The organism is Dehalococcoidia bacterium (assembly GCA_041653995.1).
GTDB lineage: Bacteria > Chloroflexota > Dehalococcoidia > GIF9 > UBA5629 > CAIMUM01.
In genome coordinates this window covers 288,357-346,027 of record JBAZEK010000002.1, presented here as the reverse complement: position 1 = coordinate 346,027, position 57,671 = coordinate 288,357, and the positions used below count along the sequence as shown (strand labels likewise).

The window sequence follows — 57,671 nt, the reverse complement described above, 5'->3', positions numbered from 1 at the left end:
CGCAATTCATGGCAAAAAAAATCAGCAGGACCGGGTGCATGTGCGTGTCTATGAAACCGGGCAACAGGGCGCCGCCCCGCATATCGATCAACTCATACCCCTTCCCCAGCGCTTTTAAGCAGGCGTCCTTTGTCCCTACGGCAATTATCTTCCCTTCCCGCACTGCGACTGACCCGGCGACAGGGCAGCCCGGGTCGATGGTGCGGACTGTGCCGTTGTAGAAAAGCTGACCGTGATCCGACATACGGGAGCATCCTCAGTTAACAGGAATCAGTGAGCCCACCGCCATCAGCAGATAGGCGATGAACACCAGTACGCAGATAAAGATGTTGCCCCATTTACCCATGCTGAAGGCGGGCATAATATTAGCGTTCTCCCTGCGGCTGATCAACAGCGCCGGCGGTATGAGCAGCGCCATCAGGACAGCCATGGCCCCTCCCGCATAGCGCATGTATTCCAGAAAGCCTGCCAGTCCGAATATTGCCATGAGGAAGCCGGGGACGGTTGCGACCAGCCAGGATAGGCGATAGCCCCATTTCAGACGCTCGACGATTACTATCGCCAGAGCATAGCCTATGCTCCAGTAGCTGGTCAGCAGCCCCAGGAAAGCGAAAACCGATCCCAGTACCAGTGCCCATGTGCCCACCGCGTTGCCCCAGCCGATGATGGCCACCTCGGTCACCGGTTTAGAAACCAGCGATGCCATGATAGAGATGACCAGGGTGAAAATTAGATTTATAGTGATGCCCAGCACCACCGCGCCCGGAACAAGTTTCTTATTCCAGGAAAGCCCCTCCGCCGCTTGCGGAACCGAGAAAAGGCAGGTCAGACAGAACATAACCATGCCGTAGAGGGCCAGGATCTTTGCCGCGTCGCCGCTCCAGAGGGGCAGCGCATTGAAGGGATATGCGAAAGATATGACAGACAGCACCAGCAGCACTATAGCGATGCTGATAATGGACCATTTCTCGCTTACTCCTACCGCTTTCAACCCGGCCAGCACGATGCCGGCGGCTATTATGTAGGTAATGACCTCCCCGGCCCACAGCGGCAGCGCCGGGAAGAGGTTGCTCAAAAGCTCGGCGCAACCGACGATGTACCCTGCCAGCAGCGCATAGAAAGTAACCAGCACCAGGGCGAAGATAATCCAGGTCAGGGCCTTCCCCCACCAGGTCTGCTTGAAAACATATTTTCCGAAAAGCTCAACCAGTTGCTGCGGCTTGTCTTCCCGCAGTACGACCTCCACTACCATCAGGTGCAGTAGCAGACTGAAAGCATAGGCCGCCAGTGCGATTATAATCAGGTCCATTATCCCGTTCAGAGAAGCCAGGTAAGGCACGGCCATCACTCCGCCGCCGAATCCCAGCCCGGCTACGACCGCAGCCGCTTCAAATAAAGTCAGTCGCCTGTGGCGCTCGTTCATTGGTTACCCCCTGATAAGATTAATTTTGGTGTCGCGCTTTCCGGTTTATAGGTCGCCCTGCTCACGGCCCACATCAGTATCAGGCTCACCAGCAGGCTGATCACGATGGGCTCCAGCCAGGGTATTTCAACGAATTGTTTGACGGCGTAAAGGGCCACACAGACTATAGTTGATACGATGCTGCTGACTATGGCGCCCTGGCGGGTGGCCTTTTTCCAGAAGAAGGCCGCCATGGCCGGGATGAAAACCGCCGATACGTACACGGCAAAGGCCAGCAGCAGTATGTCGAAGATTCCGCGCATCACCATCGCAAAAACAATGCCCAGCGCCCCGACCAGAATGATCACCAGCTTGGCCCACAGCAGCAATTTGGTTTCGCTGGTCTGAGGGCGGGCTGCCTTGATCAGGTCGTTGGCAACGGTGGTGCCTGATATGAGCAGCGCAACCGAGGCAGTGCTCATCATCACGGCCATCAGGCCGGCCAGGCACAGGCCGACAAGTCCCATCGGCAGATATTTCACGATCATCACCGGGATGACTGCATCGGTGGAGCCGTAATTCTGCACGATATTCGGCACCAGGAAGATGCCGAGGATACCGAGCAACACGACCACAACAGACCAGTATACGTAAACACCGGCCGTGATGAACATCGAGTTCCTGATGACTTTTCCGCTGGTCGCGGCATTGGCCCGTTGCCACAGCCCGGGATCCACCAGGCAGAAGCAGAAATCTATGATCCAGATGGATATGAGGTAAAGCGGGGATATGCCGGGCCCGGTGCCCGAGGCGGCTGATTGCCAGGCCCCCGCCAGTATCGAGCCGGAATCGTTGGCGAGGATGAAGATCGGCAGGATTACACCGATACTAACCAGCATGATGACGGTCTGTATCAGGTCGGTGTAGGCGACGGCAAACAGGCCGCCCAGCACGGTATAGAGGATCATGACGACGCCGGCCAGTATAATCGAGGTGGTATAGGTCAGTCCCAGAGATTGGCCCACCGCCGTGAATATGAGGCCTATGCCGATGATCTGCCCGCCGAACAGAGCGATGACCGTGATGAACATGGCGGCGCCGCAGGCCAGGTTGATGCCCTTGCCGTATCTTTTGAAGAGCGCGTCCGGGATAGTCCAGATACCCAGTTTGCGCAGCCTGCCCGAGAGCAGCCCGAAGACGACCAGTCCGGCGATGTAGCCCAGGCCGGCTGTGACGAAGATGATCCCCAACTCATAGGCTTTGCCTGCTTTTCCCATGGTGGAGGCTGCGCCGATGGCGGCGCCTACCAGCGTTCCGATCATCACCAGGAAGCCCAGCGATTTGCCCGCCAGAGAGTAATCCGTAAGATTTTTGATCTTTCGGCTGGTCCAGATGCCCACGGCCACCATGCCGGCCAGGTAAACCAGGATGATGCCGATATCCACCCAGCTTACAGAAGCCATGCGCGGTTTCTCCTTATGTTTACTTCAGCGGTTATCTTCAGGGCATGGTGAGTTTGACCGTCGGGCCGGTGGCGTATTTATCCAGCGCCGCCGTATCCAGCGTAACGCCCCAGCCGGATCCCGCCGGGAGCCTGGCGGTGCCTCCGCTGTAATCTACAGGAAACGTGATGAGATCATCCTCCAGCATGACATAACCGAAGAGCTCGACGGCATGTCCCAGCGTCGGCAGGCGGGCCGCCGCCAGGTGAATCAGGGCTGCAGATGATATGCCGGCCGACTGGTTATGGATGACTATTTTCATCCCGTGTTCAGTGGCAAAATCCATAGCCTTGAGCGCAGCCGTTATGCCGCCCGGACGTTCCGTATTGATGCCGACCACTCGTATAGCGCCAAGCTCAGCCAGAGTGATTATATCGCCCAGAGAGAAGCAGCCCTCATGTGACATAAGCGGTGTTTTTACGCGCTTTTGCACGAAAGCCATTCCCACATAATCGGTGGCGGCCACGGGCTGCTCGGCAACATCGATACTAAAAGGTTCAATAGCCTTAATAGCTTTAACGGCTTCCTGTGGCGAATAAGCTTGATTGTAGTCAACCCGTATGCGCACCTGCTTGCCGAATTCCTTCCTCACGGCCTGCAGTATGGCGACGTCCTCGGCTACCCCGTGGCCCAGCTTCAGGCGTAAAGTCCTGTACCCGTCATCGAAGAACAGCTTTGACAGGAAAACCATGCTATCCGGGTCCATCAGTGGTATCAGCGCGGCCAGCGGGATGTCCACCGCTTTTCCTCCCATGATTTCGCAGGCCGGGACGCCTCTGACCTTGCCCATCAGGTCGTAGCAGGCCATATCCAGAAGTCCTTTGGCCGCCTCGGAGCGCGCTACGTTGTTATCCATGCGGCGGCAGATCTTCTCAGCGTCGAAGGGGCTCTCGCCCAGCACATACCTGGCCAGAGCCTGACGGATAACCTCGATGATCTGATTGGGCGAGGTGCCGGTCTCGGGCCACCAGACGTAGGATTCCCCCAGACCGACGTTGCCCGCTTCATCGACCATTACGCAGATGGCGCAATCGATGCCTGTCCAGGCTTCCTCCGCCGGGATAGCCATTCCCAGGCCGCCCGCCTTGCTCATAGCATCGCGGACTATCTCCTGGAAGGGTATGACGACAGGCGTGAGCTCGATGCTGACAATGCGGGGCGCGTTCCTGTCCTTTCCTGTCAATTGCAGCCGCCTCTGGTTGCTGAGACTGAAATATATCATCAAGTATGTCCAAAAGGCAAGGCATAGCGGGTCGGGGGTATTGTTTGCACTTGCGCGGCAGGCTGTCAATCTATAGAATGGGGAGTAATTTGCGCAAATTTCGCGGCGCGTAAAAAAGAAATCACAGGAGGCTGACAACAGAATGGCAGAGAAAGTAGTGGAACAGGTTGAAGAGCGAAAAGTAGCCGGTATGCTGCCCCCGCATGTAAAGGAGTTTTACAGGAAGGCCGAGGCAGACCTGGATGGCTTTTGGGAAGAGGCGGCGCTGAGTGCCAGGCATGACCTTCATTGGTTTAAGATGTGGGACAAGGTCTTCGAACACAATTACCCCACCTTCAAATGGTATGTGGGCGGCAAGACCAATATCTGCTACAGCGCAGTGGATTTCAAGGTCAAGATGGGCAAGGGCGCCAAGGCGGCCCTCATCTATGAGAACGGCGACACCGGCGAGGTGCGGACCGTCACCTATATCCAGCTTCTGAACCTCGTGAAAAAATATGCTGCCGCTCTACGGGGAATCGGCATAAAGAAGGGAGACCGCGTGGCGGTCTATATGCCGATGGGCGTGGAGGCGGTGGGGACCATGCTGGCCTGCGCCAGGATAGGGGCGGTGCACGTGGTCATCTTCGCAGGCTTCTCCCCCAGGGCTATTGCCGACCGCGTTGAGCTGAGCGGCGCTAAATATTTGATCTGCAAGGCGCGCGGCACGCGCCGCGGCAAGCCCGTTGATCTCAAGGAGATGGTCGATGACGCTATCACCCGACTCCCTAAAGAGATCGGCTTTAAGCATACGGTTGTACTGGATGAGCCGCATGATAAAAACATTCCCATGACCGCCGGGCGTGATATCTTCTGGAAAGACTTTTTGGCCAAGGGAGCCGGTCAGAGCGGCGACTACGTCGAGATGGAGGCCAACGAGACGCTCTTCCTGCTGCCGACATCGGGCACCACGGCCAAACCCAAGGTCAGCGTTCAGTGCCACGGCGGCTACCAGGTCTATGTGTACTCCATGGGCAAATGGATCTACGACCTTAAAGCCAGCGATATCTGGTTCTCCACCTCGGATATAGGCTGGATCGTGGGCCACAGCTACAATGTATACGGCCCGCTGCTGCACGGCTGCACCTCGATTTTATATGAAGGAACGCCCGATTATCCCAATAACGAGATGTGGTTCGACATTATCGAACGCAACCGGGTGACCGGCATGTTCACATCCCCCACGGGCATCAGGGCCCTGGCCAGGTTCGGCGTAGAGCCGGCGCATAAACATGACCTGACGTCACTTAAGAGAGTTGTCTGCGCAGGGGAGGTGCTCAATCCGGCTGCCTGGAAATGGTTCCAGGAAGATGTCTTCAGGGGCAGCATTCCTGTCATCGACCACATGTGGCAGACTGAGACCTCGGGCGCCATTATCGGCAATCCCTACGGCCTGGGCATGGCGCCCATCAAACCTGGCTCGGCCACATTCCCCACCCCCGGTGTGATAACGGATATTGTGGACGAGAAGGACGGACATTCCATGGGCGTCGGTGAAAAGGGCATCATGGTCATCAAGAAACCCTTCCCCGGCCTTACACCCACCCTGTGGGGCGATCCTGAACGCTACAAGACCGACTACTGGGAAGCCCGGCCCGGCACCAAGGGCATGTACTATGCCGGCGATGCCGCCTCGAAGGATGAGGACGGCTATATCTGGTTCGCCGGCCGCGCTGACGAGGTCATCAAGATAGCCGCTCACCGCATCGGCACCGTCGAGGTTGAGAATGCGCTTGTATCGCACCCCGCCGTGGTTGAAGCCGCTGTGACGGGTGTTCCGGATGAACTGCGCGGCGAGATTGCCAGCGCCTTCGTAGTGCTGCGGGCCGGCTATGAGCCCAGCGACGCCCTCAAGAAGGAGCTGATCGACCATGTCAGGAAGGAGATGGGCGCCATCGTGGTGATGAAGGACATCGGCTTCATAAAGATGCTGCCCAAGACGCGCAGCGGCAAGATCATGCGCCGCGTCATCAAGGCATTGCTGATGGGCAAAGACCTGGGCGACCTCTCCACTATCGAGGAAGAGGCCTCTGTTGACGAGATCAAGGAAGCCATCGGCAAGATAGGCAAGCTTTAAATAGCTTTCAGCATAGAAGAAGGGCGGGGCCGAAGTCCCGCCCTTCTTCTCAATAATCTGGTTGCAGTGTATTTACTATCCTGCTTTCCGCTTCTTTAGCTCCAGCGCCGTCTTCAGCCCCTTCTCGCGGATTACCTTGAAGGCCAACCCCTTCTCCGTCTGGTGGTAGAAGCGCGTGCCGTACTTTTTAAGCAGCTTTTTATCGATCTCGAAGCCCAGTCCCGGGCGTGTGAAGGGCTGCAGCATGGCGTTCTTATCGGGGATGATGGGCTCGATGATACCCTCGCGGAACTGAGGTATCCAGGAGGGCGGCTCGTTGGGGTATTCCAGCGGATGGGTATTGCCCGTATCGGCCAGTACCAGGTTCCAGCCGATGTAGAAGCCGATGCCGCTGGTCCAGGTATGCGGTGAAAAGATGCGGTTGTGCTTGTGGCAGGCATCGATAACTTTCATAACCTGCTGTATGCCCCCGGCAAACGTGGCATCGGGCTGATAAATGTGAAAGCAGTCCTTCTCGAACATTATTTTAATCTCATCCCACCCGTGGTTGAGCTCCCCGCCCGCTATCTTGACCGGCGATGCTTTTTTGAGGGCGGCCAGACCGTCATAGTCGTGCCAGTCCAGCGGCTCCTCCAGCCACTCGATTTTATTATCCGCGCAGGCTTTGGCGAAGTCGGTGGCGCGCTTCAGGTCCCAGGCCGGTATGCGGTCGACGATGGAGACCAGCCAGCCCTGGTTGGCGTCCACGCCGATGACAGGGTCGGGCCCTACGCCCTTGCGCACCTCTTCGATCAGCCGAACGTCGTCTTTGAACTCCATGGCCTTGGCACGCAGCTTAAAGGTTTTAAAGCCCTGCTCTTTCAAAGCCAGCAGCTCCTGTATGCGCGGGCCGGGCTCGTGCAGCTCGCCGAAGGAGTTGTAAACCTCGATAGGCCTGGCGGTGCCGCCCAGAAGTTCGTAGACCGGCTTACCTTTGGCCTTGCCTATGATGTCCCAGCAGGCAGGCTCAATCCAGAAGTTCAGCCAGCCCAGGATACCCGCCTGCTTTAACAGGCTCTGAATGCGGTCGATGTCTGTTGGGTCGGAGCCCAATAAATAGCCACCCAGCAGGTCTCCCAAACCCTGCCGCTCGGTGCCCATGGCCGTGCCGGCTGAGTAGCCCTCGATACCGTCGTCAGTGCGTATCCTGATCAGAGTAAACCGGTTATGCGTCTGAGGGTAGCCGGGTATCCATGTCGGCCAGAATGTCTCTTTCAGGGGGATATTAAGGTGAAACAGTTCGATCTCAGCGATTTTCATTTACGGTCCTCCTCTTCAGTGTTTATTACTTTATTTGGTATGCCCGAGCCGCTCGATCTCTTTGTTGAGGAAGTAGCTGATCACCGTCCTGATGGCGACGATAGCCACCAGTACGGCCACCTCCTCCAGGCTCGGCTTTACGATGGTGCGGATTATATCCGCTGCGATGAGAAACTCCAACCCCAGCAGCAGGTAGCGGCCCAGGTCGATGCGTATCTTTTCCAGCGGCAGCGATTTCTTGTGCTTGCCAAGGTGGATGATTTGAGCGTGTATGAATTCCACCAGTCCGACGATCACACCCCATAACACGATGAATATGCCGACTAAGCCGATGCCGATCGAGATGTATTCGAGGATATTTATCAGTGCGTCCATTCCCATCCGATGCCCTTAATCAGGCTGTATTTTAAGCTAAATGCCCGGTGATAACAAGGATGTGATATTGCCTTGCCGCCGCATTTACAATAAGATGGACGCGGATTTGCCGGATAGTGCGAGTTTAAACGAGGAAAGAAAATGAAATATAGCGAAGGAAAAATCGGCCGCGTTTTTGTGATCAGGCTTGAAGATGGAGACGAGCTTCCCGGCTGCGTCGAGAGATTTGCCCGCGAAAAAAATATCTCGACGGGACAAGCCGTGCTGGTGGGTGGGATCGGCAGTGGGGAGATAGTCGCAGGCCCTCGCCGCAATAAGGAACGACCGATCGATCCAATGCTGGTTCCCATTGACGGCGTTCATGAAGTGGTGGGACTGGGAGTGCTGGCGCCGGGTAAGGACGGCAGGCCTTCCCTGCATATCCATGCTGCACTGGGCAGGGCAGGCGCAACCACTACCGGATGCCTGAGAGAAGGAGTTAAAACCTGGCTGGTAGGCGAAGTTATACTGTGTGAGATTCTGGGAATAAACATGGCACGGCTGCCGGATGAAGCCAGCGGTTTTGATCTGCTGACGGGAACAGGTGCATAAATTTGATGTTATATGATACGATACCGGAGGCGGAAGGAAACGCAGGGCGTACCCGATATAATTACGGTTTGTCGTGGCTTCGTCCTGCACAATACCCGGACTAACTTAACAGCATAGGGGGCAGATATGGCAGGAGTTAAACAGGAAGTCTTTGCAGTCACGTCCACAGTGGCGAACGCCTTTATTGTGAGGGGCCAGCGTTCGATTATCGTCGACACCGGCTTTCCCGGGCTGGGTGAGAAAATATTGAAAACCATGAGTCGCCACGATATCAAGCCCGGTGATATCTCTCTAATCGTCATCACGCACGGGCACCATGATCACACCGGCAGCGCAGCTTACCTGAGAGAGAAGACCGGCGCTCCCGTGGCCATACATAAAGCGGATGCCGAAGCGCTCAGGACGGGGGTGAATCCCAGGCTCCACCCGGTTGATGGTCGGGGAAGGTTTATGATGATAATGTCCGATATTGTTAAGCCCAAAGTGCAGGGAATGGAGCCACAGGTTCTGCTGGAAAGTGAGTTTGATCTAAGCGATTACGGGATCGAGGGTAAGATAATACCCACGCCCGGACATACACCGGGATCCGTATCGGTGCTGCTGGCCGGTGGCTGCGCGCTGGTGGGGGACATGATTTTCGGCGGTCTGTTGAGAAAGAACACTCCGGGCTTCCCCTATATTTGCGAGGATATCGAAACGGCCACCCAAAGCATCCAGGCTATTCTTGATCGAAGGCCCAAGATATTCTATGCCGCGCACGGCGGCCCGTTTACCGGCGGGCAGGTCTGGCGCAAGTTTTTCGTCAAGCCCTGACCCGTTTATTTAAGCTGATCTCGCGTGTAGTCCAGCAGGCGTCGGGCAACCACCAGCGTATTTATCTGCCCGGTGCCTTCGAAGATGTCATTGATTTTGGCATCCCGCATGAACTTCTCGAAAAGGTATTTGCGAGAGTAGCCCAGCGGCCCCATCAGCTCCACAGCTCTCTGTGTAATCAGCGTGGCGGCGCGTCCGGCTTTGGCCTTGGACATGGATGCCTCCAGAGCATTGGACTGGCCGCTGCCTAGTTGCCACATGGCGCGTATCATAAGCAGGTGGGCCGCTCTCCAGTTCGCCTCCATCTCGATGAAATCACGTTCCAGCGCGGTCTGTTTGCTGCGCGGCAGCTCGTAGCGTATTTTGATGCCCCGCTTATCGATCTCGTCGCGCAGCATGTCCAGTGCGGCGCGGGTGACGCCCAGCGCCTGCGCCGCAACCATGGGACGCGTAACATCGAAGGTGGCCATGGCGCCCTTGAAGCCTTCGGTCTTGCTCTTGACCTCGGCCTTGCCCAGTATGTTGCTGAAGGGTATGCGGCAATTATCGAAGGTCACGGTAACAGTATCGGACGCCTTGATACCCAGCTTTTTCTCCTTTTTCTCCACCTTCATGCCCGGTGTGCCGGCCTCGACCACGAAAGATTTCATGCCGGCCCTGCCCGCCGATTTGTCCACGGAGGCCCACACCACGATAATGCCCTCCGAAAGGTCGAGCGCGCGGTGCCCCATGGTAACGAAAATCTTCTCGCCATTCAGCACCCAGTAGTCACCGTCGCGCGTGGCGGTGGCCTGGATGGCCGACGTGTCCGAGCCGCAGCCCGGCTCGGTCATGGCCATGGCGCCCCACTTGGGCTTGCCTTCATTAAATCGCGCCAGGAACTTGCCCCACTGCTCTTTTGTGCCGGCGGCGAAGACGGCGGCGCCGCCCAGCCCGGGTCCGGGGCTGGCCAAATAGAGTCCCGCGTCGCCCCAGCAAAGCTCCTCAACCATCAGTGCGCCCACAACGCCCAGCCCGGTCACGAAGCCCTTGCCCCGGTTGTCCCACATGAAATCGATGATCTCCTGCGGCTCCTCATGCTCATGCTCGTCGTAGTAACGGCTGACGGGGCGGAATTTTTTCTCCGCCACTTCTTGCGCTTCCTGTATTTTGGCCTTCTCTTCAGCGGTCAATTCAAAATCGATCATCGCTACGCCTCCTTATTAAACTATGGCCAGGCCGGTGAAGGTCACGAAACCGCGGCCGTTGCGGAACCACAACTCGACGGGATTGTCACGTATATAGCCGTGGCCGCCCATAACCTGCACGCCATAGTCCGTGCATTGCATCACCATATTATCGGCATATGTCTTGGCCAGACAGCATTCGCGGGTGGCCTCCTCTTTCTTATCCAGCAGCCAGGCCGCCTCCCAGTTGAGCAGGCGGGCCGCATCTATCTCGATTGCCATGTCGGCCAGCATGAAGGCAATGGCCTGGCGTGAGGCGATGGGATCACCGAAGGCATGGCGGTCTTTAGCATAGTCCCGGGAGAATTCAAAAGCGCCGCGGGCCAGTCCTACCGCCAGGGCAGCCAGTGCAACGCGAGAGAGGTTGGCCAGGCGTTTGAAATCGCAGCCGCGGTCACCGCCCAGCTTTTTGTCGGCAGGTAGTTTGCAATCCTTCAATGAAACCTCATAGGTGGCCAATGCCTTGATACCCATGTTCTTCTCGCGCTCTCCGATGTCGAAGCCTTTGGTCCCCCTGTCTACGATAAAGGCCTGTGAGGAATTGCCTTCCTTGGTGTAAACCAGCGTGAAGGCGGCATCGGGGGCCAGCGGAACATAGCACTTTTCACCGCTGAGGGTATAGCCGCCGCTCTTTTTAGCTACGGTATCAAAGTCGTTGCAATCGAAATCATATTTAGGCTCGACGAAAGCCGCCGAAGCAGCGCTGAACTTGCCCCCGCAGACCATAGGCAGGTATTTTTTCTTCTGCTCCTCGGTGCCCATTTCCACGATCGGTAAGACGCCCAGCCAGGGGCTCAGGATGTGCATCGCCATGGAAAGGTCGCCCCAGGCCAGTTCCTCGGCCAGCAACGTGCCAGTGAGGGCCGAATGCTCCCAGCCCGCGCCGCCGTAGTCCTCGGGAATGCAGCTGACGACCAGTCCCAGGTCCCAGGCAGTATTGATTATCTCGTCAGGTATCTGCCCTTCCTCATCGCACTCACGGAATTTCTTGCGCATGACGTCATTGGCGAATTGTTTGACCGTGTTGACGATCATTTGCTGTTCTTCAGACGGGCTGAACGAAAGCATACGGCACCCCCTCTATTAATCAATATTGGCGCGGGAAAAAGACCCTGCATAATGTATCACCGATTGAATGGGTAGTCAATGGAAATTGGGAGAACTGTTAATGTTCTATGATTTTGTCACCCCTTAACTGTTCAGTGAAAATGTCACCTTATGAGAGAAGAGTTGGTATTGAACAAGAAAGAACAGAGACGGCTAATGGTGTTGAACAAAATGGAACGGAGAGAGAAAAGCGTAGCAGAAGCTGCACAGTTGCTATCTTTAAGTATGCGTCATGTTAAGAGGATGTGAGTAGGCTATTATCGCTAACACGTGTTTCTAACTGGGGATTTTATTGCGTAAAGCACCCTGTATTCTCTGGGCCATACTTTACCTTGACTTTTGTTATCTTGCAAAGATACTATAGGGCAGTAAAGTCATTCATTTTTAGGATTGGTAAGGGCTGTTTTTGGTTACGGAATCTGATTTTAGTTCCCACGTTTTCCGATCCTCAGCATTCCGTAGTGTAGTAAACGAGGCGCTGGACTTTTTTAGCGGCACTCCCGTTCACCAGCTTCCCCCCCAAGGTAGCTTCTTTGGTGGAGGAGTGTATGCCTTGTATTATGTTGGAAATTGCAAATACTACTTGCAAATCTCCAAACTTAATAAAAGGAATTGCACACAGCCTATATATGTGGGAAAGGCAGTCCCGCCCGGGTGGCGAACCGCTCGGTCTAGGGAGTCGGCCACACCGGACTTGTGCAATCGACTACAAGAGCACGCAAGGAATATCCAACAAGTTTCAAACTTGGCTCCGAATGATTTCCGTTGTCGTTTCATGTTTCTTACGAAAGAAGAGAGTGACCTCGTAGTCCCTGTGGAGGCGGCTATGATTAGGAAATATCGCCCACTATGGAACACGGTGGTTGATGGCTTTGGAAATCACGATCCTGGTGCAGGTAGATATAACCAAGCTCGTTCGGAATGGGACATCATACACCCTGGCAGGGTTTGGGCCAGTAGGTTAACGGGAAAATCGCCGGTCTCAGATAAGGTAATCGACAACATCAAGAAAGCTTTGATATAGCTACTGCTTCCTTAATTCCACCACTGCCTCGTATAATCGTGACTGCTCCCCTGCCTTGGTTACACGTACGCCAGATTGAATAATACTATTTCCTATACGAGTTGCTCGTGGCATGTGGATCTCGACCAACTCAAGGCCATTGCGTTCTGCAATCTTACCGAAATATTCATCTGTTGGAATTTCGAGACCCTGAAGAATGCTGTTACCAATAACTACCAGAGCTGTGCCACCTGGCTTAAGAAGACACCTAATTGCCTGTGAGAATCGTTGGCAATCATTGAAGTACGTTGCAGCGTAGTTGGCCCACCCGTTGCCTCCGTAAATCCCTTTATCGCAATTAATCTTTCTCAGAGCCTCCAGTTTTTCAACTATGTCAGTATTGGGTAGCGTGAATTTAAGAGGCACAAGTTGCTGTTCTCTAACCGTTTGCCAATACTTACCAAAATTTGAATCCTCCAGCGGCTTCATATCCTGGGGGTTCTCTGCATAACTCAACCAGTAAAGCTGCGGCCTTGTATTCCGGTTATAATGATAGTTATTCAGGTAGGGCGGTGAAGTTACTATAAGATCAATTGATGAGGAATCTAAATACTTCTGATAATTGAAAAAGGAATCATTCACTATCTTAGAAGAAACATTCTTCCTAGCTGCATTTTCTTGCAACCACACAACGTCTTCAAGCATTTCACGTAATTTGCTCAGGAGTTTTTCACCAACAGGATAATCTTCAATTTCGCTCTTACCGGCGCTCGTGCGTCGGCCTAGACTAGGCTCATACGAATAATTTGAATAGGTTATCATAGTTGAGGCAAACGCGAGCCTGAACATGTCCATCAATATCCCATTAGTAATACTGTCGATGAAGTCCCAAGATAACAGAACTTTGTTAAGAATTGCCGTGCTGTAAAACTGAGCTCTTGTCTTAAAGCCAGTTGGAGGCTTCCTCTTTGGTCTATAGCCGTTTGTGGAATTCTCAATATAGAAAGCTTGGAATTTCTCAATTTCAGCCTTCAAGTTTTCAACTACTACTATGCCTGCGCCCGCCTTAACCCGACATGCTAACGCCGCAAAAGGATTAATTTCGAAGCCCACTGACTCATACCCCAGTTTTGTGGCTTCAACAAGCGTAGTTCCAACTCCGCTGAACGGATCCAGAACAACCCCCTCTCCGTCCAGATGCCTATTTATGGCATCTCTGACGAAATTGCTTGAAAATCCTGCGATCCAAGGAACCCAGCGATGGATTGGTAACAACTTATTGTTGGCGAAAGCGGGATCGCTAAAACCGGAGCCGTTTCTTACTGAGGCGTTGCCATCGTATTCTAGGAGATTAAGCTCCAGTTGCTCACCTACTCTGGGAGTATATACCATTGGATTCACCTTCTGCTCAGTTCTAAGTCAGTCGAGGGATTGACCTAATCGGTATTTTGGTCGCACTTCTTTGATTAGATGGAGTGCTTTGCCTCTTTCTGAACTATCTTGCAGGATTCCTGCAAAATCATCGACGCTTAGCATAACGACATGAGGCATCCCATTACGTTTAACGATATAACGCATGTGATTGTGTGTGATGTCAGCGAGCACTTGGCCAAAGTTGTTCTGTACTTCAGTTGAAGTAATTGATTTCGTCGCCATCTTAGTTCCTATATTAGCTAATATAGCTATATTAGCTAATATGGGATAGTTTGTCAAGCTAAATAATTGAGATTGTATGTGGTATTACAGAAGCGAACTTTTCAAACAATGATAATTATCCCATGACATCATGTAACAGACCTGTTATACTGTATTTAATTAAGAGGTGGTTATGATGAAAGAAAAAATCAAACAGACACCGTTTACTTCCAGAGACTTTGAAAGGCTATTTTCTGATGATAAGGCGTGCCTGGAGTGGATAACCAGGTTGCGTTATCCCAATGGCATACTATGTTTTACCTGTAAAAAGATCACTAAGCATCACAAACTAAAGAATCGACCAGTCTATGAGTGTGACCGATGCGGGCATCAGGTTAGCCCGCTTGCCGGGACCATCTTTCATAAGACCACAACGCCTCTTAAAATATGGTTTGATGCTATTCACGAGATGGCTACTACTCGCTCCGGCTTCTCTGCGAAAGCACTACAGCGCAAACACGGCATGACTTATAAGACGGCATGGCGTATGTTCAAACAGATCAGACAGCTTCTTGATGAGAATATAGATATATTTACCGATGAGGTTGAGATTGACGAGACTTATATGGGCGGTAAGCGCAAGGGAATACGTGGACGTGGTGGCGAGAATAAAACAGCAGTAGTTGGTATCGCTGAACGACAAGGCAAGGTCAAATCTACTGTCACCACTGATACAAGCAAATATACTGTGATGCCCTTGATAACTAAGAACGTATCACCTAAAGCCATAATCTATACTGACGAATACCACGCTTATAAGATTCTCGATAGGTTGGGATACAAGCATGAGACGGTGAATCACAATAAACAGTCCTATGTAATAGGGAAAGCCCACACAAACACCATTGAGGGCTTCTGGAGCTTAGTTAAGAGGGGAATTGATGGTGTTTATCACGCAGTCAGCCCGAAGTATCTTCAGTCTTATTTAAATGAGTATCAGTTCCGATATAATCATCGTCTGGAAGAATGTCCGATGTTTCTAACGGTGCTGAATCAGATTCCGTCGCATTAACAGGCTGCGCAGCCTTTCGTAATATCTTAAAGAATTGCGCTTCTGTGATGTCTCGTTTAGTTATCATTCGTTTTGGCATATCAGTTAGTTTCAAGTGCAAAATTAAGCTTTTTTTCGAGGACAAGTACTATTTCTTTTGTTGCATGATCTTGGGATAGCTTGTAAACCATATCTTTTTTCTCTTTTTTGAGGGGAGGGTCAGCAGTAATTGTAACCTGTAAATGGACAACACTGGGCCAATCAGAAAATTCCAAATTCGAGCTAACGTTGAATAGAATTAAACGAGTGGAGGACTCAGAATAAAATCTTTGAGCTGCTATATTAATTACCCCCGTGTCACCTTTATTAAGAACAACTTTTTCTTCTCCTCCCTCCCAACACATTCTATATGGTTCTGAGGGCTGAAATTGATTTTCATATCTCATTAGTGTTCTAAAATTGCCCTTGAGTGTTCCAGTGCCCCCACTATTATATATCTCTAATGTTGCACGTCCATTGCGAGTAGGACTTTTGATCTTTATTTGAGGTCTTTGTTGGAAAGCTAAATCTATTTCTCTGATAAATGTAATCACTATAAAAACTATAACAGCGATAAACCCTATTTGCCCCCAATTATTGGGCTGCACAGAAAGTAGGCTATAACCCGTGAAGTCGAATGCGAAGCCAAAGGCAGCTACTAACCCTGCCATAATCCGGCCCCCCGTATAAAAGAGGATTCTTGCCCAACCCATCCCCTCATTTTACCATACCCCCGTCGCAGAGGATACATGTTGTGCGGGGATACTCGCCCAAATAATTTACTAATAATTTGCCTGTATTCTGTATGTAAATGAGGAAAAATGCCTCAGCAATTCCACTCAAAAGGAGGATTCATATGTGGAAAAAAGTCTTAGGTCTGGCTGCCGGGATGCTTGCGGTAGTATTGCTGATAACCGGCGTAATGACCGCCGTTAATGCGGATAACACGGGTGCTGCCGCAAAGGCGCCTGCCGGAATGCCGCAGGGCGCCCCGCACGGGAAAGGTCCGAACGCTGCCTTCAACAGCGATATACTTGCGAAGGTTGCAGCCAAGCTCAATATCGATAAAGCTGCTCTGCAAGACGCCTTCAAACAGGTGATGCTGGAGGAACAGCAGGCCCGCACCGATGAAATGTTTGCCGCGTGGGTCAAGGATGGCAAGCTGACACAGGAGCAGGCGGATGCCTACAAAGCCTGGCTCAGTGCAAAACCGGCCGATATGCCCGGCTGCCCGTTCTTCGGCGGAGCTAACACTAACGTGCTGGACAAGCTTCTCAAAGACGGCAAAATAACGCAGTCACAGTACGACGCTTATAAGGCGTGGATTGCGCAGAAACCGGCGGTCGAATTACCCGGACCCGAGAAGCCCGCGGGAGGGCCGCCCTTCCAGAAGAACAGCCAATCAAAATAGCAATGCCTTAGTATGATATCCCGATGCAAAGAGGCGGCGGGTTTACCCGCCGCCTCTTTTATTTCACTACATTAATCCGCAGCAGGGAAAATCTCATCCAGCGCTTCAGGTGCGTATTTCTTTACCATTTCGGCTGTCAGTGCATTGGCCCTGGCTATCTCACCGTAAAATGCAGCCGATGGTCGCGGTTTCCTCTCCTGAGTTACAGGATCTACGGCCACCAGGCCGAATTTCATAGAGTAACCCAGGGCCCATTCGAAGTTATCCACCAGCGACCAGTGGTGATAGCCGAGTATCTTATGCCCCTCCTTGATCAGGTCGTACATGGTCCTGACCGCTGTGGCGATCACCCAGGGGCGCAGCTTATCGTCCCGGTCCGGCACGCCGTTTTCAAGTATAAAAAAGGGCTTGCCGTATTTTGCCAGCCTCTCCACTACGATCCTTATTCCCTGGGGGTAGATCTCGTCGAACATGGGTACGCCGTCCGGCGGGAGGTCCCCCGTACGTCCGCTGGGCGGGTCGATGCGCCTCACAAAGCCGGTTTTAGGTTTGGTTATATCGAAGGCAACGTCCACGCCGCCGTAGATATTCACGCCGACGTAGTCCCAGGTATCTTTTATCTCGTCAAGCCGTTTGTCGATACCGCTGAATAGCGGTGCACGCCGGCCCGTCACCATGTTGATGAAGATGTTGTTAAAGGAGTCTCTGGCCGCGCGCACAGCCAGCCTGTCGAAAATCTGTGTCTTGGCGGCGGTGAATATCAGAAAATGGTTGGCAAAGCTGACGCTGGCCTGCTGTTGCAGGTTATGGATGATGTGATAGGCCGAGCCGTGGCAAAGCCCCATATTGCCAAGCACTTTGAAATACTGGACCAGGTGGTCATGCAATGCCGGAGGGTGGTTCCCGTCCACATACCCCTCGATGCCATAGATGTTCGGTTCATTGAAGGTCAACCAGTCGCTGCAATAGTCGCTGAGCTCATATACCGTGAATTTAACAAAACGTGAGAAATCCTCCACACAATCCCTGGAGAGAAAGGCGCCTTTCCTCTCGAACCACACAGGATGGGCAAAGTGATGAAGACAAACTATGGGACGAATTCCCCGTTCGACCAGCGCGGTCAGCATCTGGCGGTAACGTTCGATCGCGTGTGGGTTGAACAAGCCCCGCTCGGGCTCGATCCTGGCCCAGCTTACCGACAGCCGCAGTGAATTCAGCCCCATGGACTGCGCGATATCGAAATCCTTCTCTGCGTTATGCCACCAGTTGCACGACTTTCCGCTCGCATCCCCGGTCCTGATGCCGTCAGCCTTCTCGAACTCATACCATTGAGTGTTAATGCTGCCGCCTTCCATCTGGTAGGCGGATGTGCCTACGCCCCACATGAAATCTGCGGGGAACCTCAGTTCCTGAGAAGATGGGTGTGAGCTCAAGTTATTTTCTCAAGGGCAGCTAGGCTGCCGAGGAATGTTTTCACTCCGAAGTTATCGAAAACTACTATAACATGAAAATCTTTGGCCTGCTTGATCACACGCGTTACCCTTCCTTCTCCGAAGCTGCGATGCCGGACAATGTCTCCCGGCCTGAACGACACGGCCGGATTTTGCCCGGGCGTTTCAGTCGGGACGGGATGCTGTGCGGAGAGCGGCTGTGCCGGCACGGGGCCGGCCAGATTTCGGCTGACGACCAGTGAGCCGGGCAGTTCCCGCAAGAATCGGGACGGCGTTCGATAACTGAGTTCGCCGTGGGCCAGCCGTTTCTCAACATATGTCAGATAAACATCGTCCATGGCCCTGGATATGCCCACATAGCACAACCTGCGCTCTTCCTCCAGCTTTGATTGCTCGTCCGACGACCTGCTGTGCGGCAGCAATCCCTCCTCAACGCCGGCGATAAAGACCACGTGGAATTCAGAGCCCTTGGACCCGTGCAAGGTATTGAAAACGACCGCGTCCTGCGGATGCTGCGCCTCAGCAGCCTGGGAAGCCTGGCTGATCCTGCCGAGCAGTGAACTGACAGCGGTCGGGGGATTGAGATGTTCATAGGCCGCAGCCAGCGAAATGAGCTCCAATACGTTTTCCAGTCGTTCATCAGAATTGTCCTCGCCTTTGAGGTGCTCCAGGTAGGCCGTCCTCTCCACAATCAGGTTGAGCAGCGATGTTAAACTGATGTGCCTGCTACGAGTGTGCAATTCCTGCAGGAGCGCGTTGAAATGGCCGGCCGAATTGCGGGCGGGCTGGCCGAGCGAGGGCAGCCCGCCGGTAGCTGCCTGCTCCAGCGCCTGATGAAGATGAATCTTTGTTCCGGCAGCCAGCTCCTGCACCCGGGCCAGAGTCTGGGGGCCGATGCCTTTGCCGGCCAGTTTTATCACGCGCAGGAACGCAGCGTCATCGGCGGGATTACGTATCACTCTGAGCCAGGCGGCCAGGTCCATTACCTCCCGGCGTTTGTAAAAGGGCGTGCCGGTGGCCAGCCTGTAGGATAGCTTCTCGAGATTGAAGGCATCCTCCAGCTCCCGTGACTGCGCGTTGACGCGATAGAGTACGGCGAAATCGCTCAATTTCATACCGGATTCGGCCGCCAGGGCTTTGATACGTGTGGCGATGAAATGGGCTTCGTCCTTGCCGTCCTTGAGCCGTATTACGGACATGGGGCTGCCGGCCTCGCGTGATGTTGATAGCCGCCTGCTTCTGCGCATGCTGTTGCGAGCGATCAGAGCATTAGCCGCCTGTACAATGGTCAACGTCGAGCGATAGTTCTCCTCGAGGTCAATGATTCCGGCGCCGGGGAAATCCCTGCGGAATATGTCCGCGTTGCGAACCTCGGCCTGTCTCCAGGAATAGATGGTCTGATCGGGATCTCCAACGACGCATACATTGCCATGCCCGGACCCCAGCATGCGGATTATGCGGTACTGGAGGCTGCTTGTATCCTGGAATTCGTCGACCAGGATATATTTGAACATCTGCTGATAGCGCCGTAAAACGTCAGGGTTGTCCTGTAACAGGCGGCTGGTGAAGACCAGCATATCGTCATAATCCAGGGCGCGGTTTTTCTTAAGGGCGGACTGATAAAGGCGATATATGGCAGCGGATGCCTCATCAAGGCGCTCCGCCCCAACAGAAGCGGCTTCAGGATTGACCCCGCTGACCTTAAACTGGCTGATTAATCCCTTTGTGCGGCGGAGATTGGTTTCTTCTAAGTTCAAACCGGCTTTCACTATACATTGCCGGATAAGCTTGTTGCCCTCTTCGTCGTCATACACGGTGAAGCCGGTGCCCATGCCGGGCACACCCTCCCTGCCAAGTATGCGCAGGCAGGCTGCATGGATGGTGCTGACCGTTACAACAGGCGGTTTGTCGAACATTTCTGCAAGGCGCTTCTGCATCTCTGCAGCGGCCCGGCGGGAGAATGTCACGGCCAGTATGTGTCGCGGGTTGATGCCGGCGCAGGAAACCATATAGGCGATGCGGTGAACGATAACCCGCGTTTTACCGCTGCCCGGGCCGGCATACACCAGCAACGGGCCTTCCACTGTCTGTACGGCCCTTTTCTGAGCGGGGTTGAGGCCTTCTAAGGGATCCATTCCGATAGTCAAGATAAATTGATTCGAGTGTATTAATCAGATTTTCTCGAGCAGCGCCATACTGAGCAGCAGCTTTTTAACGCCGCTTTCTTCGAAAGCCACGATAACCTCGCGATCCTGCCCGGTCACCCTGACGCCTATAACCTGGCCGTCTCCGAATTTGGCATGGCGCACGCGGTCACCGGGATTTAACTCCGCCAGTCCCGCAGCAGGTTGCCGGAGGCCGCTCTTTTTTGCCAGGAGGTCTGCGATATTAATGCCTTCATCCTCGTCTCGCCAGCGCTGTGTGCGCACTCTCACGCTCCCGCTCGGTTGCTCCTCACCCGGGACCATACCTTTGCGTTCAACCAGGTGTTCCGGCAGATCGTCCAGGAACCGGGAGGGGGTGCTTTCCGAGCTCATGCCGAAGATAGCTCGCCGGGCGGTGTGCATCAGGTAGACGTTGCGCTCCGCGCGCGTAACTCCGACATAGCAGAGGCGGCGCTCCTCCTCGAGCTCGTCCCCGCCCTCTTCCATGGAGCGCCTGTGCGGCAGCAGCCCCTCCTCCAGTCCCACGATGAAAACAATGGGGAACTCCAGGCCCTTGGCCTGGTGCAGGGTTATCAGCGTGACGGTGTCCTCCCTGCTTTCGATCTCGTCAGTGTCCGCCACCAGGCTGACCTTCTCCAGGAACGGCGCCAGCCCCTCACCGGGCGGGAGATCATCATAATCGGCTGCAACGGTGCGCAGCTCCTGTATATTTTCCCAGCGCTCCTCACCATCCTCCTCGCCTCTGATCGTCTCACGGTATCCCGACCTCTCCAGTATGGTGTCCATCAGTTTGATCAGGCTGAGCTGCTGCCCCTCCATAATCAGGTCGTTGAGCATGCGGTAGAAGCCTGTCAGGGCGGTGTTTATCCTGGCGCCGAATCCCGGTCCCCCGCCCTCGTTGACCGCTTTGACGGCGGCAAACAGAGAGAGGTTGTTTTCCCGCGCCCAGTTGGTGAGGTCGGACAGGGTTTTCGCCCCTATGCCCCGGCCGGGTATCCTTATGATGCGCGACAGGCTGATATTATCGAAGGGATTTTGAATGACGCGCAGGTAGGCCACGGTGTCTTTTATCTCACGGCGCTGGTAGAAACGTGTACCGCCCACCAGCTTGTACTTGAGCCCGTAGCGCATGAAGGCCTCTTCCACGGCGCGCGACTGCGCGTTGGTGCGGTACATCACCACGCAATCGCCGGGCTTGATGCCGTCGCTGCCGCTTAACTTCAGGATCTCGTTTGCTACGAATTGCGCCTCTTCCTGCTCGTTGTAGGTTTTAACCAGAAAAACGGGTGTGCCCTTTGTATTATCCGTCCAGAGCTCTTTTTCTTTACGCTTCTTGTTGGCGGATATGATGGCCGAGGCTGCCCCCAGTATATTTTTAGTGGACCTGTAATTTTGCTCCAGGACGATGACCCTGGCGTCCGGGAAGTCCTTCTCAAAGCTGAGTATGTTACGTATATCGGCGAATCTCCAGGAGTAAATGGACTGGTCGGGATCTCCGACGACGCAGACATTGCGATGTTTACCGCCCAGCTGGCGTATCAGCTTATATTGAATCAGGTTGGTATCCTGGAATTCATCAACCAGCAGGTGAAGGTAGCGGGAACGATATTGCTCCAGGACCGCCGGGTGTTTATCAAACAGCTGGACCACCTTCATCAGGAGGTCGTCGAAATCGGCGGCGTTGCTCTGTCCGAGCTGCTCCTGGTAGCGCTCATAGACACGACAGACAATATCGTCCCAGGGACTTCTGGCCCTGGCAGCCAGGCCGGCATACGTAATCTGCTGGCTCTTGGCCTGACTGATGGCGTTGCGGATTTTCTGCGGATTATACTGCCTGGGGTCCAGGTCGAGATCGAGCAGGCATTGTTTGACCAGGCTCTGCTGATCTTCCTCATCGTAAATAACGAAGTTGGTGTCGAGCCCCAGGGACTTGCCGTCCTTGCGCAGGATGCGGGCGCAAATGGCATGAAATGTTCCTGCCCATACCTGTTCTGCCAGGTTGCCGAGCAGCCGTTGCAGGCGCTCCTGCATCTCGCGGGCAGCCTTGTTGGTGAAGGTGACGGCCATAATATGGCGGGGGCTGACTCCCGTGGTTTTAACCAGATAGGCTATGCGGTGGGTGATAACCCGCGTCTTGCCGCTGCCCGGGCCCGCCAGTATCAGTAAAGGCCCTTTAATGTACTGAACGGCCTCACGCTGGGCCTCATTCAACCCTGCCAGTATGTCCATAGAATTATTTAGTGGTAGCCGGATCCCATTTGATCTCGATCTGATCAGGCTCTAATCCGGTAAAAGAGATGCCGTCAGAACTGCTGGTGATGACGGCGTTTGAGGGCTGCAATCTGATCGTCGTCATGCCGCCTGACTGACTGACCAGAACCTTGGTGGTCTTGGCCTTAATCACTATATTGACTCCCTGCACAGGCAAACCGCTGATCGGTTTTCCCCCGGATGAGAGGGAACCGATGCTGACGCCTTCAAGATAAATATCCGCACCGCTTGAGCTGCTACAGGAAAGAGATGCGGGCAGCAGGGCAAGAACCGTAGCAATAAGGGCGATCGCAATAACATTAAAATGCTTCATCTTAAAGTACCTCCCGTTTACGAGGATAATCGCCATGAAACCAGTGCTGAAAAGGGACATTCATGCGGCTGCTTAATTATAGCATCATTTATGCGGACGAATGGGTTACTGATTGCGATATGGCCTGCAATCTGACGGGAGGGTACTGGTTACTTTATTCCCGAGTGAGGAGGTGCGTTATATATTTTAGTCGGTTTTATCTGCGTGGTTTGAGTTGTTTCTTTTCTCCTGACGTGGATTTAATAAATGGGGTGGAGTGTACTGTGAGGGATAGATGATCAGATCAAAGACAGGGGAATTTCTATTGCTGTATCCGGACGTGCCGGCATCTGCCGACCCCTGTGGGGCGCCATTGGTGCTATGCCGGTAAACTACAGCTATGCTGACCGGAGCGTGTATATCCACCCTGCCGAATAAGGCGGGGATATGTACTATTTGTGGCGCAACAGCTTTACCGGCAGCGGTTTGATGCGGGGCGGGATCGGCGACTGAGGCATATGTGGTCGATTGTGCCGTCTGGGGGATGGATAGATCGTCCACCAGGCACCTGTTCTTGCCCTCTTCCTTGCAGCGGTACATGAAATTGTCCGTCCTGGCCAGGATACTTTTATCCATGTCATCAGGTTGGGCAACTGTCCCTCCGACTGACACGGTCACATGGATGATATTTGGACCGAGTCGCAGACCGGCGTTCTGAACCGCAGCCCGCACTCTCTCGGCGGTGGCAAGCAACCTGCGCTGGTCCACATTGACCAGGATCAGCATGAACTCGTCCCCTCCCCAGCGGAAGATGAAATCAAAGGGTCTTATATTCGACAGCATAGTCTGGGCCGCCAGTTTCAAAACCTCATCGCCTGCCTCGTGCCCGTAGGTATCGTTGACCGATTTTAAGTTGTCTATGTCGGCGAAGAGCACTCCAAAGGTCGACCCGTAGCGTTTGAGCTCGGCCAGCTTTTTCTGCAAGGTGAGATCGGCATAGCGCCGGTTTCCTACACCCGTCAGCCCGTCACAGGTCGAAAGTTTCTCCAGCTCCGCAGCATGTTTTTTTACGTATAATAGAGACGAATTATCGTTAAAACTCTGAATTCCGCCTATTATTTCGCCATTCGCATCATGTATGGCGTTGACCTTGACCAGAACGGGCAGCATGTGTCCGTCCCGGTGCTTGAGGAAGGCGTTGAGTTCCCTGCTTTTGCCGTCCTTTATAGCGGCCTGCAGCGGGCAGCCCGACTCGCACAAGGGGTTCCCTTTTTCATCAATGTGAACCAGGATATTATCGGAGCAGCCCTTCCCCACCACGTCCTCCCAGGCATAGCCTGTGATATTCTCAGCGGCCCTGTTCCAGTAGGTTATGACCTTGTTGGAATCTACGAAAAATACACCGTCGTAAAGGTTGTCCAGCAGTTCCCTGTAAAAAACGTTCTGTATCGCCATAAAACCAAGTGCCTCCATGATAAATGGATACGATCACCATCTATATGCAGTACCAACCTCCTTATTAACACTAACAGGTGAACTGGTAAATTTTAGCTAACAGAGCTTTGCAGAGGATGAAATCCAGCCTAGATTATAGAATATTCAGAAAAAAAATTCTGCTCTAGGTATGGTCGGCCAGCCACATCCCCATGTCGGTAAAGACCCTGTCCTTGCCCGGCTCATTGTGGACTTCGTGGTAGAAACCCTCGTATATCTTAAGGGTCTTATCCTTTGAGCCGGCCTTTGCGTAAAGACCCTTGGCGCCTTCCTGATTGACCATCTTGTCCTCCGAACCCTGCAGGATGAGCAGCGGTATTACGATGGACTGGAGCTTTGAATCGACGGCTTTCATGGTTGTAAAAAGCTCCGAGCCGAGCCGGGCGGTAACCTTTCCGCGGTAAACGAGAGGGTCCTTATCATAGGCTTCGACCACCTCCTTGTCCTGGCTGATGTAAGTTGAGTCCAGCGCCTGCACGCCCATCCTGGGTGTGACGGCAGAGAGGAACCTTGCCATGCCGATGATGGCCGGGGAAATACTCTCGCCCGGCTTGAGCGCGGGGGCGGATATGACCAGTCCGACCAGGTCGTGCTGGTGCTGGAGCGCATAGACGGTGGCGATCAGGCCGCCCATGCTATGGCCGTAGAGGAAAACCTTTTTGTCGGGATTATCAGCGTTCGCCATTTTGTAAAGCGTATGGAGGTCGTTCAGGTAGGTCTGAAAGCGTTTAACGTACACTCTCTGGCCCTCGGACTTGCCATGGCCCTGGTGATCGAGGCCGTACACTGCGTAACCCAGGGGGACAACTTTGTTAACGAGGTTATTATAGCGGGATATATGCTCGCCCAGGCCGTGTGCTACCAGTATCACTGCCTTGACCTGGCCATCGGGCAGCCAGCACCTCCAGTAAAGATTGTGATTGTCGGTACCCTTAAAATGGCCCTCTTTCTGATTCATAGCAGTCTCCCCCATTTTTGCCCATATTATGCGCTTGCAGGCCCCGGCCGACAAGTCACATAGCGATGACGTATGGGGACTGAACTATGACTCTGCGGTACAGGACCGGCGCGCCCGGCAATTTGTCCGGGAGAGGTGAAAAACGTAAAATTGACAGGCGGTTTTCAAATATGCTCAAAGCTGTATTATTCGATCTGGATAACACTCTCATCCTATTCGAAGAGGTTAAATTCGTTAACGGCTACTATCCCAGGCTGGCAGCCAGGTTTGAGGGAGTTTTCCCCGACGGGCAATTTGCCGAAAGGCTGATGAAAGCCACTGTCGAACTGCGTAACAACGACGGCAGCAAAATTAACCGCGAACTTTTCATCACCGCGTTATGCGACGGGCTTGATGTAAACAGGAAAGAGGTTTGGGCCCGGTTCGAGCAATTCTTCAGCCTGGACTTCGACGTTTTCCGGGATACCGTTGTGGCCACTCCCGGGGTCGGCAACGTCTTCAGGTATGTCAAGGAGCGTAAGTTAAAGTTAGTGGTGGCCACCAACCCCATCTGGCCGCTCTCCGTGCAGCAGAAAAGAATAGTCTGGGCCGGATTGAGCGGTGCAGAGGTTGACCTTATCACGCATATCGACAATATGCGCTACTGCAAACCCCAGCTCGGATATTTCAGGCAGATTTGCCGTTTGATTGATGTTCAGCCTGAGGAGTGCCTGATGGTCGGCGATGACCCGGCCAACGATATGGTGGCTGCCTTGACAGGTATGAAGACATATCAGACAACGGACAGCCGCGCGCACTCGAAGCAACCTCTCGAGGTAAGCAAAAAGGTCATCGGCAATAACCTTGAAGGTATACCGCCGGCAGATTTCAGCGGCCTGTTGGCAGACGTCCCCCGGGCGGTCGACAGCCTCCTCGGGTTATAACCGCTTGTCCTCCGCCCCAACACAGTTAATCCAGATACAATAATTTGCATTACACAAACTATTTATATTATACTAATCATCGAGCTATTACTTCGGCGGCGTGAGAGAATGATAGAAAAGAATGAGACGGTCGACCGGATTTTAGGCAGGGTTGAGAGCGCTTTCCGGCAGCTTCTTCCTCTGGCGCACCAGGAATTGCTGGATCTTGACCTGACCACACCGCAATTGAAGGTCGTGCTGTTACTTTACCTGAACGGGGCTGCCAGGATGAGCGAATTGGCCTCTGCCCTGGGCGTTACCCTTGCCACGGCTACGGGCATCGTGGACCGCCTGGTGGGCAGAGACATTATAACGAGAGAAAACAGTAGAGAGGACCGCAGGGTTGTGGTCTGCCGTTTATCAGCCAGGGGGCATGGACTTACGGACCGGCTCTACAGCTCAGCCCGCGAGCGGGCACGGGAATTCCTGCAGGGGCTGACTGAAGATCGATTAAATAAACTTGATGAGGCGCTGGCCTCCCTCCCCGATGGGAGCATGGTTAAGGAGATAAAATGAACATAGTTGTCACCGGTGCCACCGGTCATATCGGCAATGTGCTGGTACGTGAATTGCTGGCCCAGGGACATAGCGTCAGAGCGCTGGTTCCCCCCTTTGAGAACGACCTGCCAATCCGCGGGCTCGACGTAGAGATCGTTGCTGCGGATGTGTGCGATGCGGCCTCTTTAAGCACTGCCTTCGAGGGCGCGGATGCTGTATACCATCTCGCCGGGATCATAGCCATCACGCCCGGCAGAGAAGCGCTGCTGCAGAAGGTCAATGTCCAGGGTACGCGCAATGTAGTCGATGCCTGCCTGGAATCCGGCGTCGGGCGGCTCGTTTATACCAGCTCTATCCACGCTATCCAGGAGCCTCCCCAGGGAATCGTCATCAATGAAACCTTCCCTGTCGATCCTGATAATGTGCTTGGACCCTATGCCAGGAGCAAGGCAATGGCGACCCTGGAGGTTAAAAAGGGGATGGCGCACGGATTAAATGCGGTCATCGTACATCCCACCGGTGTGATCGGTCCCTTCGACTTCAGGATATCGGAGATGGGACAACTCATGCTCGATTTCATAAGGGGAAAGTTAAAAGCCTACCTGGACGGTGCTTACGACTTCGCCGATGTTCGTGATGTGGCACATGGAATGACCCTGGCCTGCAGCAAAGGCCGCCGGGGCGAGAGCTACATCCTTTCGGGTGAAAGAGTCAGCATCAAACGGATTATGGAGTTGCTGGAGGAAATCAGTGGCGTAAAAGCGCCTAAGTTCAAAGTGCCGGCGTGGCTGGCCCACTCTGTCGGCAAATTGGCGCCCATCTATTACCGGATCGCCCGTAGCAAGCCGCTTTTCACGGACTATTCGGTGGATGTGCTGCGCAGCAATTCAGTGGTCACTTCGGAAAAAGCCCGGATGGAGTTGGGCTATAAACCACGCTCGGCGCATGAATCGATCTTCGATTCCGTGGCATGGTTCAGACAATATCTGACACCGGCGCAGCTGGCGCTGGCAGTTAGGCGGGTGTAGACCGGCACTACCCGGATCTTACGGCGCAGATTTCGCCTGTTGCCTTGTTCTTCTACATCTTTCACCTCTGCCGATATGCGTCCCTGCGTTGATAGTCGAAGGTTATTGGTGTATATTAATTAGCGGTTTGCAGATATGCCCGCAGGCAGTGCTGCTTTAAGGAGGCGAGATGGCTGAAGATTATGCGGAGAAGAGTTTCTGGCTGGGCAACTCCGGGGCCTATCAGGAAAGTCCGCCGCTGACAAACGACATCAAATGTGACGTGGCGGTGGTTGGAGGCGGATTTGCCGGGATCGCCACAGCCTATTACCTGAAAAAAGCGCAGCCTTCGCTCAGGGTCGTTGTGCTGGAGGGATGGGTCATCGGGTGGGGCGCCTCCGGACGCAACGCCGGCTTCGCCATGACGACCTTCGGACTGCAGATGTCCATCACCAAAATGCTGTTCGGAGAGGAGAGGACCAGGCAATCGCATCGCTATATGGAAAGGGCGGTCGATATCGTGGGAGAGCTCGTGGCGGAGCACAAGCTTGATTGCGACTACGAGAGGCCGGGCTTCCTGCGCATCGCGACTACCCCGGCCTATGTCAAGCGCATCAGCGAAGAAGTACACCTGGTTAAACAGCTGGGCCTGACGGGAGTGGACTGGATTGAGGCGGCCGAGGTGCAGAAACGCGTAAAGTCGCCGCTTTACATGGGCGCCTGGTGGGAGCCGCGCTGCGCCCTGGTCAATCCCGCCAAACTGGCGCGCGAGATGAAGCGCGTGGCGGTGAAGTTCGGCGCCGAAGTCTATGAGCGCACGCCGGTGATGGAGATTAAACGCTCCACGGCGGGCTTTACTATTAAAACGCCGAAGGCTACCGTCAGCGCGGGCAAGCTGGTGCTGGCGACCAACGCCTACTCGCTGGCCATACCGGAGTTGAATGCCATGCAGCAGCCGGTCTGGACCTATATCGTACTTACGGAGCCGCTGAGCAAGTCCCAGTTGGATGAGATGGGCTGGCAGGGCCGTGAGGGCATCGAGGACTATCGCAACATGGTACATTATTACCGGCTGACGGCGGATAACCGCCTGCTAATGGGGGGTCGGGATATCGCGTTGACCTACGGCGCCAACATGGAGAAAGACTTGAATCCGAAGATATTCGCCCAGCTTGAGAAGGACATCGTCGATTTCTATCCCTGTTTAAAGGGAATCAAGATAACACACCGCTGGGGCGGGCCGGTCTCCGTTCCCATGGATATGACGCCGGCGCTGGGATACCTGGGCGGCAAGGATGCGGTTTACAGCCTGGGCTGTATGGGGCACGGTGTTTCGCTGACCCACCTCAACGGCGAGGTCATGGCGGACCTGCTGCTGGAGCGCAAGTCCGAATGGACGGAGTGCTTCCCCGTCAACCGCAAGGTCTTCAAATGGCCGCCCGAGCCTATCAGGTTCGTGGGCGAGCGGGCTATTTTAGGCTATTTGCATGCCGAGGACGCCTGGTTGGAACGCAAAGGCCTGGGCCCTGCGCAAAAATAGAAGCTCATCCCGCACCGTTTCGTCGCGACGCTGCGCATGACAGCGCAGGCCCGGCGTGCTAAAATCCTTGAGCCCTGACAGCCGCCGCTGATCAGGCGGCTGTCCATCCGGGAGCGATATGGATCCCCTGTTAATACGCATCTTTCTGCTGGTGCTCGTGCTCATATTTGCCCACACGGTGGAAACCGTGCTGGGCTTCGGCGCGAATATTATCGCGCTGGCCTTGGGCATTTTCATCTTTCCGCTGGAAACCTTACTGCCCGTCCTGGTGATCCTCGGTTTATTACAGAGCCTGTGGCTGGTGGCGCGCTGGTTCAAGCACATCAGATGGAGGGTGTTGTTTCTGAGTATCCTGCCTGCGGCCATCATAGGCATGGCCATCGGCATCTCCTACCGGACGCTGGTGGGCAATTATACTCAGCTGCTGATATTGCTGGGTATCTTTATCATGGCTGTTTCGGTGATGGAGATAGTTCTCATATATAAAACGAGGGCGGCCGGCGGAAGCCTGCCCTGGTATCTGGGATGGCCGATATTGATCGTGGGGGGCATCTTTCACGGCATCTTCGCCAGCGGAAGTCCTCTCATCATCTATTATTCCAGCCGCCAGTTTAAGGAGCCCGCCGAATTTCGCGCCACCATATCCATGTTATGGCTCATTCTGTCCATCATACTGGTCGTCAACCTCTATTCCATCGGCCAGATAAATATCACCACACTGGCGACAACGGGCATCGTGTTGCCCGGGCTGATCCTGGGTATCGTATTCGGCAGCCGCATGACCTTCAGGGCGCTGGTTTACAAGGTGCTGATCTATACGCTGCTCTTCGTTGCAGGGCTGCTGCTGGTTGTACAGCAAATAATCTACCGTTGAAGCCGGATTGTGCATTCCTGCTACAATAAGCAGGGCCGGGTGCTCTACGGAAAATAATAGAATGAAAAAGAATCAGCGTAACCTTGTCCCCCCCGGACTGTCTTACATAGCGGACAATATCGGCAGCCGTGACAATATACTCGGCCTGCCGGTCGAGGCCAGGGCCAAATGGGCCGAAGGGCTGGAGTTCTCCGATGACCGGTCGACCGTCTTTTTCGCCGGCTGCGGCTACCAGTACTCCTCCATGCTCGAGCCGCTGGTGACGCTGGTCAGGACCGCCGACCGCATGTCCATCGATCCCGACCTTCCGGTGGTGCTTGCCGGGATACCTAAAAAAATGGGAGTGGACGTGGCCGGTATTTACACGAAGGTGCTGGCCCGCGGCGATGGCGGCGACAGCGGAGTGCTTCGGGACGCCGTGCGCGTGCTTAAATATCTGGGCATTGAAGTGGGCTATCTGGATGTGAACGAGCCCTGTTGCGGCGCACCCCTTTATCACATGGGGCTGCGCAGGGAATTCGCCGCGAACGCCGGGAAGGCCGTTGCCCGCTTCAGGGCATACGGTGTGAGGAAGATAGTAAGTATAGTCCCATCCTGCACACATGCCCTGCGCACGCTTTTTGCCGCAGCGGTGCCCGGCTACGATATCGGGGTACGCCACTTCATCGAAGAGGTTGCCGACAGGGTCAGGCCCGGTCAATTCCGCTATCCACATAGTGTGAAAGTGGCCTATCACGATCCCTGCCAGCTGGGCAGGCACATGGGCCTCATCGATCAGCCACGCCTGGTTTTGCAAGCAATTGAAAACCTCGAGCTGGCCGAGCCGGAGTGGACATCGGGTGAATGGTCGACCTGTTGCGGCGGCGGCGGCGGCTTCGAGGTCGTATTTCCCGATATGAGCCAGACGCTGGCCGAGGGCAGGGTAAGGGAGCTGGCCGATACCGGCGCCGATATTATAACCACCCAGTGCCCCGGCTGCCTGATGCAGCTTAAAAGCGGGCTGAAGGCATTGAAAAAGGACAAAATCGAAGTCGTCGACCTCGCTACCCTGCTGGCCAGGTCTGTGAACACAAAATAGGAACGTATATAATCAGGGTTATAATTTTAAATGTCATCGCGAGGAGCGTAGCGACGTGGCGATCTGATGGATTGCTTCGCCCACGCTCGCAATGACGCGAATTTGAACAAATGTCTATATCGAAGGATTATAGGAAGGAGCTCAGGGACGCAGCCGGCAGCGGGCGTATCCGGCTGGCGCTTTCCCGTGCCATTAAAAGCTACCGTGTGAACACGGATAATGCTCTTAAGAGGTTCCCGCACACGGTAAAAATGGCTGAGGAAGTCAGGCTGATAAAAGAGGCGTCCGTCCAGCAGATGGCGGAGCTGGCCAGGAAGGCGGGCCGCAGCATCGAGGAGAACAGGGGTAAATCCCACATCGCCAGGACGGCCGGGGATGCGCTCAGGATTATCGGGGAGATAGTGGGGAACAAGAAGCTGGTGGTCAAGGCCAAGAGCATGACGGCCGAGGAGATACAGCTGCGCGAGCATCTGGAGAAGGCAGGAAACGAGGTATACGAGACCGACCTGGGCGAATTCATAATACAGAAACTGGGGCAGCGCCCCATGCATATCCTCTCCCCCGCCATACATGTGCCCAGGGAGGATGTCGCCGAGCTGTTTACGCAGATAACCGGCCGTAAGCAGCAACCCGATATAGACAAGCTGGTGGCGACGGCGCGGGAGTTACTGAGGGAGAAATTTTTCAAGGCGGATATCGGCATCAGCAGCGCCAATGTGGTTTCCGCCGATACCGGCACGCTGTTCATGATCGAGAACGAGGGCAATATCCGCCTGGCCACAGGCGCCCCGCCCGTGCACATCGCGCTGGTCGGCCTGGAAAAACTGGTGCCGACGCTGGAGCAGGCCTTCAAGGTAGCCGAGGTCACCTGGCGTTACGCTAACTATACCGTGCCGTCCTATGTCAGCCTGGTTTCAGGACCCAGCAAGACGGGCGACATCGAGAAAGTGACCACTTACGGTGTTCACGGCCCTAAAGAGTTCCACGTCATCTTCCTGGATGACGGCAGGACGCAGCTGGCGAAGGACCCTGTGCTGCGGCAGGCGCTCTACTGCCTGCGCTGCGGCGGCTGTCTTTATGAATGCCCGGTCTTCGGGCTCACGGCGGGCTATTTCGGCGATAAGTATTTCGCAGGCATCGGAGCAGTGTGGGCTGCGGAGGTTACCCGCAACATGGAGAAGGCTTCGTCCATGGCATATACCTGCCTGACCTGCGGCAGGTGCAAGGTGCGCTGCCCCATGAAGATCGATGTCCCCGAGATGATACTGTCCTTGCGTAAGTCCATAGCAGAGGAGTAGACCTCTCACTCCACCTGTGCAAACGCCACAACGTAGTTATGCCCGTACTTTTTTGCGCATTTAGGGCAGGTGGTGAAGTAGAAATACTGTTTTACAGCCTTCTTGCCGCTTGCCCGGGCGTAACGTTCCATCTCCTTGAACCACTTCGGCACTGCGTTGTATGGACCGTCAAATACCCTGCTCAGGAAATTGCCCGATAACCTCACGTTCAGCGCGTCCGGGACTTCTTTTATTACGGTCATATAGATCTCGGACTTCCAGGGCGAAGGATCGTATGCCAGCATGATGAAGTCCTTATCGGCTGGCCTTGCGCCGGCCTGCTCGATGCTGTTCCACATCCGTGTAACCACCCGGCCCATGTTCAGTGGAATATGAAAAAACTGATTGACCGAATCCTGTATGAACAGCTTATCTTTCCAATCAAAACTTTTATAGTCCCACGGTTCCGGATCAAAGGGAGGACAGCATTCGGAAGGATCTTTCTTTTCTGTCATTTTACTTATCTCCTTAGCGATCTATCTCAAGATCTCTATTCAATCTATTTATACTCGTTCAACTTTTCCACTACAGGACCTATCACGCGTTCCGTCGCCTCGTTGAATATCAGGTGACAGGGTTCATGGAACACCAGCATCTCCTTGCGCGGGGCGGAGATTTTTTGGTAAACCTCAAGGCAGTAGCTGTAGGGGAAGAGCGTATCGCCGGTGGAGGCGATCACCACCACCGGGCATTTGATGCTGCCGTCAGAGATGCTGCTCAAGTCCGCCGTGAACAGCGATGCCATGAAGCAAAGCGGGTAGTTAGAACGGTTGAGGGGGTCGCTGAAAAACAGGTCCCGCAGCTCCTTGGATTTGCTGACCCTGTCGAAGTCGAGATATGACTCCGGCGGCAATTCCAGACCTGGGGCGATGCGGGCGGCGAGCTTCATCGTTGAAGTGATGGGACGGACAAAGGGTTTAAGGAAATGCGGGAACCTCGTTATTTCTATCGAGCTGCTCAGCGAAGGGATCAGCACGTTATTGGGGAATACCGCTTTAATACGGCTGTCCAGCCCGGCCGCTGCCAGGCTGAGAATTCCGCCCTGTGAGGATCCCAGCAGGATCACGTCGCTGCTGATATTGTCCAGGCAGTAACCGATGCTGTCCGTGATGTTCTGCAGCATATCTGCGAAGGTGAAAAACCTCTTCTCCCGCGGGCTCTTGCCGTGGGACAGCAAATGGACGCCCGCGACGTTGAATCCCGCGCCGGCCAGCAGTGTCAGGAATTCATCGTAAAAAAGAGGGTGCGTCATCGTGCCGGGAATGAAAACGACGCAGGGACGGCCATCGCCGGCGTGGTAGAGGGAAAGAGCGATCCTGGTGCCTGCCGATTCTATCAGCGTCTCGCTGTAATTATCCCAGCCCGACAGGTTCAGTACCACCTGATCATGGTCTCTCACGACTGTCTATTTTACACCGTGTGTCAAATACCCAGCCGTTTCCGCCGCTCCTCGATGGCCGCGGCTATGCCGTCCACGGCCTTAACTGCGTCTTTTTCCACTCCCAGCAGGCCGCCGGTGACGCCCGGCAGGTCCTGCGTCAGTAGCTTAACCAGGCTGGGTCCGCCGGTGACGGTGGGCACCGGATTGACGTAGGTATACAGGCCGAAGGCCAGCGCAAACACGGCGTCGATGGTGGCCTTCTGCTCCATGTATTCGGGGGCCACAGCCGCCACAGGCAGGTCGGTGACGGGCACATTGCCCAGCTCTTTGGATATGGCCGCCAGCAGGTCGGCCAGCCGTCCTGTGTCGGTGCAGGTGCCGTAACTCAGCACGGGCGGTATACCCAGCGACCGGCAGAGCCCCTTCAAACCCGGGCCGGCCAGGTCGGAGGCCTGGGTGGAGCACAATCCGGCAACCTGCATGGCCGCATTGCCGCAGCCCATGGAAAGCACCAGTATATCGCGCTTGATGAGCTCTCTGGCCACCGCCACGCTGTGCGCGTCGTTGCCGTGGTCGCGCAGGGTGGTGCATGATACCAGCCCCGCCACGCCCCGGATTGTCCCTTTTTTAATGGCGTCCAGCAGCGGCGTCAGCTTGCCGCCCAGAGCTTCCAGTATGCTTTCGGTGGAGAAGCCGACCACCGCCTCGGTCACGGGCAGGCCGGCCACGGCTTCCACCGTTTTCCTGCGCTCTTTATAATTGGCGATGGCCATATCCAGCAGTTCGGCCGCCTGCTTAGCAGCCTTTTCGGGCAGGTAGTCGATGCGCTCAGTAACTCCCTCAAAGGACACCAGGTCGCTTACGGGCAGCAGCTTGAACTTATATTTTTCAGCATAGGCCGGATCGACCGGCATCGAGCAGTTCATATCGCAGGCAAACAGGTCCACACATCCTGAGGCCAGCACGGCCTCCTGCGAGATCCAGTTGCCGGTAAAGCCCCACAATGCATCGTCCATCTCCCAGCGCTGTATCATCTCCTGGCCTGTCTCTATATTGGCGATGACGCGCAGCCCCCTGGCGCCGACAGCTTTAGCCTTATCCTGCCACTCTTTGGTGCGCGCCAGCTGTACCATGGCGAAGCCCAGGAAGGGCTCATGTCCGTTGGGCAGCGCGTTGACGTAATCCGGATCCAGTACGCCCAGGTCCACGCGCATTTTGTGTGGTCTTGGTATGCCGAAGAGGATGTCCTGACAGTATTCGTTGATTATCTGGCTCTGGTAGGCCATGGCGATCCCCAGCCTCATAGCTTTGAGCGCCAGGCTCTGGTAATAGCCGTCCACGTTGGTCAGGCAGGAGCTGGTGGAGAACAGCATCTCTCCGTGGATGCCGCCGGGGAAGATGCCCAGCCTGCGCCAGGCCTCCTTGCGCTCGGCGGGCGCCAGCGCCTCAACGATACGGCTGGGCTGGTCATGTTTGCGGTTGAAGTCCTCGTCCGCATACTTACACAGGCGCAGGGCTATGCGTTTATGGGAGCCGGCGGTGCTGAGGCCGAAGCGTCTGGCGAAGACCTTGAGCTTATCTCCCTCTGTGATACGGAATGGTGTTTGCCCTCTGGCCGTGGCCTGCATCGTCTTGATCGTCTGCTCCGTATGGTAGTGGTAGGTCGATGCGCCCATCACGTTGCGCAGCAGCATCATGCGCATGGCCATGCCGTCGGCCGTGATGCCGCATACTCCGCGTTTATCCTTGGAGGCATCGGCCCGACAGGGCCCGTTGGAGCAGAGGTCGCAGCGCCTGCCCTCCTGGCAGAAGGGACAGCGCTGGTCGGGACTGCTGCCCAGGCCCTGCGCCTCGTAACGGTCCCAGATATTGGTCATTCCGTCCTTTTTGATACGGTCGTAGACGGTGCGCACCGAGCTGTGATACGAGATTCGGTCCTCTTCCATGGCAACCTCCGCTGAGTTTATTAATTCGCCCCGTGTGCTGACAATGAATTCCTTGAAAGGGATATCCTTGTTACTCGATAGAATAGCCTGCATGGCCATACGGGTCAAACCGGAGCAGCAGGGCACTTCCATACGCAGGACGGTCAGGCTTCCGATGTCCGACTGGCGCAATATCTCGCTGAGTTTAGCAAGGTGTGCTTCGTAGTTATCCAGCTTGGGGCAGGCCACCAGCAGGGTATGGTTTTTAAGGAAATTCCGGTGGAATCCGCCGCAGGCGAAGGCCGTGCAGTCGGCTGCCAGCAGGACATCGGCGCCCTGTAAAAAAGGCGCTTTGGCTGGGACGAGGGTGAGCTGCACCGGCCAGTGGGACAACTGCGAGGGTTCATCTTCGGATTTGACGCCGGACCCCTCTCTTGCGGCCGGCTTGAACTGCGCAACGCTGGAGGACGGGCAGCCGCAGGGCAAAGTGTCCTTCTTTTCAAATGGAAGCACGTCAGCGGAAGGACAACCGCAGGCAGGTTCCGGTACTGCCGCTGCAAGCCCGGAAAGGTGCTTTTTCACAGCTTCCTCATCGAAGGGTTCCCCCTCTCTTTCAATAATGGAAATAGCGTCCTGCGGGCATTTGCCCAGGCAGGCGCCCAGGCTGTCGCAGTATTTGTCCGAGACCAGCCTGGCCTTGCCGTCTATAATCTGCAGCGCACCCTCGGCGCAGGACATGATGCACAGTCCGCAGCCGTCGCATTTATCCTCGTCGATTTTGACTATCTTTCGTTTGATCCTGGCCCCTGCTTTCTCCATTTCGCGCCTCCGCAGTCGCTTCAGTCTTGTATTTGAGCCCGCTGTAAATGCCCCTTGCCCCGGCACTGCTCTGCATATTTGCAGTACTCCGCGCATAGATTGGATTTGTTCAAGACGACTTCTCCGCAGGCAGGACATTCAACCCTGACATCCGTGGAGAAGATCTCGACTTCCTCGCCGCACTGCGGGCACGGCCTGATTAGAAGCGCGGGTGTGCCGCCGCCGGAAGGACCCGGGCATCTCAAGGGCATATTCATAGATGCCATTTTAAATTCGGTCCGGGCCGGCGGGTATGATTAATGTCACACAGGGTGACGCAGCGGGGCCGGGAGCAGGTTAAATACGCTTATTCGCCGTAATGTTGAAGCAATTGATAAATGGCATCGCTTCCGAAGGCCAGCGCCTTGACAGGCACGCGCTCGTCCGCCGCGTGAAAGAGCTGCTCGAAGTTGATGTCCGGCGGCAGCTTGAGGGGAGTGAACCCGTAGGTCTGTATGCCCAGTTTGGCGAAAAGGCGGGCATCCGTCACAGCAGGGAAGAGCATCGGTGTGGGTGTGCTGCCCGGGTCGGCTTCCCTGAGTATATCAGCCAGCGTATCGTAAAGCCCCATGTCGGGCTGCGGCATGCCGCCGCCGAAATAGGACAACTCGTATTCTACATCGCTGCCGGCCAGGCCTTTGAGCTCTGTGATTATATCGTCCGGCGTAAAGCCCGGCAGCAGGCGGCAGTCGAGGCCCAGTGAAACCTGGCAGGGTATCTGGTTGAAACTTTCCCCGCCGCGAATGGTGGTGGCTGAGACTGTGTTGTGCAGTATGGGATCGAACATGCGCACCTGCTGGCCGAAGGTATCGAGGACTGAATTGGTCAGCGCCGGGATGAGCATCTGCATGAAGGTCTGCTTGAGCGGGCTGGGCAGCCCCTCGGCCGTGCAGCGGACCTGCTCCTTGGCAACGGCTGTTATATGCACCGGGAGGCGGTGTTCCAGGCTGTGCAGAAAACGCGATACCCGCGCCATAATGCCGCCCCGCTCGGGCCACGCGCCGTGACCGCCCTTGCCGTAGATGTTGGCTATCAGGCCGCAGCCCTGCTTTTCCGATACCATGATGGGGTAGAAGCGGTGCCTCAGTATGTGTGACGTGTAGCCGCCGAATTCGCCGATGGCGTATTTAACGCCCTGGAAAAGCTGCGCCTGGCTGGCGACCAGGTATTCGGCGCCATAGGTGCTGCGGCTCTCCTCGTCGCTGAGCACAGCCAGCAGCACATCGCCCGCCGGTACGAGGCCGTCGGCCTTAGCGCGCATCATGACTGCCAGCATCATGGCGATGCCGCCTTTCATGTCCAGCGCACCTCGGCCCCATATATATCCGTCCAGCTCCTCCCCTACAAAGGGATTAAGCCTCCATTTCTGGTTGGCGGTGGTGACAACGTCTATATGGCCGTACATCAACAGCGGCGGCGCGGAGCCCCTGCCCTGGATGCGGGCAATCAGGTTGGGGCGGGACGAATCGCTGGCCACGATGGTATTTTGAACGCCCGCCCAGTCCAGCAGACCCTTGATATAGTTGATGCAGGCAGCTTCGTTACCCGGCGGATTGACCGTGTTATGGCGGATCAGGTACTTGAGGATCTCGTCCGGGCGGGTGTAGATTACGGGCTGTTCCTCTGAAGGTGAGCTGTTCATGATATTTCTCCTGTGCTTACGCCGGCGAATATTGCGAATGAACTGCCTGGCCCATTGTAGTAAATGGCCGTAGCCATGTCCAGCGCTGCCCTTCGCCTCACAGGCGCCGGCAGTTATCCGGCATAATTGACTTGTTACAAAGGGCACACTATCATTACCCGGAACGGAGCTGAATGAATTGAAAATTCCTTTCGGAGACAGGTTTAATCTGCCTGAAATAAGCAATGACCTGAGAGTCGCCTTTTTCCTGGTTTTCAAAGCTATTACAAGGGGCAACAAATATACCCTGGTGCTGACTATACTGGTCACCACCCTGGCCTTCATCAATATCATTTTCACCTCAGCCATCATGAACGGGGCCATCAGCAAGGCCTACCAGCAGGCGCAGGAGAACTATGTTTCCAATATCGTGATACTGCCTGCCGTTGATGATAAATACATCAACCAGGTACATCAATTGAAGACCAAGATCGACACCTTGCCCGGCGTGGTCAGCACCAGTTCGCGCTACTCCCAGTCAGGATTGATCAGGTACGATCCCGAGAATGACAACCTGGATGTGCGCGAGAAAGCCTGGAATATTAAATCCATCAATCCGGACGAGGAGGTCAGGGTAACCAACCTGCAGAACTACATGATCGCCGGGAGATACCTGGAGGAAGGCGACCGCAACCAGATCATCATGGGCAGGGAGATATCGGGAGGTTACGGGGCCAGCTTCCAGATTTCCTCGCTCAAGGGCGCGCAGGTCGGGGATGAGGTGACCATAAGCTACGGCAACGGGATTAAGCGCGACTACAGGATCAAGGGAATCTATAATACGTATTTTCCGCTGGCGGACCTTAACGTCTTCGTGACAGAGAAGGAGATGGAATCGGTGCTGGGCCTGCACAACAGGGCCTCCGAGGTGCTGATCAAGACGGACGGCTCGGTGCCTGAACGGGTTTATATCGACCGGTTGAGGATGATGGGCATTGAAGAGGAGCAGCTCAATGTCTGGATGGATTTTATCGGGTACATCAGCGGGCTGACGCAGACCTTCGATATAGTCAAAACCATCGTGACCTTTATCGGTCTGCTGGTGGCGGGCGTGACTATATTTATCGTCATTTTCATCGCCACCGTTAACCGCCGCCGCCAGATAGGCATACTCAAGGCCATCGGCATGAAGGAGCGCATAATCATCCTTTCCTATATATTTCAGGCCATATTTTATGCCTTCCTGGGAATCATCGCCGGGCTGATCGTGATCCACGCCGGCCTGGTGCCCTACTTCATCCGGCATCCCCTCCCCATGCCCATCGGGCTGGTCAGCCTGGCGCTGGTAAGGCAGGATATGGCGGTGGCCATGCTGAGCATGCTGCTGGTCAGCGTGGTGGCCGGCTTCATACCGTCGTGGATGGTGACCCGGCAGAATATCATCAAGGCTATCTGGGGATGAGAACATGGTAATCATAGAAGCGAAAGGGCTTAAAAAAATATTCGGCGGCGAAGTACCTGTTGAAGCGCTCAAGGACATAGACCTGCAGATAAACCGGGGTGAATTCGTTGGTATCATGGGCCCCAGCGGCTCGGGGAAATCCACCCTGTTACACATGCTGGCGCTGCTGGACGATCCCACAGCCGGCAAAATCATAATGGACGGTACCGAAGTTGAGAAATTATCATCCATGCAGAAGACTAATTTCCGCCTGAATAAGCTGGGATATGTTTTCCAGGAATATGCCCTGCTGCCCGAGCTGAATGCGCTGGAGAATGTCTGCCTGCCGCTTATGATGCTGGGCGCTTCGGCCAGGGAATACCGCAGGGCCGCGCTGGAGATGATGGAGACGGTGGGACTGGGCAAACGAGCCAAGCACCTCATCAGCCAGATGTCCGGCGGCGAACAGCAGCGCGTTGCTATAGCCAGGGCGCTGGTCAATAAATCGAAAATACTCTTCGCGGACGAGCCCTGCGCCAACCTGGATACCAAGAATTCCGGCATCGTCATGAACCTGCTGCGCCAGCTGTGTGACGAGAGGCAACAGACCATCGTCATGGTTACCCATGAGCCGGAACATATGCAGTTCGCCGACCGTATCATCTGGATCAAGGACGGCATGATTGAGAAGGAAGAGAAAGCGCGATAAAAACACTGAAGGGCCTGCCGTCCATAGGCAGGCCCTTCAGTCGAATACTAAGTCCCTGGCTTAATTATATCTGGTCAATTCGTCTGCCAGAGCCTTTTTGGGCAGCGCTCCCACCTTGCGGTCGGCCAATTTACCGTCTTTGAAAATAAGTAAAGTAGGTATGGCCTGCACCTGAAACCTGGCTGCCATATCCTGGTTCTCGTCGGTGTTGAGCTTGCCGAAGGTGATCTTACCTTTAAGATCGGCCGCCAGCTCATCGATCACGGGCGACATCATGCGGCAGGGGCCGCACCATGGGGCCCAGCAATCCACCACCAGCGAGCGGTTGTTCCTTATAGCCTCCTCAAGGTTGCTGCTGTTCAGCTCGAGCACGAGCCCTTTTTCTTTCTCCATGTTACCCTCCGTGTTAATTAAACCGTACGTAAATTATATTGCAGGCGTGGAGGAGGGAACATGATTTTAGTCACCGTGTGACCTAAGTAACATGGCTATTTCGATAATTGGTTTATTTCGTCGGCGATAAGGGCTGCCAGGTGTTTTTCGCTGCGAGGGCTGCCATCGAGGCTCTCGCCGGCGATGGTAAGGTGCTTTCGAGCCTGGGATTTATACTCTTCCTTATCAGCACAGGCACGACGGCAGCCGCAGAGTATGATCAGCAGGTCCAATCCCGCGGCATCCGTTGGCGCAACCTCGATGTCCTCCCTGCCACAAGACAGTTTGCGGACCTGCGAGGCCAGTGATGACAGGTCGATCTCCGGGTTACACGAGCCGCAGAACTTCAGCGCTATTTTAATCTTGAGCCTGCCCGGTAAGTTTTATCAGCAGACGAAGAAGGGCTGATCGCCGATCCTGGCCAGCTTCTCCGCCAGTCTCTTCTTGCGCTCGAGGTTGCCGCGCCGCTCGATCATGATCTTCTGCGCCTGGGGTGAGCCGGCGCCGTGCATCGACTCGGCCAGGGCCGTGCCGCAGGTCATGGCATCGATCAGGCGGATCAGCCGTATCCTGGTCTCGGCCGGAACGTCTGAAACACCCTTCATGTATTTATCAACCCATTTGCCCACAGACGGGTCCCTGAGATCGAACTCCGAAGGCATGGTGGCCAGCAGGCCGCCCGTGATGTCATGTGCCAGGCGGGCTATCTCGTAGACGTTGCGCGTTACGTTCAACTTGGTGATGTTGGCCATCAGCGGGTCTGCCTGGTAGCATCCCGCCGGCTGCTGGAAGCCCTGGCAGGAGCAGGCGATCGAGCAGCAGTAAATGGTCTCGGCCAGGTGCATCATCTCGGCCAGCTTGTCCTTTACATGAGAAGCTTTGATCGTGCCCTGTGCCTGCGCCAGCGCGTAAACGGCGCCCACCAGCACATCAGCCAGGCCGCCCTTGCAGCCGCCGTAGTTCTGCCGGTGGAAAGTGGCGAAGCGCTCCACCAGCTCCACGGCAAAGTCATACTCGCCGCACATGAAGACATGCTCGTTGGGCACGAATACCTTATCGAACACGATGAGGGCCTCGCCACCCACGCATCCATACTCCGCGTTGCCCTGGTCCATGGAGCACTCGCATTTGCGCGTATCGTTGGACTGGCGGCCGAAGACGTGCAGCAGGCCCGGCGCATCGATGGGCACGTAGAAGCAGACTGCGTAGTCCTTGTCCTCAGCCCGCATGGCGGAGGTGGGCATGACGAGGTGGCCGTGCGAATTGACCGCGCCGGTGATGTGGGCCTTGGCGCCGCTGACCACGATGCCGTCCTTCTTCTTCTCCACTACGTGGACATAAAGGTCGGGATCCTTCTGCTGGCTGGGGGAGAGGCTGCGGTCTCCCTTGGGATCGGTCATGGCGCCCGAGGGCATCAGGTCCCTTTCCTGGACCATCTTCACAAATTTCTTAAAGCGCTCATGGTAGTCCGTCCCGTATTTTTTATCGACATCGTAGCTTACGGAATAGGTGGCGTTAAGGCCGTCGAATCCCACGCAGCGCTGGAAGCAGCTTCCCGTCTGCTGCCCGATGGCGCGCAGCATCTTCACCTTCTTGACCAGGTCGTCATGTCCCTGGTGGATGTGTGTGAATCGGTTGATCTTGCCTCCGGTGAGGTGAGATGTGGCCGAGCAGAGCTCCTCGAACTCCGGCGCGATAGCCATCTCGTAAGTCAGGGCGGCGGCGTTAACGTGCGGTATAAAAGCCGGATGCTCCGTTATATCCGCGATCTTCTCCCCCATGTAGTAGATCACGGGTTTAAGTCTCTTTAGGCTATTTTTATATTGCTTGCCGGTCATCTGGGACATAACGAATACCTCCTGATAGTAATCGGGCAAAGGCGGTGCGACAGCCGCCAGGACAATGATTATACAATATAGCGGGCTATCTTTTAATATGGCCCGGCAGTATATAGATGTAGGGCTTGCGCAGAATATATCTGTGCAGCCAGCGGTCGAAGCGGCGGAAGGCCAGAAAGAGCACCCAGATCATGGCGTCCTCTTTGTAATATGCCTTGATCTCCTTTTCCGTGAGAGGTTTGACGCCCAGGGAGGCGCCCTCCGTGGCGTAGAATTCGTTGGCAGCCTGCACCAGGCCGGGCACCAGTTCGGGCCGCTGCTCCTTGTAGAAATTTGCGATCAGGTCGGTGGTAACCAGACGGGCATCGTAATAGCGCGTCATCACCCCCTCCAGGAAGAGCCAGCGGATGAGCCAGACCAGGAACGAGGGCGCGCTGCGCAGGAAAAGCTCCGGGTTCAGCCGCTCCCGGCCATCTTTTTTCATGAGGGGAGTGCTGGTATCGAAGTACAGCAGTCCGGATTCCTCGCTCACCCGCGGCGCGGCGGCGTCGAAATCCGCGATGGACCAGTTAGATATCTGGCCGTCTATCCCCAGTGCCCGGTCCGGGTTGGCTGCATTGAACTTCCATACCTTCGTCAGCTCGCGCAGCACGAGCACAAATAGTGTGCGGACACCATCGGTGTTCAGTATGTGGATGGCGCGGTTGCCGATGGAATCGGGATTCAACTTACGCTGAATGTCGAAAGCGATGATATTGCCGGCGTCGGAGGTAAAAGAGGCGAAGCCCCACTGGGGTAAGTTGATGCCCAGCTCTTTTCCCAGCGCCTCGTTGTAGTCTTTATAAAGCGTCTCGTATTCAGCGACCTCTTCTCTGGTTTTAAAGATGGGCATCCGCTTGCAGGCCAGGTTTCTGGTTGTCTCCGTCTGTATTTCGAAGATGGTGCTGATCTCTCCGTATCCCAGCACGCGGGCGGGTATCCTGCTGTTTTCGGGATGTGCCGGATCCAGCCCCTTTTCGAATTCTTTCAGCAGCTCGATATCTACCTGCACGTCGGCCTCCTATAAAATAATCTATTTCAGGCCAAGGAAGGCTGCCGTATCGCCCAGCGCGCCGTCCACGCCTTCCAGAATCTGATGGGCTACCTTCGTATCGATGATCAGCGGCGGCAACAGCTGGCATACCCTCCTATCGTTGTTGGCGTAGATGGCCAGTATGCCGTGGTCGTAGCAGGACTTGGTCAGTATCGGCCCGCAGGCGTCGTTGACCATCTCGATGCCCATCATCAGGCCGAGCTGTCGCAGGCCGGTAAGTATCTTTGGGTGCTTCTTTTTCAACTCAACGAAGCCGTCCCTGAAAACGGCCGCCAGCCTGTTGACGTTCTCCAGGAACGCCGGGCTGGACGATTCATCAAGCACGGCGGAGGCCACCGGGCAGCCCACCTCGGCGCCACCGAAGGTGGAAACGTGAATAAAAGGATTGTTGTGAAAAAAGCTGGAGAGCTCCTTGCGGTAGCAGGTTGCGCTCAAGGGGTAGATACCGCCCGAGAGCCCTTTGCCGATCACGATGATGTCGGGCACGGCGTCGAAATGCTCGATGCCCCACAGTTTTCCCGTGCGCCCCAGTCCGGTCTGCACCTCGTCGATAATGAGCAGCGCCCCTTTGTGCGAGCAGATCCGGCGGGCCTCCCTGAAGAAGTCCCCGGATGGGACAGGCATACCGAGCGTGGCGGGTATCGTCTCGAAGATGACCGCGGCCGTTTCATTGTCCACGGCCTTTTCCAGCGCCGCGACGTTATCGAAGGGGACCTGCAGGAAGCCGGGCAGGTTGGGGCCGAAGGGGGAACGGTACTGCTCGTCCCCGGTGGCCAGCGCAAAGCCTGTGTGTCCGTGATAGCCGCCGACCGCCGAAACGATCTTGTATTTACCAGTGTATCCGCGGGCCAGCTTGATGGCCACGTCGATGGCCTCGCCGCCGCCCACACCGAATACCGTGCAGGAAATGTCGCCGGGCATCAGGCCGGCCAGCTTCTCCCCCAGCAGCGCGCGCTGTTCGCTGATCAGGTGGTGGTTGCCGATGTCGAGCTCCTTCAGGCTGTTCTGCAGGGCTTTAATGACCAGCGGATTGCGGTGGCCCAGATTGAAAACGCCGCCGTTGCAGTGGCAATTGATCAGCCGCTTGCCGCCGGCGGCGTCCCAGACGTAGGGGCCTTCGCGCCGGCCGAAAATGAACTCCATATCGTAGGATTTGAAGGTCTCGGCTTTGCCTGACGATACATATTCGGCGAAACGCCGGACGATGGTTTCTTTGCTGTCTTTCCCTATATATTTCATGCAGGCCTCCTCAAGTGCGTTACAGGGATTGGGGCTCAGCGCGCGGCGCCCGAAGCAAGGTTGACCAGTGCCTTGAGCAGGTCGGCCACCACAGCCCTGGTCGTCCCGTCCGTGAGCCTGCCCGTCTCATCAAATTTCTGGCCGGCGAATGTTACAAAGACCTCTGGTTTGGTTACCGCTCTCACATCGAGGAACAGCAGGGTTTGCCTCAGGTGGTACTGTGCCCGCGATCCGCCCAGCATACCGGTGGACGCGCTCATTATAGCGAGTGGTTTGCCCGGCCAGGCGCTGTCCCCGTGCGGCCTGGATGCCCAGTCCAGAGCGTTCTTGAGCACGCCGGGCATCGAGAAGTTATATTCGGGAGTCGCGATCAGCACAGCGGAGGATGCCCTGATCCTTGACTTGAACTCTTTCACCCTTTGCGGCGGGCTCGCCTCCAGGTCCTGATTGAACGGGGGTATGCCCTCGATGTCGAATATCTCGATCGAGGCGCCGGGGGGTAGCAATTCTCCAGCCGCCCTCAATAAAGCTTTGTTGTAAGAGCCCTGTCTGAGGCTGCCTGCAAACCCGAGGATATTTAGCGTGTCCATCTCCCGCCTCCGTTATTGCGAACTCCCTGCCGCAGGCTGTTCTCCCGGTGCAGCCTGCGGCAGGGAAAAGTGATCGATCGTCAGTTCATATTTATCAAGGTGTCAGCACCAGTTTATAGGCGGCGCCGCTGTTGACCTGGTCTTTGGTCCACAGCATGGGGTGGTATTTGATATTTAGCCAGGGTTTGATCATGTTGTCGTACCATTCGCTGGCCGGGTTGCCGCTCTGCCCCGTGGCATTCATGCTGACGCTATTACTCAGGTCGCTCCAGTCGATGATCATGCGCATGGAGGGGATACTGCTTATCTCGAAGTTACCGCTGTCGACGGTCCAGCGGCAGGCGTTTACTGCGTCGGTGCTGCCGCCGGCCGGGTACGGGCCCCTGTTGACCAGCGATTCCAGCGGCTTGATACCGCTGGCGCCCAGCGGGTTGCTGGAGAAGGTGGCCGTATGCAGGTCGCCCCACTTCCACTTGCTGCGGTCGGGTCCCAGCGCAGCTACGGTTGCGTCGTATCCTTCCTTGAAGGACCTGGACAGAATTTCATCGCGGGTTTCCTTTATATCCGTTGTCAGCACAGCGTCCCACCAGGGGTCATCGGGATTCTTGAGCAGCTGATAGATGGCCCACATGTCCCTGTCGTCGCCTTCCGATTTAATGATATCGCCCAGCTGGTCCTGTACCGTGTTCTTGACCAGCTTCATCCAGAATTCGGCATAGAGGGCTGCCTGCGGGCTGTCCGCGTTGAAGTTCTGGTCCCATTGCACCAGCCAGCTCTTGGCATCCTTCAGCGCCGGGTCCTCGAACTTGACATTGGCCAGGTAGGGCATGATCTCTCCCACGCTCAGCACCTTGTTGTCTCCCTGAATCTTCTGGAAGGTCTCAATGCTGTGCGGCGCCAGGGCTTTGATCAACTGCTCGATGCGCTGGCCGCGGTATCCGAAGTTCCATTCGTAGCCGAGGTTATAGTTGAGGTTGGGATCGAGGTGTTTTTTCAGGAAATCGTAGTACGACGGGGGAGCGACAGCCTGGTTGGCCGTGATGATGTAACCGCGTTCCGGGTTATAGGCGCGCGGCAGCAGGTCGAAGGGTATATAGCCCTTCCACTCGTACTGGTCGGTCCAGCCCGGCACGGGCAGCAGGCCGCTGTGATTCTTATCTCGAATGGGCACCTTGCTCGGCATCTGGTAGCCGATGTTGCCCTCCTTATCGGCGTAGACAAAGTTCTGGGAGGGGCAATCCCAGTTTCTGAGAGCGTTGCGGAACTCGGTCCAGTTGCTCGCCGTGTCGATGCCGTATATCGCGGATACCAGCGTTCCGGGATCGAGGGCCGTCCAGCGCAGGGCCAGCGGGTCCTTGTTGTTGAAGCCGAAGAACTGGCCGGTCATGGCATCGTATTTATTGTCGTTGATGATCGGGCCGAGGTGTGTCTCCCTGACTTTAATGGTGATGGGCGATGAGCCGTCGCCGAAATCGATGGCCTCGTTGCGTGTGGTCATGTCGCGCCATGCGCCGTTCCACTCATACTGCAGCGAGTTATCAGGGTTGACCTTGATCTGATAGTGGTCGTGAACATCGGGGTAGACATTGGTCACGCCCCAGGAGATGTTGTTATTGTGTCCGACGATGACGCCCGGGCTGGGCGCGAAGGCAAACCCCACGACGTCATACGGCCGGCCCTTCCCGTCGTCGGGGCAGTGCAGGCCGATCTCATACCAGATGGAGGGCATTTGAATGCCCAGGTGAGGATCGTTAGCCAGCAGCGCCTTGCCGCTCTGCGTCAGGTTGCCTGAAACAACCCAGTTGTTGCTGCCTATGCCTGCGGACGGCCCCATCACCCAGCTGAGGTCCGGCCTCGGATCGTCGTAAGCCTGTATGGATGAAACGGGCTCTCCTGGCACCGGCATAGTGTCGACGGATGGGGCGGCCGGTACCGTCGACCTGTCCATTACCTGGACGTCCGCGTCATGGATAATAGTGGGCTTATCCCCGTAACCCCAGGGCGGCGTCTGCCATTTGTCGGCCGTATCCTGGCCCAGCGCAGCGTAAAGCTTGGAGCGCTGTATCTCTTCGTCGCCGCTGTAGCCCAGGTCGTAGCACATCAGCTTGCCGAAGGCCAGGGTGTCCATCGGGGTCCACGGCTCGATATTGAACTTTACGCCGGTCAATCCCAGGATGCTGTAATTGACGGAGAGGTCCTGGGGGCTGCGCTTGGATATATAGGCGTTGACACCGGCTGCGAAGGCATCCAGCGGGGCGAGCTGCTCAGGTGTATAGCTGGCATATTCTTCTTCCGCCACTTTGTACCAGCCCAGGGTGCGCAGGTAGATATCGGTGGAGACCAGGCTGGCCTTTTTCCCGGTGAGCTCTTCTATGCGGCCGCCGCAAATGTGCCGGAACATCTCCATCTGCCACCAGCGGTCCTGCGCCTGGATATAACCCTGAGCAAAATTGAGGTCATGCATGTTGTTGGCATAAATATGCGGTATGCCGCTGCTGTCGCGTATTACTTCGACCTTGTCGTAGAGGCCGTTTACCTTGATGTTCCCGTCTATCCTGGGCAGCGACGCGTTGTTAATATAATTGAAATAGCCGGCGCCGCCGGCACACAGTATGACTATGATGCCCAGTATGACCAGGGCAGTGATTAAACTCGATTTGCCTCCTTTTTTCTTCTTGGGGGGTTTAGCTACGCTTTCAGGGGTTGTTGTTTCCTTTTCATTATCAGTCAAGGTGTCCTCCTTCCTCTCTTATTTCAACTTCGGGGACGAAGCTTGCAGGTCCAATCCCTTTGCCTGCATGATATTACTCTGAAAACGCGCCTGCCGTCAAAGCGGTGCAAATATGACGGCGGGCGCGCCTTAATGAGCGGCTCAGTCGAACCTTTTCTGTACCTGTTGCCGGATAATGGAGCTGGCCGGTGCTCTGCCTCGCAGGCTACGGATTTAGCATAAGCCTGTGTGCCGCGTCGGCCTCCACCTGTTCACGGGTCCATGGCATGGGATGGTATTGGACCCTGGCCCACGGCGGTATCATGCTGCCGTACCAGAGATTGCCCGGATTGCCGCCCTGGCCGGTGGAGTTCATGCTCACGCTTTTGCCGAAGTCCGACATATCGACTATCAGACGCATGGAAGGGATGAGTGTGATGCTGAAATTTCCCTTGCTGACATACCACATCTCGTTGTTGACACACTCGGTGTTGCCTCCCACAGGCACAGGACCCTGGTTGACCAGCGACTCGATGGGAGCTATCCCGCTGGCGCCCAGCGGGTTGCTGACGAAGGTCGCTTTATGTAGTTTTCCCCACTTCCACTGGCTGCGGTCCTTGCCCATGTCGGCCACGGCGGCCGCATAGCCCTCCTTGAACGATTGCGCCAGTATCTCATCGCGTGTCTCCTTCTTATCGGCCGTCGCAGCATTATCCCACCAGGCGTCGTTGGGGTTCTGCATCAACAGGTTGACGGCCCACATTTCCTTGTCCACGCCGTCCGTTTTGGCGGCGTCTCCCAGCTGGTCCTGGAACAGGTTGCGCATCAGGCGCATCCAGAATTCGTTATAAAGCGCAGCCTGGGCACTGTCCTCGCTGCAGAGTAGGTCCCATTTGAGCAGCCAGTCCCTGGCGTCGCTCAACTCCGGGTCATCGAACTTCAGCCCGGCCAGGTAAGGCAATACCTCGCCGGCGGGCAGGGATTTAACATCACCCTGTATGGTCTGATACGTGGCGACCGGATTGGGGGCGAGCTGTTTGATCAGTTCGTTGATGCGCTGGCTGCGATAGCCGTAGACCCATTTGTTGTACTTGCTGCCGAAATTGGCGTTCACGTCCGGTCCCAGCTGTTGATTGAGGAACTCATAGTATTGCGGGGGAGCGACCTCCTGGTTGGCCGCTACTATGTAGTTACGCGCCGGATTGTAAGCGCGTGGCATCAGGTCGTAGGGTATGTAGCCTTTCCACTCGTATTCGCTGGTCCAGCCCGGCGCCGGCAGCTGTCCCGTGTAGTTGGCGGGGCGGACGGGTATTTTGCCGGGCATCTGGTAGCCGATGTTGCCCTGCGTGTCCGCGTAGATCAGGCTTTGCGAAGGCACGTCCCAGTATTGTAGCGCATCGCGGAACTCCTGCCAGTTCCTGGCCGTATTGAGCCCGAGGATGGCCAGCGAGATGCGGCTGGGCTCCAGCGCCGTCCAGTGCAGGGCCAGTGGATCTTTATTGTTGAACCCGGCCGTCTGGCCGGTCTTGGCGTCATATTTGTTATCGTTGGTGATGGGGCCCAGGTGGGTCTCACGGACCTTGACCGTTATGGCCGGCTTACCGTCGCCGAAGGAGATCGTCTCATCCCTGACGGTCATGTCCCGCCATTTCCCGTCCCATTCGTACTGGAGGGGATTATCCGGATTCACCCGGATGATGTACTGGTCGTTGACATCGGGGTAGACGTTGGTAGTGCCCCAGGCGATGTCGTTATTGTGACCGCAGACAACCCCCGGATTGGCGGCGAAGGTGAAGCCCGAGACGTCGAATGGATACCCCGTGCCGTCGTCCGGGCAGTGCAGGCCCACCTCGTACCAGATGGAAGGCTGGGCGATGCCCAGGTGCGGGTCGTTGGCCAGCAGCGCCTTGCCGCCGGCGGTCATGTTGCCGGAGGCCACCCAGCTGTTGCTGCCCGTGCCCTCCAAGCCGCCGGTTATTTGAGTGAGATCGGGGACCAGCACCTCGTAGATTTTGCCCGGCGCGGCAGGCAGGGAACCGACGTCGACGGAGGTCGACATCACCGCCGCCGATTCCTCGATAACCTGGATATCATCGTCCGTCAATATGGTGGGCTTGTAGCCGTGAGGCCAGGCCGGCACCAGCCATTGCTCGGCCATTTCGGCTTCCATCACATCATATAGCCTGCTGCGCATCACCTCGGGATCGCGGCTGAGCCCCAGGTCCCAGGCCATCAGCTTGGCGAAGGAGAGGGTATCAAGCGGGCTCCAGGCGTCGACCTTAAACTTCACGCCGGTCAACCCCAGGATGGAGTAGTTCACCGACAGCTGCGCGGGGCTCCTGCCGGATATATAGGCGTTGACTCCCTCGCTGAAAGCGTCCAGCGGGGCGCGCTGCTCCGGCGTCCAGGAGTCGTACTCCTTCTGGCAGACAGCGTAGAGGCCCAGCGAGCGGAGATATATATCGGTATTGACCAGGCCGGCCTTCTTGCCCGTCAGCTCTTCGATGCGGCCGCCGCAGGTCTTGCGGAAGAACTCCATCTGCCACCAGCGGTCCTGCGCTTGCGTGTAACCCTGCGCGAAGTAGAGGTCGTGCATATTTTTGGCGTAGATATGCGGGACGCCGCTGTCGTCGCGGATGATATCGACGCTGTCCCGCAGCCCTTTGGCCTGCAGTTCGCCGTCTATTTTCGGCTGCGGGCTGTTAATAATCGATTGATAGTAGATGAAGCCCCCTCCAAACAGCAGCACAATCAGGGCCAGGATAACGAACAATACGATCTTGCCGGCCTTGCCGGCGCCGCCTTTTTTCTTCACGTCAACCTCCTTATATTTTGTGGATCAAGCGATAGCTGTTCAGGCTGTTTAAATCAACTGTGTGGAAATTAAGTGTAGAACCTGGCCACCCTTTCAAACGGCTCGCGGCTGCTGCGGAACTTGTTGGCTGGATTTTTATCATCCTCGTAGCCGATGGGGATGCCCATCACCATCAGTTTGGAGGGCAACAGGCCAAGTATGCTGCGCAGCACGTCGGGGTAGAGCACGGGCATCAGGGCCGGAATTGTGCTCAGCCCGTGCGCGGTGGCCAGCAGCATGATGTTCTGGGCGACAAGTCCGCAGTCGAAGATGTTCCATATATTCGTCCCGTTGTCCGCGTGGTGGAACTCGCTGTCGATCATGATATATATACAGGTCGGAGCGCCCCACAGCCTGAAGCCGAACATCTGCCATTCCAGGCGCTTCTGCTTGTCCTCGCGCGCCACACCCAGCTTCTCCAGCACGCCGGCCATGACGGCCTGGCGCCGCGATTTCCAGGGCTCCGGGTACTGTAAAGATATGGGGACATCAAGGTTGGGCATCTTTGTGGAATTGTCGATGAAGGCCTGCTTGATCTCATCCAGCTTCGCGCCGCTGACGATGGCGAATTCCCAGGGCTGGCTGTTGGAGGCGGAGGGGGCGCGCAGGGCCCCTTCGACGATCTTCTTAAGAATGTCCTGAGGGATGGGGTCGGGTTTGAAAGCCCGCGCGGAGTGTCTCCTGTTAATAGTTTCCAGTACATCCATAGCTGCAGCCTCCTGATTTTTGTCGCCGGGAGCGGACAATACATGATAGCGCTAATCCGGCCGGGGATTCAATAGAAAGGACAATTCCTGCCGGGGGCGCTGATTGTACTAAAATAGAATATCGTGCCTGCCACAAACCGTCCGACTGCCGAGGTCGTTTCCAACGATCCCACCGGGATAGCGCGCGTCTTCCGGGCGTTGCGCTACCGCAACTACCGGCTGTTTTTCATCGGGCAGGGCATATCGCTGATCGGCACGTGGATGCAGCAGGTGGCCATGAGCTGGCTGGTGTACAGCCTGACCAATTCCGCCTGGCTGCTGGGCGTGGTGGCCTTTTCGGGCCTGATCAGCAACTTCCTGCTGACACCCTTTGCCGGGGTATTGGTCGATCGCCTGGACCGCCATCGTATACTGGTGGTTACGCAGGCGCTGGCCATGCTGCAGGCTTTAACGCTGGCGGCGGTCGTACTGACGGGATCGGCTGCGGTCTGGAACCTGATCCTGCTGAGCATAGCGCTGGGGCTGATCAATGCCTTCGACATGCCCACCCGCCAGTCTTTCGTTTTGGATATGGTGTACAACCGCGAGGACCTGGGCAACGCCATCGCCCTCAACTCCTCCCTGTTTAATGCCGCCAGGCTGATCGGGCCATCCATAGCCGGAGTGCTGGTGGCGCTGGTGGGCGAAGGTCTCTGTTTCCTGATAAACGGTATCAGCTTCATCGCGGTCATCGCCTGCCTGCTGGCCATGCGGATGGCGCCGACCCCGGCCAGGGTAGCAAAGGGGGATTTCTTCAGCGGCATGAAGGACGGCGCGAATTACGCCTTCGGCTTTCCGCCCGTGAAATACATCATAATATTGCTGGCCTTCTCCGCACTGGTGGCCATGCCCTATCCTGTGCTTATGCCTGTGTTCGCCGGGGAGATATTGCAGGGAGGGGCCAATACGCTGGGTTTCCTGATGGCGGCAGCAGGGGTGGGCGCCCTGGCGGGCGCGATCTATCTGGCCTCGCGTAAGAATGTGTTCGGCCTCGATAAGATTATAGTGCTATCATCCTGCAGCTTCGGCGTCGGCCTGATATGTTTTTCCTTTTCCCGTCTGGTGGTGCTTTCCATGCTGTTTATGGCGGTAACCGGCTTCGGCATGGTGGTGCAGCTGGCAGCCAGCAACACCATCCTCCAGACGATTGCCGATGACGATAAGCGGGGACGCGTCATGAGCATCTTTGTCATGTCGTTCATGGGGCTGGCCCCCTTCGGCAGCCTGCTCTATGGAGGGCTGGCCGATGTAATCGGCGCGCCCTATACTCTTCTTATTGGAGGGGTTTGTGTCCTTACCGGGGGCATGATATTTGCGCGCAAATTCTCGTCTGTCAAAGATATGGTGCACCGGGCTTACGTCAAGAAAGGATTGATGCCGGATAAATGATCAAAAAACAAATAACCATAGGCAGCTTTAAAGCTGCCTATGGTTGCGAATGTCAGCTTATACGATGTTTAGGCTTTGCCGATGCGGAACATCTTGGTGCCGCATTTGGCGCAGACACCCTGGGTTGCCGGTTTGCCATTCTTCATTTTAATGGCCTTGGCGTTCTTCATTTCCCTCTTGGCTCTGCATTTCATGCAATAAGCGTCCATCAATGTACCTCCTATGTGATTTGAACTTAGCATAGAGGATTGTTTGAAGCTTGTCAAGTGGGGGAAGATACTTAATTAGCTATAAAACCCAAAAATTCTCGTCGCTGATCGTAAAAATAGCTGAAAATGTCATGAAAATCATACGGGCGGTTATAGTACAATAGTCCTGCATGCCGTCGCGCTTTGCCAGCGCAAGCGCTTTTTCACTATAATTGTGCACCCGCGATTTTATAGTTGATGGTGTTTGAGTGAATGTAGTAGCGCTGGTCGGCATGCCGGGCTCCGGGAAATCGGAGGTAGCCCGTGTCTTTCACAGGCACGGCTTTGTCACTGTCAGGTTTGGAGATATCACGGATGAGGAGGTGCGTAAAAGGGGCCTCAAGCTTGACGAGGAGAATGAAAGGCAGGCCAGGGAGGACCTGAGGAAAAAGCACGGCATGGCGGCCTATGCCATACTCAACCTGCCGCGCATCGAGGATGCCTTGCAGAAGTCCAATGTCGTGATAGACGGCCTGTACTCCTGGGAGGAGTACAAGTACCTCAAGGACAGGCTGGGCGGCAGATTGCGCATAGTAGCCGTCTGGTCCTCGCCCGACATCCGTTACGCCAGGCTGAAAGGCAGGGCGGTGCGGCCTCTCACAGCGGATCAGGCCGGGTCGCGTGACTACGCCGAGATAGAGAACGTGAACAAGGGCGGTCCCATCGCCATGGCCGATTACACCATCGTAAATAATGGTACACTGCAAACGTTGGTGGAACAGGCTGATAAAATAGTACAGGTGCTCAAGTGAAAGAGATCGAAAGGCCGTCGCTGGATGAGTATTTCCTTAAGATAGCCGCCGTGGTAGCCGAGAGGGCTACCTGCCGGCGCCATCACGTGGGGGCCGTCACCGTCAAGAACAAGCACATACTTTCCACCGGTTATAACGGCGCCGCCGCCGGGGTTAAAGATTGTTTGGAGCTGGGTTGCCTGAGGGACGAGCTGAATATCCCATCGGGTACCAGGCATGAAATCTGCAGGGGCATACATGCCGAGCAGAACGCCATCATCCAGGCGTCGCTGCACGGCGTCAGCCTGGAGGGCTCGACCATTTACTGCACGCATTCCCCCTGTATACTCTGCGCCAAGATGCTGGCCAACGCGCGTATCAAGCGCTTCGTCACCTTCGGCAAGTATGCTGACGATGCCTTTCTGGAGCTGTTCAAGGAGGCCGGCATCGGGTACGACCTGAAGCCCAGGCCGTCTTTTAGCATCACGCCCCTCGATTAAATTAAGGTCAGGTGGATAAAATGCGCGAGTGCAAGATAAGCAACAACAAGACTATTTGTAATTGCACGTATGAGCCGTGCTCCCGCAAGGGCATCTGCTGCGAATGTATCGTTTACCACAGGGAAGCCGGCGAATTGCCCGCCTGCTACTTCCCGCCTGAGATAGAGCGCACCTATGACCGGTCAATAGAGCGGTTCATTTCTCTCCACGGGAAAAAGCAGCGCTGAGGTTTATTGAGAACTTTAATCTACCTGGTTTTTGAAACCGGGCAAGATGTTATATCATGACCTGGTGAGTAGAAGGTCAGTATACGCTATTGTCTGTGCAGTTTTGACAGTGATGTTAATACTGCCGGGCTGTATCGGAACTAATCCCTCTAACTCTGGTGCGAGTTGCCGGCCTTTCACCATTTTTCCTGCGACCAGGCTCACGTATGGTTTCTGGCCCTACTGGATGCATCCTTATGCATATCAACCAGACTGGAATTGCCTGGATTACGTCTGTTATTTCTCTCTGGATGCTAATGCCGACGGAACATTAAATAAGGACAATATCGAAGCAGAATACTACATTGTCAGGGATGCCGCCCATTCACAAAAGATAAAGGTCCCTCTGGCCCTCACCTGTTTTGACCAGGACACTCAGGATGAGATACTCGCCTATCATAGAGATGAGCTGGTAAATAATATGGCGCGAAAACTGCAAGACCTTGGCGCCGACGGTGTCTGCATAGACTTCGAAGCTGTGAGAGATAGTAATTCGTTAACTCATGGCTCCAATACAGATTTAATGCAGAGCTTCATGATGAAATTGCACGATACCCTTAAGGGTATAAACAGCGACTACCATATATCGTTTTGCGTACTGGGTAATGTAGAAAAAGTGTACCGGAACAGTGCTTTGTCAAAATATACGGATGCCGTGATCCTCATGGGGTATGAGTACCACTGGTCAACAAGCCCGGTAACAGGAGCTATTTCTCCTTATAACGATCCGAACCAGCTGAGTGTTGGCGACTCTGTAGACACACTTAAGAAATATTATCCTTCAAATATGATAATCCTGGGATTGCCCTTCTATGGTTATGATTGGCCCTGCACGTCGGGTGAACCTGCGGCACGCACTACTGGAGAAGGAGCTATTGTTTATATGAATTCGGCCATTGCCAATGCCAAAATGTACGGAAGACTCTGGGATTCCGACACACATACACCCTGGTATAAGTACCAATCTCAGGATGTGTGGCATCAATGCTGGTACGATGATGAAGAATCGCTGGGCTTGAAATTTGACTATATTAATTCTGCGCAGCTTGCCGGCCCGGGTTTCTGGGCGCTGGGCTATGAAGGGTCCGATGCGGAGATATGGAGTGTAATAAAACAGAAGTTCAACCGGCGTTAGTCGATCGAGCAATCAGCCCCGCCGTCACAGGGGCGCCTTAATCTGCACCTGCTGTGTATAAACGGCTGTGGCCCCGCTCTGCAGGGTCGCTTTTATCGTCAACGGATACAGGGCATCATCGCTGAATCCCCCACCGATCATGGTGAATTTCCGGCTGATGCTTGCGCCGGGCATCAATGGCGCCGAGGGAGAAACATCGAAGCTGAAATCGAAGGACCTGCCCGCTACCAGGGTGGCCGTTAAGCTCGTTATGGGCTCGGTGGACACATTTTTAAGGGTGATCTCCACCGTCGGACCGCCCGGTGTAATCGGCGGGATGGGTCCCGTCACCGATATAATTCCCACGGACTGGATCTGCGAGCCATTGTTACACGCTGCTCCTCCTGTTAATATAATAACAGCCGCAAACATGAAAATAAGGGCCGCGTGAGAAGATTTGTGGAGACACCGACAAATATAATTCCATCTTTTCACGGGATAATACCTCCTTAAATCGACTTCAGGCTTAAGTAAACTACCACCTGACATCGATATTCGACACGATGCCCATTGGCTCCCAGATTGGCCCAAGCCCGGCTTTCTCCTTGTCCAGACCTGCCTCTTGCGATTTCAGCAGGTATAGCGACATCTGGAGCTGCCCTTTCCATTCGCCGGCACGGCGGGCCTCGCTGCTGCCGGCTATGAATGTGGTCCCGCTTACCCACCGGTTGTATTCCTCCACCTCGCTGTTATAGGCCTCGACCTTTTTGTTAAAGCCGGCCAGCTTGGCCTCGAATTCACCGCTTTTTACCCTGTAGCTCTCGTAGTATGCATAGTCCGGAGACGGATTGACACTCAGGCTGATGAAGCCGAGCTCTTTGCCCTTCTCAACGTAAGCCACACGGTCCCCTTCGGTAACGGATACGCCGCCGTCCGCTTCAGCCTCCAGTTTGTGCAGATCCATTAGATGTTCTTCAGCGGTCTGGCCTGTGGAATCTGTGAAAACCAGGCCGCGGTCGGTGGTGTTGAAGGCGTTCACAGCATGTCCGATGGGCCGGCCGGCCAGGTCTACGCCCACCCAGGCCGCCCGTATGCCCGCCTTCTCCGCGTTGTTGTGCACGTCCTGGGCAAATGCCCCGCACATGAAATCCTCGTCAACATACTCCATCTCGTCCGTCCTGTCCGCTTTCAAGAAGGCCACAAGCTGGTCCCAGGTAGGATCCACGGCGGCGGGATTATTCTTGAGCACCACCCTGAATCCGTACGT

At 55.4% G+C, this 57,671-nt stretch carries 54 protein-coding genes and 1 pseudogene (2 of these 55 cut by a window edge); 22 read left to right on the top strand and 33 right to left on the bottom strand.

What is annotated here, in order from left to right; translation table 11 throughout:
• The 4 genes in view from WC359_07810 to WC359_07795 are tightly spaced (at most 37 nt apart) and all read right to left on the bottom strand, a layout consistent with a single transcriptional unit that may run on beyond the window.
• Positions 1-244: the 5' portion of an amidohydrolase gene (locus WC359_07810; protein ID MFA5400327.1), read on the bottom strand. It extends 1,340 nt beyond the left edge of the window; only the first 244 of its 1,584 coding nucleotides appear in the window; the start codon lies at positions 242-244; its stop codon lies beyond the left edge, outside the window.
• 12 nt (positions 245-256) lie between these two features.
• Positions 257-1,423: an aromatic amino acid transport family protein gene (locus WC359_07805; protein ID MFA5400326.1), complete on the bottom strand. Its 1,167-nt coding sequence runs from the start codon at positions 1,421-1,423 to the stop codon at positions 257-259.
• A complete protein-coding gene (locus WC359_07800) occupies positions 1,420-2,865 on the bottom strand; it encodes a sodium:solute symporter family protein (GenBank protein ID MFA5400325.1) in 1,446 nt (481 codons plus the stop codon). The genes WC359_07805 and WC359_07800 overlap by 4 nt, the downstream gene beginning before the upstream one ends.
• Before the next feature lie 37 nt (positions 2,866-2,902).
• The gene (locus WC359_07795; GenBank protein MFA5400324.1) at positions 2,903-4,087 is read right to left on the bottom strand and encodes a mandelate racemase/muconate lactonizing enzyme family protein; all 1,185 of its coding nucleotides are present in this window, start codon (positions 4,085-4,087) and stop codon (positions 2,903-2,905) included.
• Between the two features lie 181 nt (positions 4,088-4,268).
• On the opposite strand from WC359_07795, the gene WC359_07790 reads away from it, so the two are divergent.
• Positions 4,269-6,242 carry an acetate--CoA ligase gene (locus WC359_07790; protein MFA5400323.1) on the top strand — a complete coding sequence of 658 codons (1,974 nt, stop codon included), beginning with the start codon at positions 4,269-4,271 and terminating at the stop codon, positions 6,240-6,242.
• A gap of 75 nt (positions 6,243-6,317) precedes the next feature.
• On the opposite strand, the gene WC359_07785 is transcribed toward WC359_07790, so the two are convergent.
• Positions 6,318-7,541 carry a mandelate racemase/muconate lactonizing enzyme family protein gene (locus tag WC359_07785; GenBank protein MFA5400322.1) on the bottom strand — a complete coding sequence of 408 codons (1,224 nt, stop codon included), beginning with the start codon at positions 7,539-7,541 and terminating at the stop codon, positions 6,318-6,320.
• Between the two features lie 30 nt (positions 7,542-7,571).
• A complete protein-coding gene (locus WC359_07780) occupies positions 7,572-7,916 on the bottom strand; it encodes a DUF1622 domain-containing protein (GenBank protein MFA5400321.1) in 345 nt (114 codons plus the stop codon).
• A 141-nt stretch (positions 7,917-8,057) separates the two neighbouring features.
• On the opposite strand from WC359_07780, the gene WC359_07775 reads away from it, so the two are divergent.
• Both WC359_07775 and WC359_07770 read left to right on the top strand, forming a co-directional pair.
• Complete coding sequence (locus WC359_07775) at positions 8,058-8,507, top strand: PPC domain-containing DNA-binding protein (GenBank protein MFA5400320.1); 450 nt, start codon at positions 8,058-8,060, stop codon at positions 8,505-8,507.
• A 126-nt stretch (positions 8,508-8,633) separates the two neighbouring features.
• Positions 8,634-9,320: an MBL fold metallo-hydrolase gene (locus tag WC359_07770; protein MFA5400319.1), complete on the top strand. Its 687-nt coding sequence runs from the start codon at positions 8,634-8,636 to the stop codon at positions 9,318-9,320.
• 5 nt (positions 9,321-9,325) lie between these two features.
• Here the strand turns inward: WC359_07770 and WC359_07765 are convergent, their stop codons facing one another.
• Both WC359_07765 and WC359_07760 read right to left on the bottom strand, forming a co-directional pair.
• On the bottom strand, positions 9,326-10,507 hold the full coding sequence (locus tag WC359_07765; protein MFA5400318.1) for an acyl-CoA dehydrogenase family protein: 1,182 nt from the start codon (positions 10,505-10,507) through the stop codon (positions 9,326-9,328).
• 15 nt (positions 10,508-10,522) lie between these two features.
• Positions 10,523-11,614 carry an acyl-CoA dehydrogenase family protein gene (locus tag WC359_07760; GenBank protein MFA5400317.1) on the bottom strand — a complete coding sequence of 364 codons (1,092 nt, stop codon included), beginning with the start codon at positions 11,612-11,614 and terminating at the stop codon, positions 10,523-10,525.
• 445 nt (positions 11,615-12,059) lie between these two features.
• On the opposite strand from WC359_07760, the gene WC359_07755 reads away from it, so the two are divergent.
• Positions 12,060-12,677 (top strand): Eco29kI family restriction endonuclease, encoded by a 618-nt coding sequence (locus WC359_07755; GenBank protein MFA5400316.1) that lies wholly within the window; start codon positions 12,060-12,062, stop codon positions 12,675-12,677.
• Here WC359_07755 and WC359_07750 read toward each other — a convergent pair whose 3' ends face one another.
• Positions 12,678-14,048, bottom strand: a complete 1,371-nt coding sequence (locus tag WC359_07750; protein MFA5400315.1) for a DNA methyltransferase — start codon at positions 14,046-14,048, stop codon at positions 12,678-12,680. It lies immediately after the preceding gene.
• 27 nt (positions 14,049-14,075) lie between these two features.
• Complete coding sequence (locus tag WC359_07745; GenBank protein MFA5400314.1) at positions 14,076-14,312, bottom strand: type II toxin-antitoxin system Phd/YefM family antitoxin; 237 nt, start codon at positions 14,310-14,312, stop codon at positions 14,076-14,078.
• 172 nt (positions 14,313-14,484) lie between these two features.
• Between WC359_07745 and WC359_07740 the strand changes: the two genes are divergently transcribed.
• The gene (locus WC359_07740; protein MFA5400313.1) at positions 14,485-15,363 is read left to right on the top strand and encodes an IS1595 family transposase; all 879 of its coding nucleotides are present in this window, start codon (positions 14,485-14,487) and stop codon (positions 15,361-15,363) included.
• Positions 15,364-15,443: 80 nt separating this feature from the next.
• Here the strand turns inward: WC359_07740 and WC359_07735 are convergent, their stop codons facing one another.
• A complete protein-coding gene (locus WC359_07735) occupies positions 15,444-16,052 on the bottom strand; it encodes a hypothetical protein (GenBank protein MFA5400312.1) in 609 nt (202 codons plus the stop codon).
• A gap of 185 nt (positions 16,053-16,237) precedes the next feature.
• Here WC359_07735 and WC359_07730 point away from each other — a divergent pair, with 185 nt between their 5' ends.
• On the top strand, positions 16,238-16,792 hold the full coding sequence (locus tag WC359_07730) for a hypothetical protein (protein MFA5400311.1): 555 nt from the start codon (positions 16,238-16,240) through the stop codon (positions 16,790-16,792).
• 71 nt (positions 16,793-16,863) lie between these two features.
• Here the strand turns inward: WC359_07730 and WC359_07725 are convergent, their stop codons facing one another.
• The 6 genes from WC359_07725 to WC359_07700 all read right to left on the bottom strand — a co-directional run bounded on the left by WC359_07725 (position 16,864) and on the right by WC359_07700 (position 25,423).
• Positions 16,864-18,225, bottom strand: a complete 1,362-nt coding sequence (locus tag WC359_07725; GenBank protein MFA5400310.1) for a family 1 glycosylhydrolase — start codon at positions 18,223-18,225, stop codon at positions 16,864-16,866.
• Positions 18,222-20,378, bottom strand: a complete 2,157-nt coding sequence (locus WC359_07720; GenBank protein MFA5400309.1) for an ATP-dependent helicase — start codon at positions 20,376-20,378, stop codon at positions 18,222-18,224. Before WC359_07720 ends, WC359_07725 begins: the two co-directional genes overlap by 4 nt.
• Positions 20,379-20,414: 36 nt before the next feature.
• Positions 20,415-22,637, bottom strand: coding sequence for a UvrD-helicase domain-containing protein (locus WC359_07715; GenBank protein ID MFA5400308.1), 2,223 nt, complete (start codon positions 22,635-22,637; stop codon positions 20,415-20,417).
• Positions 22,638-22,641: 4 nt separating this feature from the next.
• Positions 22,642-22,992, bottom strand: coding sequence for a hypothetical protein (locus WC359_07710; GenBank protein ID MFA5400307.1), 351 nt, complete (start codon positions 22,990-22,992; stop codon positions 22,642-22,644).
• A 186-nt stretch (positions 22,993-23,178) separates the two neighbouring features.
• Positions 23,179-24,426 carry a diguanylate cyclase gene (locus tag WC359_07705; protein ID MFA5400306.1) on the bottom strand — a complete coding sequence of 416 codons (1,248 nt, stop codon included), beginning with the start codon at positions 24,424-24,426 and terminating at the stop codon, positions 23,179-23,181.
• Positions 24,427-24,589: 163 nt separating this feature from the next.
• Positions 24,590-25,423 (bottom strand): lysophospholipase, encoded by an 834-nt coding sequence (locus tag WC359_07700; protein MFA5400305.1) that lies wholly within the window; start codon positions 25,421-25,423, stop codon positions 24,590-24,592.
• A gap of 170 nt (positions 25,424-25,593) precedes the next feature.
• Here WC359_07700 and WC359_07695 point away from each other — a divergent pair, with 170 nt between their 5' ends.
• From WC359_07695 to WC359_07665, 7 genes are all read left to right on the top strand, one after another.
• Positions 25,594-26,346: an HAD family hydrolase gene (locus WC359_07695; GenBank protein ID MFA5400304.1), complete on the top strand. Its 753-nt coding sequence runs from the start codon at positions 25,594-25,596 to the stop codon at positions 26,344-26,346.
• A 108-nt stretch (positions 26,347-26,454) separates the two neighbouring features.
• The gene (locus WC359_07690) at positions 26,455-26,901 is read left to right on the top strand and encodes a MarR family transcriptional regulator (GenBank protein ID MFA5400303.1); all 447 of its coding nucleotides are present in this window, start codon (positions 26,455-26,457) and stop codon (positions 26,899-26,901) included.
• On the top strand, positions 26,898-27,911 hold the full coding sequence (locus WC359_07685; GenBank protein MFA5400302.1) for an SDR family oxidoreductase: 1,014 nt from the start codon (positions 26,898-26,900) through the stop codon (positions 27,909-27,911). The genes WC359_07690 and WC359_07685 overlap by 4 nt, the downstream gene beginning before the upstream one ends.
• A gap of 169 nt (positions 27,912-28,080) precedes the next feature.
• Complete coding sequence (locus tag WC359_07680) at positions 28,081-29,430, top strand: FAD-binding oxidoreductase (GenBank protein ID MFA5400301.1); 1,350 nt, start codon at positions 28,081-28,083, stop codon at positions 29,428-29,430.
• 118 nt (positions 29,431-29,548) lie between these two features.
• Positions 29,549-30,304, top strand: coding sequence for a TSUP family transporter (locus WC359_07675; protein MFA5400300.1), 756 nt, complete (start codon positions 29,549-29,551; stop codon positions 30,302-30,304).
• Positions 30,305-30,365: 61 nt separating this feature from the next.
• Entirely contained in the window at positions 30,366-31,382 is a 1,017-nt protein-coding gene (locus WC359_07670; protein MFA5400299.1) for a (Fe-S)-binding protein, read from the top strand.
• 110 nt (positions 31,383-31,492) lie between these two features.
• Entirely contained in the window at positions 31,493-32,680 is a 1,188-nt protein-coding gene (locus WC359_07665; GenBank protein ID MFA5400298.1) for an LUD domain-containing protein, read from the top strand.
• A gap of 5 nt (positions 32,681-32,685) precedes the next feature.
• On the opposite strand, the gene WC359_07660 is transcribed toward WC359_07665, so the two are convergent.
• The 4 genes and pseudogenes from WC359_07660 to WC359_07645 form a co-directional block, all read right to left on the bottom strand.
• Positions 32,686-33,174 (bottom strand): hydrolase, encoded by a 489-nt coding sequence (locus WC359_07660; GenBank protein MFA5400297.1) that lies wholly within the window; start codon positions 33,172-33,174, stop codon positions 32,686-32,688.
• Between the two features lie 44 nt (positions 33,175-33,218).
• Positions 33,219-34,118 carry an alpha/beta fold hydrolase gene (locus WC359_07655; protein ID MFA5400296.1) on the bottom strand — a complete coding sequence of 300 codons (900 nt, stop codon included), beginning with the start codon at positions 34,116-34,118 and terminating at the stop codon, positions 33,219-33,221.
• A gap of 23 nt (positions 34,119-34,141) precedes the next feature.
• Positions 34,142-36,046, bottom strand: a complete 1,905-nt coding sequence (gene cooS, locus WC359_07650) for an anaerobic carbon-monoxide dehydrogenase catalytic subunit (GenBank protein ID MFA5400295.1) — start codon at positions 36,044-36,046, stop codon at positions 34,142-34,144.
• Positions 36,047-36,673: 627 nt separating this feature from the next.
• Positions 36,674-36,844, bottom strand: a pseudogene (locus WC359_07645) (4Fe-4S dicluster domain-containing protein).
• A gap of 105 nt (positions 36,845-36,949) precedes the next feature.
• Between WC359_07645 and WC359_07640 the strand changes: the two are divergent.
• Positions 36,950-37,144 (top strand): hypothetical protein, encoded by a 195-nt coding sequence (locus WC359_07640; GenBank protein ID MFA5400294.1) that lies wholly within the window; start codon positions 36,950-36,952, stop codon positions 37,142-37,144.
• A 46-nt stretch (positions 37,145-37,190) separates the two neighbouring features.
• Here the strand turns inward: WC359_07640 and WC359_07635 are convergent, their stop codons facing one another.
• Complete coding sequence (locus tag WC359_07635; protein ID MFA5400293.1) at positions 37,191-38,525, bottom strand: M20/M25/M40 family metallo-hydrolase; 1,335 nt, start codon at positions 38,523-38,525, stop codon at positions 37,191-37,193.
• Positions 38,526-38,703: 178 nt separating this feature from the next.
• Between WC359_07635 and WC359_07630 the strand changes: the two genes are divergently transcribed.
• Positions 38,704-39,966, top strand: a complete 1,263-nt coding sequence (locus WC359_07630; protein ID MFA5400292.1) for an FtsX-like permease family protein — start codon at positions 38,704-38,706, stop codon at positions 39,964-39,966.
• 4 nt (positions 39,967-39,970) lie between these two features.
• Positions 39,971-40,654 (top strand): ABC transporter ATP-binding protein, encoded by a 684-nt coding sequence (locus tag WC359_07625; GenBank protein ID MFA5400291.1) that lies wholly within the window; start codon positions 39,971-39,973, stop codon positions 40,652-40,654.
• 60 nt (positions 40,655-40,714) lie between these two features.
• Here WC359_07625 and trxA read toward each other — a convergent pair whose 3' ends face one another.
• Positions 40,715-41,047 carry a thioredoxin gene (trxA, locus tag WC359_07620; protein ID MFA5400290.1) on the bottom strand — a complete coding sequence of 111 codons (333 nt, stop codon included), beginning with the start codon at positions 41,045-41,047 and terminating at the stop codon, positions 40,715-40,717.
• A gap of 107 nt (positions 41,048-41,154) precedes the next feature.
• Between trxA and WC359_07615 the strand changes: the two genes are divergently transcribed.
• On the top strand, positions 41,155-41,394 hold the full coding sequence (locus tag WC359_07615; GenBank protein ID MFA5400289.1) for a hypothetical protein: 240 nt from the start codon (positions 41,155-41,157) through the stop codon (positions 41,392-41,394).
• A gap of 78 nt (positions 41,395-41,472) precedes the next feature.
• Here the strand turns inward: WC359_07615 and WC359_07610 are convergent, their stop codons facing one another.
• The 7 genes from WC359_07610 to WC359_07580 all read right to left on the bottom strand — a co-directional run bounded on the left by WC359_07610 (position 41,473) and on the right by WC359_07580 (position 52,117).
• Positions 41,473-42,933: a 4-hydroxyphenylacetate 3-hydroxylase family protein gene (locus WC359_07610; GenBank protein MFA5400288.1), complete on the bottom strand. Its 1,461-nt coding sequence runs from the start codon at positions 42,931-42,933 to the stop codon at positions 41,473-41,475.
• A gap of 76 nt (positions 42,934-43,009) precedes the next feature.
• Complete coding sequence (locus WC359_07605) at positions 43,010-43,975, bottom strand: DUF6206 family protein (GenBank protein ID MFA5400287.1); 966 nt, start codon at positions 43,973-43,975, stop codon at positions 43,010-43,012.
• A gap of 21 nt (positions 43,976-43,996) precedes the next feature.
• Entirely contained in the window at positions 43,997-45,256 is a 1,260-nt protein-coding gene (locus tag WC359_07600) for an aminotransferase class III-fold pyridoxal phosphate-dependent enzyme (protein ID MFA5400286.1), read from the bottom strand.
• A 35-nt stretch (positions 45,257-45,291) separates the two neighbouring features.
• The gene (locus WC359_07595; GenBank protein ID MFA5400285.1) at positions 45,292-45,846 is read right to left on the bottom strand and encodes an NAD(P)H-dependent oxidoreductase; all 555 of its coding nucleotides are present in this window, start codon (positions 45,844-45,846) and stop codon (positions 45,292-45,294) included.
• 94 nt (positions 45,847-45,940) lie between these two features.
• Positions 45,941-48,577, bottom strand: a complete 2,637-nt coding sequence (locus WC359_07590; GenBank protein ID MFA5400284.1) for a penicillin acylase family protein — start codon at positions 48,575-48,577, stop codon at positions 45,941-45,943.
• Between the two features lie 205 nt (positions 48,578-48,782).
• A complete protein-coding gene (locus WC359_07585; GenBank protein ID MFA5400283.1) occupies positions 48,783-51,371 on the bottom strand; it encodes a penicillin acylase family protein in 2,589 nt (862 codons plus the stop codon).
• A gap of 68 nt (positions 51,372-51,439) precedes the next feature.
• Complete coding sequence (locus WC359_07580) at positions 51,440-52,117, bottom strand: nitroreductase (protein MFA5400282.1); 678 nt, start codon at positions 52,115-52,117, stop codon at positions 51,440-51,442.
• Between the two features lie 123 nt (positions 52,118-52,240).
• Here WC359_07580 and WC359_07575 point away from each other — a divergent pair, with 123 nt between their 5' ends.
• Positions 52,241-53,545, top strand: a complete 1,305-nt coding sequence (locus tag WC359_07575; protein MFA5400281.1) for an MFS transporter — start codon at positions 52,241-52,243, stop codon at positions 53,543-53,545.
• Between the two features lie 68 nt (positions 53,546-53,613).
• On the opposite strand, the gene WC359_07570 is transcribed toward WC359_07575, so the two are convergent.
• Positions 53,614-53,754 carry a DUF5679 domain-containing protein gene (locus tag WC359_07570; protein ID MFA5400280.1) on the bottom strand — a complete coding sequence of 47 codons (141 nt, stop codon included), beginning with the start codon at positions 53,752-53,754 and terminating at the stop codon, positions 53,614-53,616.
• 248 nt (positions 53,755-54,002) lie between these two features.
• Between WC359_07570 and WC359_07565 the strand changes: the two genes are divergently transcribed.
• The 4 genes from WC359_07565 (at position 54,003) to WC359_07550 (ending at position 56,425) form a co-directional block, all read left to right on the top strand.
• On the top strand, positions 54,003-54,545 hold the full coding sequence (locus tag WC359_07565) for an AAA family ATPase (protein MFA5400279.1): 543 nt from the start codon (positions 54,003-54,005) through the stop codon (positions 54,543-54,545).
• 5 nt (positions 54,546-54,550) lie between these two features.
• Entirely contained in the window at positions 54,551-55,024 is a 474-nt protein-coding gene (locus tag WC359_07560) for a dCMP deaminase family protein (protein MFA5400278.1), read from the top strand.
• Positions 55,025-55,044: 20 nt separating this feature from the next.
• The gene (locus tag WC359_07555; protein MFA5400277.1) at positions 55,045-55,251 is read left to right on the top strand and encodes a DUF6485 family protein; all 207 of its coding nucleotides are present in this window, start codon (positions 55,045-55,047) and stop codon (positions 55,249-55,251) included.
• A 112-nt stretch (positions 55,252-55,363) separates the two neighbouring features.
• Positions 55,364-56,425, top strand: a complete 1,062-nt coding sequence (locus tag WC359_07550) for a glycosyl hydrolase family 18 protein (GenBank protein ID MFA5400276.1) — start codon at positions 55,364-55,366, stop codon at positions 56,423-56,425.
• Between the two features lie 24 nt (positions 56,426-56,449).
• Here the strand turns inward: WC359_07550 and WC359_07545 are convergent, their stop codons facing one another.
• Together WC359_07545 and WC359_07540 are read right to left on the bottom strand one after the other, a co-directional pair.
• Entirely contained in the window at positions 56,450-56,770 is a 321-nt protein-coding gene (locus WC359_07545) for a hypothetical protein (GenBank protein ID MFA5400275.1), read from the bottom strand.
• A 169-nt stretch (positions 56,771-56,939) separates the two neighbouring features.
• On the bottom strand, positions 56,940-57,671 hold the 3' portion of the coding sequence (locus WC359_07540) for a hypothetical protein (protein ID MFA5400274.1). It continues 102 nt past the right edge of the window; only the last 732 of its 834 coding nucleotides appear in the window; its start codon lies beyond the right edge, outside the window; it ends in the stop codon at positions 56,940-56,942.

Excerpts from the sequence above, each read along its gene's own strand:
- WC359_07750 (MFA5400315.1), bottom strand. The coding sequence starts at position 14,048 with ATGGTATATACTCCCAGAGTAGGTGAGCAACTGGAGCTTAATCTCCTA.
- WC359_07710 (MFA5400307.1), bottom strand. The coding sequence starts at position 22,992 with ATGAAGCATTTTAATGTTATTGCGATCGCCCTTATTGCTACGGTTCTT.
- WC359_07685 (MFA5400302.1), top strand. The coding sequence starts at position 26,898 with ATGAACATAGTTGTCACCGGTGCCACCGGTCATATCGGCAATGTGCTG.
- WC359_07745 (MFA5400314.1), bottom strand. The coding sequence starts at position 14,312 with ATGGCGACGAAATCAATTACTTCAACTGAAGTACAGAACAACTTTGGC.
- WC359_07715 (MFA5400308.1), bottom strand. The coding sequence starts at position 22,637 with ATGGACATACTGGCAGGGTTGAATGAGGCCCAGCGTGAGGCCGTTCAG.
- WC359_07635 (MFA5400293.1), bottom strand. The coding sequence starts at position 38,525 with ATGAACAGCTCACCTTCAGAGGAACAGCCCGTAATCTACACCCGCCCG.
- trxA (MFA5400290.1), bottom strand. The coding sequence starts at position 41,047 with ATGGAGAAAGAAAAAGGGCTCGTGCTCGAGCTGAACAGCAGCAACCTT.
- WC359_07780 (MFA5400321.1), bottom strand. The coding sequence starts at position 7,916 with ATGGACGCACTGATAAATATCCTCGAATACATCTCGATCGGCATCGGC.
- cooS (MFA5400295.1), bottom strand. The coding sequence starts at position 36,046 with ATGGAAGAGGACCGAATCTCGTATCACAGCTCGGTGCGCACCGTCTAC.
- WC359_07760 (MFA5400317.1), bottom strand. The coding sequence starts at position 11,614 with ATGCTTTCGTTCAGCCCGTCTGAAGAACAGCAAATGATCGTCAACACG.
- WC359_07770 (MFA5400319.1), top strand. The coding sequence starts at position 8,634 with ATGGCAGGAGTTAAACAGGAAGTCTTTGCAGTCACGTCCACAGTGGCG.
- WC359_07555 (MFA5400277.1), top strand. The coding sequence starts at position 55,045 with ATGCGCGAGTGCAAGATAAGCAACAACAAGACTATTTGTAATTGCACG.
- WC359_07800 (MFA5400325.1), bottom strand. The coding sequence starts at position 2,865 with ATGGCTTCTGTAAGCTGGGTGGATATCGGCATCATCCTGGTTTACCTG.
- WC359_07790 (MFA5400323.1), top strand. The coding sequence starts at position 4,269 with ATGGCAGAGAAAGTAGTGGAACAGGTTGAAGAGCGAAAAGTAGCCGGT.
- WC359_07765 (MFA5400318.1), bottom strand. The coding sequence starts at position 10,507 with ATGATCGATTTTGAATTGACCGCTGAAGAGAAGGCCAAAATACAGGAA.
- WC359_07680 (MFA5400301.1), top strand. The coding sequence starts at position 28,081 with ATGGCTGAAGATTATGCGGAGAAGAGTTTCTGGCTGGGCAACTCCGGG.
- WC359_07580 (MFA5400282.1), bottom strand. The coding sequence starts at position 52,117 with ATGGATGTACTGGAAACTATTAACAGGAGACACTCCGCGCGGGCTTTC.
- WC359_07595 (MFA5400285.1), bottom strand. The coding sequence starts at position 45,846 with ATGGACACGCTAAATATCCTCGGGTTTGCAGGCAGCCTCAGACAGGGC.
- WC359_07705 (MFA5400306.1), bottom strand. The coding sequence starts at position 24,426 with ATGGCGATACAGAACGTTTTTTACAGGGAACTGCTGGACAACCTTTAC.
- WC359_07730 (MFA5400311.1), top strand. The coding sequence starts at position 16,238 with ATGTGGAAAAAAGTCTTAGGTCTGGCTGCCGGGATGCTTGCGGTAGTA.
- WC359_07775 (MFA5400320.1), top strand. The coding sequence starts at position 8,058 with ATGAAATATAGCGAAGGAAAAATCGGCCGCGTTTTTGTGATCAGGCTT.
- WC359_07670 (MFA5400299.1), top strand. The coding sequence starts at position 30,366 with ATGAAAAAGAATCAGCGTAACCTTGTCCCCCCCGGACTGTCTTACATA.
- WC359_07550 (MFA5400276.1), top strand. The coding sequence starts at position 55,364 with ATGTTAATACTGCCGGGCTGTATCGGAACTAATCCCTCTAACTCTGGT.
- WC359_07690 (MFA5400303.1), top strand. The coding sequence starts at position 26,455 with ATGATAGAAAAGAATGAGACGGTCGACCGGATTTTAGGCAGGGTTGAG.
- WC359_07610 (MFA5400288.1), bottom strand. The coding sequence starts at position 42,933 with ATGTCCCAGATGACCGGCAAGCAATATAAAAATAGCCTAAAGAGACTT.
- WC359_07625 (MFA5400291.1), top strand. The coding sequence starts at position 39,971 with ATGGTAATCATAGAAGCGAAAGGGCTTAAAAAAATATTCGGCGGCGAA.
- WC359_07600 (MFA5400286.1), bottom strand. The coding sequence starts at position 45,256 with ATGAAATATATAGGGAAAGACAGCAAAGAAACCATCGTCCGGCGTTTC.
- WC359_07665 (MFA5400298.1), top strand. The coding sequence starts at position 31,493 with ATGTCTATATCGAAGGATTATAGGAAGGAGCTCAGGGACGCAGCCGGC.
- WC359_07700 (MFA5400305.1), bottom strand. The coding sequence starts at position 25,423 with ATGAATCAGAAAGAGGGCCATTTTAAGGGTACCGACAATCACAATCTT.
- WC359_07660 (MFA5400297.1), bottom strand. The coding sequence starts at position 33,174 with ATGACAGAAAAGAAAGATCCTTCCGAATGCTGTCCTCCCTTTGATCCG.
- WC359_07735 (MFA5400312.1), bottom strand. The coding sequence starts at position 16,052 with ATGGCAGGGTTAGTAGCTGCCTTTGGCTTCGCATTCGACTTCACGGGT.
- WC359_07675 (MFA5400300.1), top strand. The coding sequence starts at position 29,549 with ATGGATCCCCTGTTAATACGCATCTTTCTGCTGGTGCTCGTGCTCATA.
- WC359_07740 (MFA5400313.1), top strand. The coding sequence starts at position 14,485 with ATGATGAAAGAAAAAATCAAACAGACACCGTTTACTTCCAGAGACTTT.
- WC359_07805 (MFA5400326.1), bottom strand. The coding sequence starts at position 1,423 with ATGAACGAGCGCCACAGGCGACTGACTTTATTTGAAGCGGCTGCGGTC.
- WC359_07570 (MFA5400280.1), bottom strand. The coding sequence starts at position 53,754 with ATGGACGCTTATTGCATGAAATGCAGAGCCAAGAGGGAAATGAAGAAC.
- WC359_07720 (MFA5400309.1), bottom strand. The coding sequence starts at position 20,378 with ATGGATCCCTTAGAAGGCCTCAACCCCGCTCAGAAAAGGGCCGTACAG.
- WC359_07695 (MFA5400304.1), top strand. The coding sequence starts at position 25,594 with ATGCTCAAAGCTGTATTATTCGATCTGGATAACACTCTCATCCTATTC.
- WC359_07785 (MFA5400322.1), bottom strand. The coding sequence starts at position 7,541 with ATGAAAATCGCTGAGATCGAACTGTTTCACCTTAATATCCCCCTGAAA.